General features: G+C 34.1%; 40 protein-coding genes and 1 pseudogene. 15 read left to right on the top strand and 26 right to left on the bottom strand.

All coding sequences use genetic code 11. The features are described from left to right. Nucleotides 1-114 precede the first annotated feature (114 nt). Nucleotides 115-411, bottom strand: coding sequence for a HesB/YadR/YfhF family protein (locus HF990_RS10720; protein WP_168412573.1), 297 nt, complete (start codon nucleotides 409-411; stop codon nucleotides 115-117). 25 nt (nucleotides 412-436) lie between these two features. Next, nucleotides 437-1,039: a glycerol-3-phosphate 1-O-acyltransferase PlsY gene (plsY, locus tag HF990_RS10715; RefSeq protein ID WP_168412572.1), complete on the bottom strand. Its 603-nt coding sequence runs from the start codon at nucleotides 1,037-1,039 to the stop codon at nucleotides 437-439. Nucleotides 1,040-1,452: 413 nt separating this feature from the next. On the opposite strand from plsY, the gene parE reads away from it, so the two are divergent. The 3 genes from parE to HF990_RS10700 all read left to right on the top strand — a co-directional run bounded on the left by parE (nucleotide 1,453) and on the right by HF990_RS10700 (nucleotide 6,894). After that, nucleotides 1,453-3,426 carry a DNA topoisomerase IV subunit B gene (gene parE, locus HF990_RS10710; RefSeq protein ID WP_168412571.1) on the top strand — a complete coding sequence of 658 codons (1,974 nt, stop codon included), beginning with the start codon at nucleotides 1,453-1,455 and terminating at the stop codon, nucleotides 3,424-3,426. Further along, nucleotides 3,426-5,876: a DNA topoisomerase IV subunit A gene (gene parC / locus HF990_RS10705; RefSeq protein WP_168412570.1), complete on the top strand. Its 2,451-nt coding sequence runs from the start codon at nucleotides 3,426-3,428 to the stop codon at nucleotides 5,874-5,876. Before parE ends, parC begins: the two co-directional genes overlap by 1 nt. A gap of 115 nt (nucleotides 5,877-5,991) precedes the next feature. Next, complete coding sequence (locus HF990_RS10700) at nucleotides 5,992-6,894, top strand: DMT family transporter (protein WP_016838101.1); 903 nt, start codon at nucleotides 5,992-5,994, stop codon at nucleotides 6,892-6,894. Nucleotides 6,895-7,016: 122 nt separating this feature from the next. On the opposite strand, the gene HF990_RS10695 is transcribed toward HF990_RS10700, so the two are convergent. The 6 genes from HF990_RS10695 to HF990_RS10670 form a co-directional block, all read right to left on the bottom strand. Continuing rightward, nucleotides 7,017-8,216 carry a branched-chain amino acid ABC transporter substrate-binding protein gene (locus HF990_RS10695; protein WP_168412569.1) on the bottom strand — a complete coding sequence of 400 codons (1,200 nt, stop codon included), beginning with the start codon at nucleotides 8,214-8,216 and terminating at the stop codon, nucleotides 7,017-7,019. Nucleotides 8,217-8,448: 232 nt separating this feature from the next. Continuing rightward, nucleotides 8,449-9,993, bottom strand: a complete 1,545-nt coding sequence (locus HF990_RS10690; protein WP_168412568.1) for a solute symporter family protein — start codon at nucleotides 9,991-9,993, stop codon at nucleotides 8,449-8,451. Continuing rightward, nucleotides 9,990-10,316 carry a DUF485 domain-containing protein gene (locus tag HF990_RS10685; protein ID WP_016838104.1) on the bottom strand — a complete coding sequence of 109 codons (327 nt, stop codon included), beginning with the start codon at nucleotides 10,314-10,316 and terminating at the stop codon, nucleotides 9,990-9,992. The genes HF990_RS10690 and HF990_RS10685 overlap by 4 nt, the downstream gene beginning before the upstream one ends. Nucleotides 10,317-11,492: 1,176 nt before the next feature. Continuing rightward, the gene (locus HF990_RS10680) at nucleotides 11,493-11,861 is read right to left on the bottom strand and encodes a helix-turn-helix transcriptional regulator (RefSeq protein ID WP_168412567.1); all 369 of its coding nucleotides are present in this window, start codon (nucleotides 11,859-11,861) and stop codon (nucleotides 11,493-11,495) included. Nucleotides 11,862-12,140: 279 nt separating this feature from the next. Next, complete coding sequence (locus tag HF990_RS10675) at nucleotides 12,141-12,890, bottom strand: HAD-IIB family hydrolase (protein ID WP_016838107.1); 750 nt, start codon at nucleotides 12,888-12,890, stop codon at nucleotides 12,141-12,143. Between the two features lie 222 nt (nucleotides 12,891-13,112). After that, on the bottom strand, nucleotides 13,113-13,307 hold the full coding sequence (locus HF990_RS10670) for a hypothetical protein (protein ID WP_016838108.1): 195 nt from the start codon (nucleotides 13,305-13,307) through the stop codon (nucleotides 13,113-13,115). Between the two features lie 791 nt (nucleotides 13,308-14,098). On the opposite strand from HF990_RS10670, the gene HF990_RS10665 reads away from it, so the two are divergent. Then, nucleotides 14,099-15,490, top strand: a complete 1,392-nt coding sequence (locus tag HF990_RS10665; RefSeq protein WP_016838110.1) for a hypothetical protein — start codon at nucleotides 14,099-14,101, stop codon at nucleotides 15,488-15,490. Between the two features lie 185 nt (nucleotides 15,491-15,675). Here HF990_RS10665 and HF990_RS10660 read toward each other — a convergent pair whose 3' ends face one another. Then, the gene (locus HF990_RS10660) at nucleotides 15,676-15,834 is read right to left on the bottom strand and encodes a hypothetical protein (protein ID WP_016838111.1); all 159 of its coding nucleotides are present in this window, start codon (nucleotides 15,832-15,834) and stop codon (nucleotides 15,676-15,678) included. A gap of 128 nt (nucleotides 15,835-15,962) precedes the next feature. Then, nucleotides 15,963-16,388, bottom strand: coding sequence for a GatB/YqeY domain-containing protein (locus HF990_RS10655; RefSeq protein ID WP_016838112.1), 426 nt, complete (start codon nucleotides 16,386-16,388; stop codon nucleotides 15,963-15,965). A 323-nt stretch (nucleotides 16,389-16,711) separates the two neighbouring features. Here HF990_RS10655 and HF990_RS10650 point away from each other — a divergent pair, with 323 nt between their 5' ends. Beyond that, nucleotides 16,712-17,506, top strand: a complete 795-nt coding sequence (locus tag HF990_RS10650) for an enoyl-CoA hydratase/isomerase family protein (RefSeq protein WP_016838113.1) — start codon at nucleotides 16,712-16,714, stop codon at nucleotides 17,504-17,506. Nucleotides 17,507-17,666: 160 nt separating this feature from the next. Here the strand turns inward: HF990_RS10650 and HF990_RS10645 are convergent, their stop codons facing one another. Then, complete coding sequence (locus tag HF990_RS10645; protein ID WP_016838114.1) at nucleotides 17,667-18,470, bottom strand: hypothetical protein; 804 nt, start codon at nucleotides 18,468-18,470, stop codon at nucleotides 17,667-17,669. A gap of 165 nt (nucleotides 18,471-18,635) precedes the next feature. On the opposite strand from HF990_RS10645, the gene HF990_RS10640 reads away from it, so the two are divergent. Then, on the top strand, nucleotides 18,636-19,799 hold the full coding sequence (locus HF990_RS10640; RefSeq protein ID WP_016838115.1) for an aminotransferase class I/II-fold pyridoxal phosphate-dependent enzyme: 1,164 nt from the start codon (nucleotides 18,636-18,638) through the stop codon (nucleotides 19,797-19,799). A 138-nt stretch (nucleotides 19,800-19,937) separates the two neighbouring features. Here HF990_RS10640 and HF990_RS10635 read toward each other — a convergent pair whose 3' ends face one another. Beyond that, nucleotides 19,938-21,107 carry an AI-2E family transporter gene (locus tag HF990_RS10635; protein WP_040764551.1) on the bottom strand — a complete coding sequence of 390 codons (1,170 nt, stop codon included), beginning with the start codon at nucleotides 21,105-21,107 and terminating at the stop codon, nucleotides 19,938-19,940. Between the two features lie 115 nt (nucleotides 21,108-21,222). Further along, nucleotides 21,223-22,173, bottom strand: a complete 951-nt coding sequence (locus HF990_RS10630) for an LCP family protein (RefSeq protein WP_016838117.1) — start codon at nucleotides 22,171-22,173, stop codon at nucleotides 21,223-21,225. Nucleotides 22,174-22,359: 186 nt separating this feature from the next. Here HF990_RS10630 and msrA point away from each other — a divergent pair, with 186 nt between their 5' ends. The 6 genes from msrA (at nucleotide 22,360) to HF990_RS10600 (ending at nucleotide 29,778) form a co-directional block, all read left to right on the top strand. Further along, nucleotides 22,360-22,878: a peptide-methionine (S)-S-oxide reductase MsrA gene (gene msrA, locus HF990_RS10625; RefSeq protein WP_016838118.1), complete on the top strand. Its 519-nt coding sequence runs from the start codon at nucleotides 22,360-22,362 to the stop codon at nucleotides 22,876-22,878. 388 nt (nucleotides 22,879-23,266) lie between these two features. Further along, a complete protein-coding gene (locus HF990_RS10620; RefSeq protein ID WP_016838119.1) occupies nucleotides 23,267-23,923 on the top strand; it encodes a 2OG-Fe(II) oxygenase in 657 nt (218 codons plus the stop codon). A 318-nt stretch (nucleotides 23,924-24,241) separates the two neighbouring features. Next, on the top strand, nucleotides 24,242-25,846 hold the full coding sequence (locus HF990_RS10615; protein WP_016838120.1) for an ABC-F family ATP-binding cassette domain-containing protein: 1,605 nt from the start codon (nucleotides 24,242-24,244) through the stop codon (nucleotides 25,844-25,846). 537 nt (nucleotides 25,847-26,383) lie between these two features. Next, the gene (locus HF990_RS10610; protein WP_016838964.1) at nucleotides 26,384-27,022 is read left to right on the top strand and encodes a hypothetical protein; all 639 of its coding nucleotides are present in this window, start codon (nucleotides 26,384-26,386) and stop codon (nucleotides 27,020-27,022) included. Between the two features lie 646 nt (nucleotides 27,023-27,668). After that, a complete protein-coding gene (locus tag HF990_RS10605; RefSeq protein WP_016838965.1) occupies nucleotides 27,669-28,991 on the top strand; it encodes a GntP family permease in 1,323 nt (440 codons plus the stop codon). Between the two features lie 22 nt (nucleotides 28,992-29,013). Next, nucleotides 29,014-29,778, top strand: a complete 765-nt coding sequence (locus HF990_RS10600; RefSeq protein WP_016838966.1) for a 3-hydroxybutyrate dehydrogenase — start codon at nucleotides 29,014-29,016, stop codon at nucleotides 29,776-29,778. Between the two features lie 106 nt (nucleotides 29,779-29,884). On the opposite strand, the gene HF990_RS10595 is transcribed toward HF990_RS10600, so the two are convergent. The 4 genes from HF990_RS10595 to HF990_RS10580 all read right to left on the bottom strand — a co-directional run bounded on the left by HF990_RS10595 (nucleotide 29,885) and on the right by HF990_RS10580 (nucleotide 34,153). Further along, a complete protein-coding gene (locus HF990_RS10595; protein WP_016838967.1) occupies nucleotides 29,885-32,083 on the bottom strand; it encodes a penicillin-binding transpeptidase domain-containing protein in 2,199 nt (732 codons plus the stop codon). 353 nt (nucleotides 32,084-32,436) lie between these two features. Further along, nucleotides 32,437-32,856 carry a pyridoxamine 5'-phosphate oxidase family protein gene (locus HF990_RS10590; protein WP_016838968.1) on the bottom strand — a complete coding sequence of 140 codons (420 nt, stop codon included), beginning with the start codon at nucleotides 32,854-32,856 and terminating at the stop codon, nucleotides 32,437-32,439. 64 nt (nucleotides 32,857-32,920) lie between these two features. Next, nucleotides 32,921-33,805, bottom strand: coding sequence for a patatin-like phospholipase family protein (locus HF990_RS10585; RefSeq protein ID WP_016838969.1), 885 nt, complete (start codon nucleotides 33,803-33,805; stop codon nucleotides 32,921-32,923). 159 nt (nucleotides 33,806-33,964) lie between these two features. Continuing rightward, the gene (locus tag HF990_RS10580; RefSeq protein ID WP_172597866.1) at nucleotides 33,965-34,153 is read right to left on the bottom strand and encodes a hypothetical protein; all 189 of its coding nucleotides are present in this window, start codon (nucleotides 34,151-34,153) and stop codon (nucleotides 33,965-33,967) included. Nucleotides 34,154-34,292: 139 nt separating this feature from the next. On the opposite strand from HF990_RS10580, the pseudogene HF990_RS10575 reads away from it, so the two are divergent. Then, nucleotides 34,293-34,538 (top strand): annotated as a pseudogene (locus tag HF990_RS10575) (Lrp/AsnC ligand binding domain-containing protein); the annotation flags it as partial. Between the two features lie 165 nt (nucleotides 34,539-34,703). Here HF990_RS10575 and HF990_RS10570 read toward each other — a convergent pair. Together HF990_RS10570 and HF990_RS10565 are read right to left on the bottom strand one after the other, a co-directional pair. Further along, on the bottom strand, nucleotides 34,704-35,081 hold the full coding sequence (locus HF990_RS10570; RefSeq protein WP_168412565.1) for a hypothetical protein: 378 nt from the start codon (nucleotides 35,079-35,081) through the stop codon (nucleotides 34,704-34,706). Nucleotides 35,082-35,167: 86 nt separating this feature from the next. Further along, nucleotides 35,168-35,395 carry a hypothetical protein gene (locus HF990_RS10565; protein WP_168412564.1) on the bottom strand — a complete coding sequence of 76 codons (228 nt, stop codon included), beginning with the start codon at nucleotides 35,393-35,395 and terminating at the stop codon, nucleotides 35,168-35,170. A gap of 436 nt (nucleotides 35,396-35,831) precedes the next feature. Between HF990_RS10565 and HF990_RS10560 the strand changes: the two genes are divergently transcribed. Further along, a complete protein-coding gene (locus HF990_RS10560; RefSeq protein WP_168412563.1) occupies nucleotides 35,832-36,041 on the top strand; it encodes a DUF6366 family protein in 210 nt (69 codons plus the stop codon). Nucleotides 36,042-36,346: 305 nt separating this feature from the next. Here HF990_RS10560 and HF990_RS10555 read toward each other — a convergent pair whose 3' ends face one another. From HF990_RS10555 to HF990_RS10530, 6 genes are all read right to left on the bottom strand, one after another. After that, a complete protein-coding gene (locus tag HF990_RS10555) occupies nucleotides 36,347-36,805 on the bottom strand; it encodes a hypothetical protein (RefSeq protein WP_168412562.1) in 459 nt (152 codons plus the stop codon). A gap of 89 nt (nucleotides 36,806-36,894) precedes the next feature. Then, nucleotides 36,895-37,872, bottom strand: a complete 978-nt coding sequence (locus HF990_RS10550; RefSeq protein WP_168412561.1) for a restriction endonuclease — start codon at nucleotides 37,870-37,872, stop codon at nucleotides 36,895-36,897. A 105-nt stretch (nucleotides 37,873-37,977) separates the two neighbouring features. Then, nucleotides 37,978-40,965: a type III restriction-modification system endonuclease gene (locus HF990_RS10545; RefSeq protein WP_168412560.1), complete on the bottom strand. Its 2,988-nt coding sequence runs from the start codon at nucleotides 40,963-40,965 to the stop codon at nucleotides 37,978-37,980. Nucleotides 40,966-40,980: 15 nt separating this feature from the next. Further along, a complete protein-coding gene (locus HF990_RS10540; protein WP_168412559.1) occupies nucleotides 40,981-42,849 on the bottom strand; it encodes a site-specific DNA-methyltransferase in 1,869 nt (622 codons plus the stop codon). Then, nucleotides 42,849-43,616 carry a DUF4391 domain-containing protein gene (locus HF990_RS10535; RefSeq protein WP_168412558.1) on the bottom strand — a complete coding sequence of 256 codons (768 nt, stop codon included), beginning with the start codon at nucleotides 43,614-43,616 and terminating at the stop codon, nucleotides 42,849-42,851. Before HF990_RS10535 ends, HF990_RS10540 begins: the two co-directional genes overlap by 1 nt. A 9-nt stretch (nucleotides 43,617-43,625) precedes the next feature. Further along, nucleotides 43,626-46,871, bottom strand: a complete 3,246-nt coding sequence (locus HF990_RS10530; RefSeq protein WP_168412557.1) for a helicase-related protein — start codon at nucleotides 46,869-46,871, stop codon at nucleotides 43,626-43,628. A gap of 520 nt (nucleotides 46,872-47,391) precedes the next feature. Between HF990_RS10530 and HF990_RS10525 the strand changes: the two genes are divergently transcribed. Then, entirely contained in the window at nucleotides 47,392-47,544 is a 153-nt protein-coding gene (locus HF990_RS10525) for a hypothetical protein (protein WP_168412556.1), read from the top strand. A gap of 116 nt (nucleotides 47,545-47,660) precedes the next feature. Here HF990_RS10525 and HF990_RS10520 read toward each other — a convergent pair. After that, the coding region (locus tag HF990_RS10520) for a transposase (RefSeq protein WP_141603313.1) at nucleotides 47,661-47,781 on the bottom strand (121 nt) is incomplete at its 5' end.

Below are 47,781 nucleotides of genomic sequence, written 5' to 3'. Positions count from 1 at the left end.
GAGAACAGCTATTCACGGAAGTTATAAAGACTTGCGTCAATCATCTTAATTGAACCGCCGTATACGGAACCGTACGTACGGTGGTGTGAGAGGACGGGAGTTAATCGCTCCCTCCTACTCGATTTTTTTATAGTCGTAAATTAATTCATCCGTTTTTGAATCAATAGAAACATATAAGTCATGATTATTGAAAAACCATTCATCATCTTTTTCAACATAAAAATGGATGCCATCTACAACCGTTTCAACCCCAATATTATGAGGCTTTTCACGGTTCATTCCTAAAGAAAAAGCTTCATGGAAAGGGGAAGAACCACCGTAACGAGCGTAAAACCTTATGTAATCACCTGATTCTACTTCCATCTCTTCTTTGAACCAAGCCAACGCTTCATCCGAAATAATAATTTTCATTTACGCCAAATCCTTTCGAAAAACATTATAACCACTTAACTTTCGGTTCCGTACCTTCTTTGATGCGTTTGATATTGGATTTATGTCGATAAAATATAAAAGTAGCTAAAATCAATACTAAGATAAATAAAGCGTAATCACCAGTAAGTAACCAGTAAATAATGCTATAAATCACGGCTATGACAGATACAACCATTGACGATAAACTAACAATTTTCGTCAGTTTTAAACTGATGAAGAAGCCGATGATTAAAATTATAAAAAACGGCCATGAATAACCTAACAATACACCGCCTGATGTTGCCACAGCTTTTCCGCCACGAAAACCTGCAAAGATTGGGAACATATGTCCAACCGCGGCTATTGCTCCTAAAATAAGAGGATGTACTATCGTATCACTGAAAAACGGAAATATTGGTAGTATCGTTGCTACTGTACCTTTTAAAATATCCATGATGGTAACAACCATTCCAGCTTTTTTTCCTAATACGCGGAATGTATTTGTAGCACCTAAGTTACCACTTCCAAATTCTCGAATATCCGTTTTATAAAAAATTTTTCCAATCCATAATCCAGACGGAATCGAACCGATTAAATACGCACAAATGACTGCTATTACATTAATCATACCAAGATTCCTTTCAAAATAAACGTTTTACTATTAGCGATAATCATTTTACACTTTTTCTCTTATAAGAGAAAGGTCATTTTCGCTTTTTTCTATTATTCGCGAAAAAATATAGTACAGTGGAAGGAAATCATATGTTTAATCGTGAATCAAAGAAATGTCTTCATTTATTATATATGTTATCCTTTGTAAAATAAATAAAGCGATTGTGTTGGCAAGTATATTTATTAGGCAATCTTTTATTTTTAAGATGAAAACAGTACAAAGTACACTTTATGAAAAATTTTCTTTTTTCTTTTCAAAAATTTGTTAAAATGAAAAGGATGCTCGAATGTACTAGTGATTGACAGATGGAACGATTCTCTGTACGATTAGTGATACAGAACGGATGTTTGTATTTGGAGGGATTTAATTTGGCAATAAATCAAACAGGGATCACATATGATGCCGATGCCATTCAAGTATTAGAAGGCTTGGATGCTGTACGGAAACGTCCAGGGATGTATATTGGATCCACTGACAGCCGAGGTCTTCATCACTTAGTTTATGAAATTGTAGATAATGCAGTGGATGAAGCCCTTGCTGGATTTGGTTCACATATCATCGTCAAAATCCATAAAGATCATTCCATTAGCGTTCGAGACTACGGTCGTGGAATGCCAACAGGAATGCATAAATTAGGTAAACCAACACCTGAAATAATATTCACTGTGCTTCATGCTGGTGGAAAATTTGGTCAGGGTGGATATAAAACAAGCGGTGGTCTACACGGTGTGGGATCATCCGTTGTAAATGCTCTATCTAAGTTTCTTGAAGTAACGATTTATCGTGATGGTCAAATTCATCGCCAACGCTTTGAAAATGGTGGAAAACCGGTAACAACCCTTGAATTAATTGGGACGACAAAAGAAACTGGAACACTCGTTCACTTTTTACCGGATGATACGATATTTTCCACAACAAAATTTAATTATGATACATTAGCTGAACGATTACGTGAATCAGCTTTTCTCTTAAAAGGTTTGACAATTGAACTGATTGATGAAAGGGAAGAAGGAAAGCGGGAAGTATTTTGCTATGAAAACGGAATTCAAGCATTTGTTGAATATTTAAATGAAGAAAAAGATGTCATCCATCCAGTAAAATATGTGGAAGGCACTCATGATGATATAGAAGTAGAATTTGCCTTCCAATTTAATGATGGGTATTCCGAAACTATTCTTTCCTTCGTCAATAATGTTCGTACTCGAGATGGCGGGACTCATGAAACTGGTGCCAAGTCTGCATTAACTCGTATCTTTAATGAGTACGCACGAAAAGTCGGTTTATTAAAAGAAAAAGATAAAAACCTTGAAGGTACCGATATAAGAGAGGGACTTTCCGCCATCATTTCCGTTCGAATTCCAGAAAGGTTATTACAATTTGAGGGCCAAACAAAAAGTAAACTCGGAACTCCCGAAGCCCGCACTGCTGTAGAATCTGTTTTATCAGAAAAATTGTTATATATTTTAGAAGAAAATGCAGAATTATCCGCATCTCTTGTTCGGAAAGCAATTCGAGCTGGACAGGCAAGGGAAGCAGCGAGAAAAGCTAGGGAAGAAGCACGAAACGGTAAAAAGGGCAAAAAAGCTAAAACAATTCTTTCTGGGAAGTTAACACCTGCCCAATCTCGCAATCCCGAAAAAAATGAATTATACCTCGTGGAAGGTGATTCTGCAGGGGGATCTGCAAAACAAGGTCGCGATCGCAGGTTCCAAGCGATATTGCCACTCCGCGGTAAAGTTATTAATACAGAAAAAGCAAAACTTACGGACATTATGAAAAATGAGGAGATTGCTACCATTATTCATACAATCGGAGCCGGAGTAGGTCCTGATTTTAATTTAGAGGATGTGGCTTACGATAAAATTATTATAATGACCGATGCAGATACTGACGGTGCCCATATCCAAGTTCTTCTACTAACATTTTTCTATCGTTACATGCGCCCATTAATTGAAGCTGGAAAAGTCTATTTAGCTTTACCACCGCTTTACAAAGTGTCAAAAGGCAGTGGTAAAAACGAAGTTGTTGAATATGCTTGGACTGAAAATGAATTACAAGAAAAAATTAAAAAAGTAGGGAAGGGCTATGTTATCCAACGCTATAAAGGTCTAGGCGAAATGAATGCGGACCAATTATGGGATACGACGATGAATCCTGAAACGAGAACACTGATTCGTGTAACGATTGAAGATGGCGCCCGTGCAGAACGTCGCGTTACAACTTTAATGGGGGATAAAGTCGAACCTCGCCGTAAATGGATAGAATCAAATGTTGATTTTGGTATGGAAGAAGATACAAATACTTTCGTAACCGATTTCATCCAACATAAGGAGGAAGAATAATGGCGTCAACCGAACGATTTCATGAATTAACTTTAGAAGACGTGATTGGCGATCGTTTTAGTCGCTACAGTAAATACATTATTCAAGACCGAGCGATTCCCGACGCTCGAGATGGATTAAAACCTGTGCAACGTAGAATTCTTTATGCGATGTATAGGGAAGGGAACACCCATGAAAAACCATTCCGAAAATCTGCGAAAACAGTCGGTAATGTTATTGGTAACTACCATCCTCATGGGGATTCATCCGTATATGAAGCAATGGTACGACTTAGCCAAGATTGGAAAGCTCGCTATCCGTTAATTGAAATGCATGGAAATAACGGTTCGGTTGATGGTGACCCCCCAGCAGCAATGCGTTATACGGAAGCGCGCCTTTCCGTTGTAGCTGCAGAAATGCTAAAAGATATTGATAAACAAACAGTCGATTTCGTTCCAAACTTTGATGACCAAGACACTGAACCGACTGTGCTTCCTGCTAAACTTCCTAACTTACTTGTAAACGGTGCTACTGGTATTTCTGCAGGTTACGCAACAGATATACCACCTCACAACTTGTCAGAAGTATTAGATGGAATATTGATGCGTCTAGACCATCCAAATTGTACTGTAGATGATTTAATGACAGTTATAAAGGGGCCTGATTTTCCTACTGGTGCAATCATAGAAGGGATTGATGGCATTAAAAAAGCCTATGAAACAGGCAAAGGAAAAATTATTATTCGCTCCAAAGCAACAATAGAACCCATTAAAGGTGGAAAAGAGCAAATTGTCATCACTGAAATCCCTTATGATGTGAATAAAGCACAACTTGTAAAGAAAATTGATGAAATGCGTTTTGACAAGCGTTTAGAGGGGATTGCTGACATTCGAGATGAATCTGACCGAACAGCAGGACTCCGAATTGTTATTGAATTAAAGAAAGATATTGATGGAGAAGCCATTTTAAACTATCTATATAAAAACACAGACTTACAAATCACATATAACTTTAATATGATTGCTATTCATAATCGGCGTCCAACAATGATGACACTTCCATTAATGCTAGATGCATATATCGATCATCAAAAGGATGTTGTAACAAGAAGGACGAAATTTGACCTTCAAAAAGCAAAAGATCGATTACATATCGTTGAAGGTTTGATAAAAGCTTTATCCATTTTAGATGACGTCATTCAAACAATTCGTTCTTCTAAAGATAAACGAGATGCAAAAAACAATTTGCAATCGAAATTCCAATTTACTGAAGCACAAGCAGAAGCAATTGTTAACTTGCAATTATATCGTTTAACAAATACAGATATTACGCAGCTCCAAAAAGAGCATGAAGAATTACAAAAAACAACAGAAAAACTATCGAAAATATTAAGTAGTGAAAAAGAATTAATTAAGGTCATTAAAAAAGAAATCCAAGAATTGCGTAAAAAGTTTGACGAGCCTCGACGTTCCACTATCCAAGCTGAAATTAAAGAAATCAAATTGTCTCTAGACGTTTTAGTGCCAAGCGAAGATGTTGTCGTGACTGTTACAAAAGATGGTTATGTAAAACGGACAAGTCTACGATCTTATGCAGCGTCAAGCCCGGAAGATATTGCAATGAAAGAATCGGATTATTTACTATTTGAAGAGACATTGAATACTCAACATTACCTATTAATTTTCACGAATAAAGGTAACTACATTTATCAACCAGTTCATGAATTGCCGGATATTCGTTGGAAAGATTTAGGTCAACATATTTCAAGTATTGTTCCGATTGAAGAAGGCGAAAAAGTAATAGGTGCTATTGGCGTTGAAAACTTTGATGATGAAAACTTACATGTATTAACGGCATCAAAACAAGGACAAGTGAAGCGTTCGAGTCTAGCTGAATATCAAGTATCTCGATACTCCAAACCAATTAAGTCAATGAACCTAAAAAATGACGATGAAATGATTTATGCAAACCTTGTATCTTCCGATAAGGATGTTATCCTAACATCATATTTAAGCTATACAGTACGATTTAACATGGAAGAAATACCGATTACGGGTGTCAAAACAGGTGGGGTTAAAGGCATCAATTTAAAAGATGATGATATATTAGCCGCAGTTAATGTAATTGAAAAAGATGCTAAACAAGATGTACTTGTCGTTACCCATCGAGGTGCAATCAAACGGATGAGTATTTCCGAAATCGAACGAACAGGCCGAGCTAAACGTGGTCTTGTCATATTGAAAGAATTAAAAACAAATCCTCACCGTATCTTTAACGTTTTGGTTGTTAATGAAGAAGATTCGGTACTTGTAGTAACGAAAAAACAAGTACAAGAGAAATTTGCAATTTCTGAACTCACTAAAGCAGATCGTTATTCAAATGGTTCATTGAAATTCGATATAAACAACGATGGTGAATTATTATTTGTAAAAATTCTCAAACCTATTCAAGAAGTTATAAAGGATTTATAATCAATAAGAACATAATATTGTGGATGACTCTATTATGGAGTTGTCCACTTTTAAATTGAAAAAATTTCGAAAACGGTTTACTATTGTTATCATCGTTTATTTTGGGGGAATCATTATGGGGAAATTAGTGTTATCCATTGAACATCGTTCGAAAGGAATGGCGTTAGTAATTCTTGCTGCATTGTTTTGGGGAATATCCGGTACTGTTTCCCAATATATGTTTCAACATTTACATATCAACACAGAATGGTTTACAACTGTTCGGTTACTACTTGCTGGATTGTTATTATTAATCATTGCTTATAATAAAGAAGGAAAACATATTTTTGACATATGGAAACAAAAAAATGACGCCATTCCATTAGTCATTTTCGGAATATTTGGTATGATCGGTGTTCAATATACATACTTAGCTGCTATCAAACACGGAAACGCGGCAACAGCAACGGTTTTACAATACTTAGGTCCAGGATTAGTGACAATGTATTATCTTATTATTGCCAAACGTCTACCGACATTAAAAGAACTGATTGCAGTTTTTTCAGCACTTTTTGGAACTTTTTTGCTTGTCACTCACGGAAACATTCAGACATTAACGATTTCAAAAGAAGCTTTTTTATGGGGAATTCTGTCTGCCCTTGGTTTAGCATTTTACACGATTTATCCAATTAAATTATTAAAAAAATGGGGATCCTTTATTACCATTGGCTGGGGAATGTTAATAGGTGGAATCGTTTTTAGCATTATAAGAGCTCCTTGGCAATTTGAAGGGCAATGGCATATTGAGGCAAACTTTGCTTTCTTATTTGTCGTTGTTTGCGGAACCGTTCTTTCATTTTATTTTTATTTAGATAGCTTAAAATATTTAAGCGCTTCTGAAACAAGTTTACTAGCTTGTTTTGAACCATTATCCGCAACATTAACATCTGTAGCATTCTTAGGGGTTGCTTTTGGATGGATTGATTGGATTGGATCATTATGCATTTTACTAACAATAGTTATTTTATCGAGAGAGTAGGGAAGGGAACCTTCGAATTAAATAAAATGATAAAAAGAGGAAAGCTCATCTGCCTTCCTCTTTTTGTTTTGAGTAAAATGCATTGTTTATTTTTCTAATTGGTTTTGTTGTTAAAAGTCTTTTTATTGGCTTATTTCACCAACAAATGTGGCTGGATAAGTTGCTTCATCAAATTTATAAAGATACAATTTTGCGTTGATATTATCGCCTTTTTCATCAAAAGAAACGTCTGTTAAAACGCCTTTATAATCTTTGACGGATCGAACTGCTTCTGCTACTTCTTTTCTAGATGGTAACTCACCGTTATTGGCATGAATGGCTTTTTCTAATCCTTGTAAAAATACTCCCATCGCATCGTAAGCATATGCAGAATACGGCTCGATATCTTTATTAAATTTCGCCTTATAATTTTCAATAAACTGTTTACCTTCTGTTGTAGAGCTCGCATCTCCAGCAATATTTGTAATATACACATTTTTCACTGTTTCACCTGCAATATCGACAAGGGCTGAGGAATAGAGCGCATCTCCACCCATAATTGGAATTGTTATGCCTTTCTCACGTGCCTGTTTTATAAGAATTCCACCTTCGCCAAAAATACCTCCAAAGTAAATTAAATCAGGCTTTTTATTTAACACTAAGTTTAATACGCCATTGAAATCTTTTTCGCCAACAGTAATTCCCTCATACCCTACAATCTCAGCACCTAGATTTTCAGCTTCCTCTACAAAGGCGTCTGCCAATCCTGTACCATATGTTGTTTTATCTTGAATAACAAAAATCTTTTTTGCTCCCAATTCATTCACCGCATATCTTGCTCCTGCAGGCCCTTGATGATCATCTCTTGCAACGATGCGATTAACTGTTGTCAGCCCCCGATCTGTCACTTCTGTTGCTGTACTTGCAGGGTTGACCATTGTAACATAATACTTTTCATATATTTCGGAAGCCGCAATCGATACGCCAGAGTTATAATGACCGATAACGCCGTAAATAGATTCATCTGCTCCAATCAAATTGGCATTGGATACGCCTTTTTTTGGATCTGCCTGATCATCGTATGGTTCCAATTGTAATGTAAAACCCATTTCCTCAAACTTCGCTAATTCTTCCTCTAATTTCATTTGAGCGCCTAATTTGATGGCTTCACCAATGATAGCATTACTACCAGACATTGGTGCATGAGCAGCAATTTTGATGACTTTAGAATTTGTTGAATTGGAAGTGTTATTAGAAGTATTCGATGTGCTGGTAGAACAGCCTGCTAGTATTCCGATTAAGAAAAGCAAAGTTAAAATAATAATGGTAGTTTTCTTCAACATTACATCCCTCCAAACCCGTCATGTTCCACTGCATACCAATTAAAGTTATTAAAGCTTTATGTGACAGATTTGTGATATATACCATCTAGCAATAAAAAAATAAAAATATTTCTACTATAATAAGAATTAAATAGAGAATAACAATTGGAGAAAAGAGTAGGGGAGTAATGGATAAAAGATGTGCAATTAAAAAATCCTTGAGTTATGAAACTCAAGGATCAAAGGGTTAGAATTAGTGAGAGACTTTATTAACGGAAATACCAGTTTGTGCGCGAACTTCAACTTCGCTATATTTTGCATAATCCGTTTCTTTAGATAAAATAGTTCCAATCCAACCGCAAATGAAACCAACTGGAACAGAAATAATTGCTGGGTTTGTTAAAGATACTAATGGCGTACCTACGAAAATCGCTTTACCTGGTTCTGGATTCCATACGTTTGGTGAAACTGCCACAAGAACTAAAGCAGTAATTAATCCACCAATGATAGCCCATACAGCACCATTAGAATTGAATCGTTTCCAGTAAATTGTGTAAATGATTACTGGTAAATTAGCAGATGCAGCAATACAGAATGCTAATGATACCAAGAACGCAACGTTAAGCGTTTGAGCTCCTAATGCAAGTAAAATAGAAATAACAGAAATGACTAATGAACCAATACGAGCAGCAATAACTTGCTCTTTTTCAGTAATTTTGCCTTTTTTAACAATTTGACCATAAATGTCATGAGATAGGGCAGAAGCACCTGAAAGTACTAGTCCTGCAACTACCGCCAAGATTGTTGCGAATGCAACCGCAGAAACGAATGCGAATAGAATGTCTCCACCCAATTCTTCTGCAAGCAACGGTGCAGCCATGTTACCAGCTGGGTTTGCTGCAACAATCGTTTCTTTACCAACAAATGCAGCTGCTCCGAATCCTAAGAAGATTGTCAATACATAGAAAATACCAACAATCCAAGTAGCCCAGATAACTGATGAACGAGCAGTTTGCGCATCTTTAACTGTGAAGAAGCGCATCAAAATGTGCGGTAGACCAGCAGTACCCAACACTAATGCCAATAATGTGGAAATCGTATTGATTCCGTTCTTATAAAGCAATCCAGGATTTAGATACGCTTCTCCTGCATCAGTTGCAGTTGCCATTTCCGAGAACATTCTGATAATACTGAAATCAAATTTCAATAATACAAGAATCGAAATAATAGCAGTACCAAACATCAATAGAACAGCTTTAATGATTTGTACCCATGAAGTAGCAGTCATTCCACCGAACAATACGTAAATTGTCATCATGACACCTACGATTAGAACAGCTGCCCAATAAGGAATACCGAATAATAACTGAATAAGTGCTCCTGCACCAACCAGCTGTGCAATCATGTAGAATAAAACGATTACAATTGTACTTAAAGCAGCAGCTCCACGAACTTTGGCCATTTCGAAACGAGCTGTGATCATATCGGCCAATGTGAATTTACCAAGGTTACGAAGTGGCTCGGCAACGATATATAATACAACCAAGTAAGCTACTAGATAACCGATAGAGAAGTAGAAGCCATCATAACCGTATAATGCAACAGAACCTGCAATCCCTAAGAATGATGCAGCAGATAAATAATCCCCCGAGATAGCTAGTCCGTTTTGCCAACCTTTAAGGCCGCCGCCAGCAGTATAGAAATCACTTGCAGTGCTGGTTCTTTTAGAAGCCCAATAAGTAATATACAAAGTAACAGCAACAATAGCTAAGAACATGACTATAGAAGGAAGACTCATTGACCAGCACCTCTTTCGTATTCATCAATAATTTCTCTTGCTTCTTTATCAAATTTGTTCGCTCTTCCCACATAGAAGTGTGCCAGTCCCCAAACCATTATAAAGAGACCAAATGAATAGAACCATACCCACGTAATTTCTCCAATTGCTTTTTGATGCAAAATTTCTGTGTACGATGTTAAAACTGGAAGAAGCATGTATAAGACAAAGAAAATTACTGCCATCGTCCAGAGAAATGAGTTTTTCTTTCTAGATAACTGTCTGAACGATTCCATTTTGGCGATTCTTTCGTAATCAATTTGCTTTCCGCTATCTTTCGCCATAAACATACCCCCTTATTTTTGATTTTTTTTGCTGCTTTGTGTGCGCAAAATTCTTTTTTAAGAATTTTACAATTTTAATTTTATTTAACAGTTCAAAAAATTGCAACAACTTTTTTCTATAAATATTCCAATTTTTTTTAGTAAAAAACAAGATTAAAAGAGAAATTTTTTTCAAAAGTTAAGAAATACGCAGTATGTTAGAACTATTTATTTGACAATTAATTTACATATTTTCGGGATATTATAACAATGAAGGATAATGAAAAAAAACAAAAAATAGAAAAAAGGGAAAAAAAGTTAGGAACAATGACCGAAGAAATTGGTGTGAATAGAAGTTAATAATTATTGAAGGAATAACAATTATAGGAAAGTACAAGATCAACATATGTGAAATAATGATGATCCTATAAATAGTTATGTATAACTGAAACATTTTATTAATTTAACAGTTCATATTATTAAATTTTTATTAATTTAAACTAATAAATCGGTAAAATAAATACAGTTATTTCAATTCTGTCTCACTATTACAAGTATTCTTATATTTTGAGATTTAACTTCCGATAAGATATATTATGTAAACTAAAAACAGAAATAAAAAATTAGTTTATTTTCATTCCATAAAATATGAATTCTTTCCCACCCATTGAATAATCAATAAATGGTTGAGTATCAATTTGTTGGTTTCAAAAGTTTAAGAAGAATCATTAATAAAAGTTTTATCTAAATTGACTTGCCTCATGTATTTTTGCAAGTATTTTTTAATTACGGTTCACTTCATTGATTTACACATGAATCATCCTCATTAACTTTTGATGTTTTAGTCCAATTAACCGTAAATATAAGTGATTTCCCAACAACAATCTTTACTTATCAAAACTAAAATTGATATGTTTGAACACCTATATATTATAAGTAGAAAATTTATTATCTCGAGAAATGCTACTGAGGGTTTGATCGTTCCATTGGCAGCAAAATATACTCCATCTCCATATTTTATTTCGTTTTAAGTTGCTCTCGCTCTTTTCAGCAATCACTATTATATACGGTTGTTCCGTATATCATAAACAATTCTAAAATCAGACATTTCATTCATCGGAGATTTGCTTGGACTAAAATAAGTAATAGAGGATGGGTTATCAAATAATACATAATGTAAGATACAGATTTTTCTATTTAACCTCTCTTCTGGGAATAATTATCTTTTAGAGCCCTATTTAGTAGTGCAATTGAACGGTCGATATCAGCTTTAATCGTATCTTTATAGGCTTTTACCTTCTCTTTGTCTCCCAGCCTATAAATATAAATCGTCTGCATTTCTGTTCCTTCTTTTGTTATTGGCTCCCTAACAACATAGCCCTCTTTTAACAACTCATGCAAGGACTTATAAATTTCAGATTTTGTTGGTTTATAACCGAGATCTTTAAAATGATTTTGTAATTCTTCTAATATTTGAAGTCCATAAAGTCTTCCCTTCTCTGCTGCATGAAGCATATAAAGTTTTAAGTAAGCTCTTTGTTTAATGACAAATGTACTTTTCCCCATTTTATCCCTCCATAATAGCTGTACGTGTTTTTACTAGATTTTAATAAATCGTTCGGAGCGAGTGTTTTCAATAAATAAAGGATTTTTTAGAACCATCCTCTATAAGAATATAATAAACGAGTTTATTGATAAAAGTAATATGGCCTGACGAACTTTTTGTCAGGCCAAACCACTTATTATATGATTTTAAAATTTCTCTCCAGGTCGAAATTTATTGCTTTATAAGCATCAAATGGCTACTAAAAATTGCTTTTCAAACGCACTTCAATTGTTCAGTTATCATAATAATGAGAGGATTTTATCTGAGATTGCTTGTTCAACATCGCCGCGCATCGATAAACTTTCCTTCGCAAAAGGTGCTAGTTGTTCGTTTGAACCAATCATCACGTTATGGAATGCATGTTCAAACATCGATATATCATTTGCATCATTCCCGAATGCAATATATGTATTTTCCTCAATTCCCAATGACTTTAAAGCACTTCCTTTATGAATCCCCTTTGGACTAATATCTATTACATCTTCATTGTGATGTCTATGTACAAAAACTTCAAGTTTTAAGACCTGTTCAGATAATTTATCCATATCATTAGCTGTTAATAATAATACTTTTACAATTTTATCAAGAGAATCTATATTTACTTGTTTAGCTAATTTTCCTGGATCAATATTATGAAAAATTGGGTGTGTTTTCGGTCCAGTATAAGCATAATTCCATTCCCCATCAATCAAATAAGTAGCTTGATACAGATTAATCAGTTCTTTTAATTCTTCCACTACCTTCTTTGGAAATGTGTGACTTTTTATCACTTTTCCCTCTTTCCATATTAATGAACCATTTCCGCCTATCATTGTCAGATCATGAAATTCTTTATCTATTACAGGCAGCATATCACGAATGGGGCGCGCTGAAGCAAAAATGATTTCATGCCCTTCTTCCCTCAACTTTTTTAACGATTGAAGAATTGTTTTTGATATCGGTTGCCCATTAAACACAATCGTCCCATCTAAATCGAACACATATATCAATGAACTCACCTTTTCTATGGAATAATACCATTTTAATGGTAGACTAAAATAGAGTACTTGTAAATAAATCCCAACAACATCTTTTTTTATGTCATATACACTGCTTTTGACGCTCTATAGTTCAAATCAAAATACGCTAGTTACAGAAACTGTGTAACTAGCGCTCGACAAATTGAGGTCGCCTACATATTGCATTGAGACGCCCTTTATATTTTAACTAGATTATGCTCTAGCAATTGTTAAGTTAGTAGTATCTGTACTTAATAATCTTGTTGCTCCGCTAATGAAAGTTACCCAAACTAAGAAATTATCTTGGAATGCAATGAAGATTCCTTGTTGGTTTGAAAAACCATTGCCTCCTACCAAAATAGTGTCACCGAATTCTAATCCTAAATTGTTAAAGTGTTTTTCCATCACTTCATTCACCTCCATTCTTGAAGTTACTATAATAAATGCAAGTTTTAATAATTGATTTGAGTCATATGTACTAGAAATGAAGGAAAAAATTTCACATTTTTATAGAAAATCATCTAACGTAAATCTCCTTCTACAAATGCCTATTCCTATTAAATAAAAATAATAACAACACAGTAATTAGACAATCACTAACTTCCTGTATTATCTAAAATTTTTATATAATCCTTCAAATTTAATTGGAGTAACCATATCATTTTCACGTGCTAGTCCTTCCCCTTCCCCACTTCCCTTTTACCAACTCGAAAATATTTTCTTCAGCAATGAAAAGACTATCAATATTATTTAGGATGAATTTCCTCTACCTTAATTTTTTGATCTGCCCACTTGAGTTATATTGCCTCTCTTACAAATTTCGAGGAAAATTATTCTGTTACAAAACTAGCAACCTGGTTTTTCTAATCATATTTGCTGTTCCATTAAAAAACATTTTTATAGAAGTTCTATTTTGAATAAAAAAATCATCCAAACTTTCGTGGATGATTTTTTTTATAAATGATCATTTTTTACTTAATTATTGTTCATGTTCAATCAAAGAAAATGAAGAATTTGTTAAAATTAATAAAATTAAATGCAAATTATTCATGATTATGATATAACTTTCATAAACTTTACAAGATAGTCTATTAGTACATATACATGGAAATACTGTTGTTTTTTCCATCAATTTATTCAAACAATTTATTCTACGTTATTATTCCTAAAAGGGTATAATAACAATATGGAGGTCGAGCATGCTTAAAATTAAAAAAATCGAATTTATTAAAGCAGTATATGATGAATCTTTATCTCATAATATTTTTTCTATTGCTAACATCTATTTTTCAAATTATCCGCCCATTCTAGGTGCGTTAATATATTGGAAGAAAAATAATTCGCGGTCTGAATTTACTCGTGAAGGAGAATATAAATTTTATTACAATCTTGATGATATTACTTATTTTGCTGCTGTAAAATTTCCAAAAGATACGAAGTTAACGAGAGATCAAAAACAAGAATTATCTTATATTTTATTAGACGAAAGAGGTTCCATCGGGACATATACCATCAAAACTCATCCAAGCCGTCGAAAGCGATTTAATCCGAAAAAAACCCTTGAACAATTAAACATACCTGATGATTTTGATGTCACGTCCATACCTGTTCATTACGGTCCTATTATTGATGAAACAAGTGCAGAAGAAATCCAAAGAGACAATCCGCATTTATCAAAGAAATTTATAATGGATTATTGTTACTGGAGGTATAGTTTAATAAAGTTGCATCCAACGGAATTTGAGCCATATTTAAAATATGTAGATTTTGCTTATGTATGTTATGCATGTGATCAAATCACTGAAAAATATTTAATCGATCATTTAGATTTAGTAGATGTTGCCGCGCTGCAATATAATTATCCAGTACTCGCAAGACTAACTCCTTCATTTAAAAAATATATTGTTGACGAATTAATACGTAAAAAAGAAGAAATCAATCCTCATTTTGCAGATGAAATTGATGAATTTATTGAAGATGACACTTATTTTAGTGAATATGCAACCATTCATTTATTAGATGAAGATGAATATGAGGAAGAAGAGGAAAAAATAGATTTCCAATTTTTTGAGTTTGATCGCGGTCCATTTAAATGGCCTGGCAGCGAACACATGGTAAAAGGGATTCCTTCCCTCGCTTGCCAGTTATATGATGACATGGGTTATAAAAAACCAACAAATGAAGAAATGGATGAACAATTTAACAAATACAATGCAAAACAAATTTCATTAATTAGTGCGATTTTAGAGCCCCATTGGTTAAATCGATATAAAGATAAAATTGATTGGAAAATCGTATGTTTATATAATAAACATTTAACGGATGAATTTTTAAATGAGCATATAGAATACGTAGACTTTGAATGCTTAGGAAACAATTTAAGGTGTGTTTTATCGGAAGAATTCATTGAAAAACATATGAACCAATTCAATCACGATAAACCGGTACCATTAATTATTCGCTTTTTAACAGAGCAAATGTATTTAAATCATAAAGATAAAATCAAAGTAAATTCCGACTTACTTTTCCAATACTATGATTGTATTGGTGCTCCCGAATACAATCGTATACTCGATTTATTGGATGAATAGCTTCATTATCTTTTTAATTGAACGCCATTTTTAATGAAAATGGTGTTATTTTTTTACATACTGCAATTTTTTGCAAATAAATACCTCACTTGTTGTTACAAAACAAGTGAGGCTTTTAATCGACTTCAATTTTAAATATATCCAAATTATTAACCTCTTTCCTATAATCTAGCGATTTTATCTGATTATTTAACTTGTTCTTTCATTATTCGTGCATGCTCATTAAATCTGTCCAACTGTTCTTGAGATAAATGTTCGATAAAGTTTGTAAAATTGATTGGTTCAAGACCAAACTGCTCACATTTTGAAACATAATACTCATAGCCTTCTTGATAAATTGTCATACATATCCCCCTTTTACATTGTACTATAACAGTTGTTTTATTTTTATTCTAATATAGTACAGTTTTAATTTTCTGTCAACGGTAAAATGAAAGACTTGTCTAAAAATTTAAACAAGTCTTCGTTAACCTTATATGAGGCTTTTCACCATTTTTGCGATTGTTGCTCCATCAGCCTTGCCAGCAAGGAGCGGTTTTGCAATTTTCATCGCCTCGCCCATATTCATTCCTTTTGTAATACCTGCGTCCACTAAAATTTTGACAATTTCTTCTTCTGATAATTGTTTTGGTAAGAAGCTTTGTAATATTTCCAGCTTACGATTTTCTTTTTCAATTAAGTCTTCACGGCTCGCTTGTTTTGCACCCTCTAACGCTTGTTGAGTCTGTTTCAATTCACGATTAATAACCGCTACTTCTTCTTCAAATGAAAGTTCAGAGCCTTTTTCTTTTTCTGCTTGATCTAATGCAGATTTTAATAATGTTAGAACTCCTTTCGCCACAACATCTTTTTCTTTCATCGCTTGTTTTAATTGTTCAAAAACTGTTTTTTTCAACATAATTATGCTCCTTTATTGATGTTTTATGTATTTCATTATAATAAAAATATTCAACCATATTAATTAATAGACATTCATTGTAATGGCTAACACTACATTTAATATAAATATGTGCTCGATTGAGCTTGCAGTATCACTACGGCGATTGGAGCAGATGGTCATCACAATGTTTCATTTCTTTTTGTTCCTCCTCCCTACCCTTCACTAAATAAATTTGTCGATTATTTCTGAAAATTGTTTAATTTATTGTGAATATTGAAATAGCTGTAGGATAATTTACTTAATTCAAGTAATATGAAACTAATGTAAAGGAGGTATTGAGAATGCAAGTTCGTACGACGAGACTCGAAGAAGAAGAAGCAAAAATTGTCTATCAAGAAACAGCTGGTTTAGCCATTATCACCATTCATCGACCGCAATTAAAAAACGCTTTGACAGCAAAAATGTGGGATCAACTAGCAAAAATCGCTACGCAATCTATAAAAAATCCAAAAAATAAAGTATTAATTCTTCGAGGATCCGGTGAGAATTTTACTGCTGGTTCAGATATAAAAGAATTCAATCGCATGTCATTAGAAGAAGCTGAAGAGGCCTTTGTTCGAATGGAAAATACAATCTCCACCATCGAAAACTTACCACTTCCTACAATTGGTGTCATTAACGGTCCAGCGATGGGAGCAGGTCTTGAGCTTGCATTAGCTTGTGATATACGAATTGGTTCTGAGAAAGCTCGCATGGGAATTCCAGTTGGGAAGCTCGGCATTACATTGAATAATAAGTTTGCAAAACGACTCGTTGATTTAGTTGGCCCAGCAACGACAAAAGATTTTGTTTTCACTGGCCGTACATTTAAAGCAGAGGAAGCATATAGAGCCGGTATGTTAAACTACTTAGTGCCTGAAAAAGATTTAACTCGTTTCTCTATTCGTTTGGGAAAACTAGTGGCGAGCATGTCCCCTGCTTCATTACTGGCGGTCAAAAATTCGGTAAAAGAGTGCGTTAACTCAACTCCAGCCCTATGGCAAGGCACTACATCTTTTGTCGATCCTGAGGATTTTCCTGAAGGAGTTCGTGCTTTCGTTGAGAAACGAATGCCTCAGTTTAGACGGAAAAACTAAAGCTTTGTAGGCTTCAGAAAAGTCATTAGTAAATCCAAATCACGGCTATCAATTCCCTTTCGCCTAAAATCAATAACTGCAAGTAGATGTTTTCATATAATTCACACAAAATGCAATAGTAAGACTGTCCGAAAAAGTATTGTAGTTTTTGGACAGTCCTTTACATTATTCCTTTAATAAAAATTTGCATTTGCATTGGTTCAAATTCAAAATGGCGTTGAAATTCAATGGAAATCTGCTTTTGCAATTCTTCGATAGCATTGACCACATCGTAATGTACTGGTGCTTTAATCTGAAGGGATATATAAATTTTTGGCGTCAATTTCTTCATTGTGAATTGTATAGAATCTACTTTCGCGATAACCGGATAATTCGAAACAACATAGTGAATTAAATCAATAAAAACATTCGGTGATATTTCAATTGTTTGACGATGAAAATCAGGTTGAACAATCGTCGTTTCTCCTAATTTCACCCGATTCTTTGAAAAAATATCAAACCCTTTTTGAATAAAACGTTTAAAAAAATTTTGCTCCACTTGACGATAAGGAATGGGCATTAAATGTTTACCTTGAGTCGAGCGAATAAATTGAGCTAATTTAATCTCATTTTTCGAGCGTATGTTATCAATATAATAAAACTGTTGAATTGGACCAATGTTCAATTGTTCAGCAATTTTTTTTGTCATTTTATCGCTCGTTCCAATAATTAAAATCGATTGAATATGATGTTTTTTTATTGCATCCATTACTTCTTTTCTATGTAATTCATCTTGAAATATCGCTCTTCGAATAGCTTTTATTGTATTTTTTTCAAATTTTGCTGAAGTACCTGCAATTTTTTGACCGTTCTTAATTAATAATCCATCATCAATGATTGCTTCAATTCGATGATCATGGGCAAACTGTAAAGCGCTCGTGCTTTTTCCAGAACCACTTGGACCACTTAGGGAATACACTCTCATATTTTCATCTCCAAAACTTTTACTATTTTTCTTGTATCATAAACAAAATTGTTAATTAAATCAAAAAACTTAATTTTTACTGTATTGAAGAAAGATTAAAAGTATTGAAAAATATGTTAAAATATTTTTTATATTCAAATTCGTCAAAATTAAGGAGTGTTACTATTGAATATTGTACCTTCTAAGAAGATGTCATTATTCCAACCAGCAATATTCGGTCAATTAAAGGATCATGCAAGAGCTTATCAAGAAAAAGGAATGAAAATGATTGATTTGAGCCTTGGAAGTCCAGATCTACCACCTCATGAAATGCTTCGCAATCACATGGCGGAAAAAAGCAAAAATCCTGCTGCCTATGGGTACACATTAACAGGAACAATGGAATTTAATGAGGCAGTTGCACGCTATTATAAGAGAGTCAATAAAGTAGATGTTAATGCCGAGTCAGAAGTTTTACTCACAATGGGTTCTCAAGAAGGACTAGTTCATTTACCAATCGCCTTTTGTGATCCTGGCGATATCGTTCTCACTACAAATCCTGCTTATGTCGCTTATATTGCCGGCATTCATTTGGCAGGTGCCCGCCCCTATTACATACCATTAAATAAGGAAAGAGGATTTCTTCCAGAATTAACAGCGATTCCTGAAGAAATTGCCCAGCAAGCGAAATTGCTTATTTTGAATTTACCAGGAAATCCTGTTCCGGCAATGCCTACTATCGAATATTTTACGGAAGTTGTAGAATTTGCAAAAAAATATAACATTATCGTCCTACATGATGCGGCCTACTCAGAATTTTACTTTACTGGAGAGGGACCAATCAGCTTCTTAAATGCTCCAGGTGCAAAGGATGTTGGAATAGAAATCAATTCTCTATCAAAAAGTTTCAGCTTAGCTGGCGCCAGAGTAGCTTACATCGTTGGCAATAGAGAAATGATAAATATTATGAAACAATTGAAATCAAATTTAGATTACGGTATTTTTGAACCGATTCAATCCACTGCCGCACTTGCTTTAGACAATTCGGAAGTTATCACTGATCATTTACGTAAGACATTTGCTGAAAGACATCATGTCATTACAAAAGGGCTAGAAAAAATCGGTTGGGAATACGCCCCATCAAACGGAGGGATGTTTGTTTGGGCGAAATATCCTTATTCCATTGATAGTGTGTCTTTCGCATTTAAAACTATAGAACAAGCAGGAGTAATCATGGTCCCAGGAATTACATTCGGATCTGAAGGAGAAGGATATGTACGCATTGCCCTCGTTCAAGAAAAAGAATTATTAGAGGAAGCGATTGAACGGTTACGCGAATTAAAAATTTAATATTATTCGAATTGATAAGCTATCATTCACTTGAATAGTTGAATGATAGTTTTTCTTTATTTAGAGCAGCGTTTATTACTTTAGTCATGCGAAGATATTTCTTCTAAAAAATAAAAAACCGGCTAATAAATAGCCGATTTATTCTACATGATATTTATTCGTTTCATCTTCTTCAAATCGATTATAGCGCCTTTTAAACAATTGGAACATGTATGTCACTAACACTTTCAGCAAGGCATATCCTGGAATTCCTAATACGACCCCAGCCACACCAAATAATGAACCCGCTGTTAATAATACGAAAATAATCGTAATTGGATGAATCTTTAATGAAGAACCCATGATATTCGGTGTAATAAGCTTTCCTTCAATTAATTGTACTATCGTCCATACTATAATTAATTTCAACACCATCAATGGTGAATTTACGATTGCAATGATGATGGCAGGTGTGATGGCGATGGCTGGCCCTAAATAAGGCACAACACTTGTAATCATCGCTAAAAATCCAAGTAAAAACGCATAATCTAACCCAATGATTAAAAATCCGATTGTCATCATGACGCCGATGCAGAAAGAAACTAAAATTTGACCTTGTATGTAATGACTGATTTGATGATCCATTGCTTTCATCACTTTGGATGCATCATTTCGCATGCGAGGAGGAAAAATACTTAAAATGAATTTTGGGAATTTTTCTCCTTCATATAATAGATAGAATAAAATAAACGGTACTGTTACTAAAGATAAAACGATTCCCGTTACCGTTGAAACAAATCCTGTGATGCCACTCGCTACAGTAGTTGCTAAATTCGCAAAAGTTTCCCTTACCGTCGTAATTAAATTGTTCGTTACATCCAGTAATACTCGGTCATAATCAATATTGTATTTTGAGAATAGTTCATTCACACCAGAATTATTTAAAAACGTAACAGTCCCTTCTACAACTGCCATGAAATAAACAGGAAACTCATGTACTAAATTCGTAAATTGATCCCGCAAAAATGGAAAGACAAGTAATACCAATAATGTAATGGCGCTAATCGCAATAATGAATATTAAAAAAATTGACCAAATTCTCGGGATCCACCGTTCCAACAAATACAATAACGGTCTAAATAAATAATATAAAATGACAGCAAGAACTCCTGGGAGTATTACTACTTCAAACAATACTTGAATCGGATAAAAGATAAACGAAACTTTATTAAAAACGAAAATTACGCAGCCTAATAATAAAAGAACGATTAGCGAGAAAAGTAAATTTTTACCTCCAAGAAATCGAATGTATTTTGTTGTCTGAAACATGGAATATTTATTTTGTTTTACTTCTTGCTCTAATTCTTTGTCTTTTTCCAAAAAATCACCTCATCAAATTTCGACAAAATTATTTTATCATGAATAATTTCTGAAAAAAACTTCTCTACTCCCCTATTTTTAAAAATTCATGCAATTTTTTCTTATTGGCCTCCAAGTCGATTTCAATGACCGATCCTGCATGTTGATAGGAGTTAAATCGATATGTCCCTTCTACAGGAATTGTCATCTTTTCGATGGAAGGTGATCCACCTTTTGCAATTGATAAAGCAGTTTTTAGTTCCTCTACTGAAGACATATCCGTGATGATATAGCCTTGTGCCGCACCGATAAGTTTTGGTAAATTTTTAACATTTTGCGGCTTTAACAATTCGTCTTTTAATGCTTCAATGACTTTTTGTTGACGCTCTACCCTTCCAAAATCGCCTTCAGCATCGTGTCGAAATCTCGCATATCCTAATAATTCTTTACCGTTTAAACGTTGCAAACCTTTTGTTAAGGTTACACCAATATAAGCGGACATGTCTTTTTCAACTTCTATTTCAATACCATTTGGTGCTAAAATATCAATCATCGCTTCAAAGCTTTTGAAATCAATCACCATATAATGATGAATCGGGATTTCAAACATATGATTCAATGTATCCTTCAACAGTTGTACCCCACCTAAATAATAAGCGGTATTTAATTTCCAACGATCATATCCTGGTATATCTGCATAAATATCTCGCATGAAAGAAACTAACTTTAAATCGTTGGTTTCTTTATTCCAAGAAAGAACCATCATCGTATCGGATCGGGATTTTTCCTCTCCCCTACTATCCACACCAATTATTAAATAATTCTCGATTTTTTCTTTAGGTTCATCGGGTGTAAATTCTATTTCTTCTTTATTCTCTTCGCCAGCCAGTTCTAACCCCGTACGATATTGGTGAATAGAATATGCAATGATTGCAATCAGCACAATGAAAATTGAAAATAGTATTACTCTACCTTTACGTAAACGTTTTTTCTTATAACGTTTTTCACTTCTACTACGAACTTGATTTTCTTCCATATTCATTCCCCTTAGACATATAACTTTATAAAAATATAACGATAATCAAAACGATAAGTTCGATATCAATTATTATACTATGCTATTTTACGAAAAGCTTTTTTTGTATATAAAAGTTGTAAATTTGATACTATAAAGTTATCTTGTAACATTGTTAAGAATTTTAAGCAATAGGAAGTGAAAAAAATGGAAAAAGCAACATTTGCTGGTGGATGTTTTTGGTGTATGGTAAAACCATTTGTTGAATGGGAAGGTATTGAAAAAGTAACGTCAGGTTATATGGGAGGACATGTTGAAAATCCTACATATGAAGATGTAAAGTCCGGGAAAACTGGCCATTTAGAAGTCGTTCAAATCGAATTTAATCCGAATATTTTCCCATATGAAAAACTACTTGAAGTTTATTGGATGCAAATCGATCCAACGGATGATGGAGGACAGTTTCATGATCGCGGAGAATCTTACAAAACAGCTATATTTTATCATTCAGAAGAGCAAAGAATCTTAGCGGAAAAATCGAAAAAAGAACTGGAAGCAAGCGGCAGATTCAAAAAGCCAATCGTAACTGAGATTCGACCTGCCATGATATTTTATGAAGCAGAAGAATATCATCAAGATTATTACAAGAAAAATCCCGAACATTACCTTGAAGACCGGAAGAAATCCGGAAGAGATGAATTCATTAAAAAATACTGGAATAAATAAATGTTGAGCGGTTAAAAGTGTGTTACTTTTGCCGCTCTATTTTTGACTGTTTTTAATTTTATAATTTACTGCCTTTCACTAAAAATATATTTCTGACCACTTATCCTAAAAATTAGTTTACATAATATTATTATCAAAATCTGAGAGTATAACTCTTTCCTTCTCCATTAGTGTGCTTGGTGTCTATATCCGACTTCATACTTTAGTAGTCAATGATATTAATAGTAATAAATTTTAATAGGAAGAAATCATTATAAAATAATCCATTCTCAAAAAAACAGTAATGATAAAACGAAAAAATTATAGTAAAATTTAATTATTCAAATAAAATATTCCTTTTTATACCTTTTTATTCCATTATATTCCAGTTAATCGGAGGGAATGAGCATTGACTACATATGTTACAAATACTCGTTCAAATGAACCAACAATTTTTAACTTCACTGGAAACAAAATCAAAACAGAAGACAGAGAAATTGATGTATTGGTAAAATTTGAGGAACCTTTAGTCGTTGTACTGGGTTCTGTATTAGATGATGAAGAATGTGACAGATTAATTGAATTATCAAGAAATCGTCTTCAACGTTCCAAAATTGGTGTAGAAAAAATTGTTAGCGATATCCGAACTAGTAGTGGAGCATTTTTGTCGGATGTTCAAGATGACCTTGTATCAACAGTTGAAAAAAGAATTTCTTCTATTGTAGGTATCCCTGTTGAACATGCGGAAGGTTTGCATATTTTAAATTACAAACCTGGACAAGAGTATAAAGAGCATTTTGATTATTTCGCAGCAACAAGTAAAGCAGCAAGCAATAATCGAATTTGTACAGTTGTTTTATATTTAAGTGATGTGGAAGATGGCGGAGAAACCTATTTCCCAAAACTTGGATTAAAAGTGTATCCTAGAAAAGGAATGGCTGTATATTTTGAATACTTTTACAACAATCAAACATTAAATGAATTAACATTACATGGCGGCGCTCCAGTTAATATAGGTGAAAAATGGATTGCAACGCTTTGGTTTAGAAGAAAGAAACTCGATTAATTTAATATGACAAATTCCCTTCTTTTCTTAAATGTCATTGCCTATACATTATAATCCCCTTTTGCATTCCCCTTCCTACATAAAAATGCAGAATTGGATTACTCATGATTCCAATTCTGCTTATATTTTGTTAACCAGTCCCCATTCATTACGTTGTTTTAATTCTATTCTTTCAAACTAATTCATCCTTGAATGCCAAACCTTCTATAGCTTTTCACTTCACTTCTTGATATAATGGTGCCATTATGTGTAAAAGAGAAAAAGAAGTTAAAATTTAACTTTTTTGCACATCGAAGTAGTATTAAAGGAGGAACTTACATGATTCAAGTAAGTAATGTAGGTCTTCGTTATGGTGATCGCAAACTTTTTGAAGATGTAAATATTAAATTTACGCCTGGGAACTGTTATGGTCTCATCGGAGCAAATGGAGCGGGAAAATCTACGTTCCTTAAAATATTATCAGGAGAAATCGAACCACAAGAAGGTCAAGTAATCATAGGGAAAGACCAACGTTTAGCAGTATTAAAACAAAACCATTTCGAATATGACGAATATACGGTATTAGAAACAGTGATTATGGGACATAAGCGCCTGTATGACGTAATGAAAGAAAAAGACGCCATTTATATGAAAGAAGATTTTTCAGATGAAGATGGCATGCGTGCTGCCGAACTAGAAGCAGAATTTGCAGAATTAAATGGTTGGGAAGCTGAATCAGAAGCAGCCACTCTCTTACACGGTTTAGGCATTAGCGAAGATAAACATTATATGAAAATGGCTGATTTAGAAGGTTCAGAAAAAGTTAAAGTATTGCTTGCTCAAGCACTGTTTGGAAAACCAGATGTGCTGCTATTAGACGAGCCAACAAACCACTTAGATTTAAAAGCTATTCGTTGGTTGGAAGAGTTTTTAATCAACTTTGAAAATACTGTAATCGTTGTTTCCCACGATCGTCACTTCTTAAACAAAGTATGTACACACATTGCTGATTTAGACTTTGGACGAATTCAAATTTATGTGGGGAACTATGATTTCTGGTATGAATCTTCCCAACTAGCTTTAAAAATGGCACAAGAACAAAATAAGAAAAAAGAAGAAAAAATTAAAGAGTTGCAAGAATTCATTGCCCGTTTCTCAGCAAACGCTTCTAAATCAAAACAAGCGACTAGCCGTAAAAAAATGCTCGAAAAAATACAATTGGAGGATATTAAACCATCCAGTCGTAAATATCCTTATATCAATTTCCAAATGAATCGAGAAATTGGTAATGACTGTCTTTCTGTAGATGGCTTAACTGCAACGCAAGATGGCCAAGTGCTATTTAAAGATATTCGTTTCATAATGAATCGTGACGATAAAATTGTGTTGCTAGGAAATCCTTTAGCAAAATCCGCATTGCTAGATATATTAATGGAAGAACGACAAGCTGATAGTGGTACTTTTAAATGGGGTGTTACTACTTCAAGAGCTTACTTCCCTATGGATAACTCAAAATACTTTGAAGGCACTGAAAAAACATTAGTCGATTGGTTGCGCCAATTCTCTCCAGAAGATCAAACTGAAACATTTTTACGCGGTTTCCTTGGCCGTATGCTCTTCTCAGGAGAAGAAGTGAAAAAATCACCTTCCGTGTTATCCGGAGGCGAAAAAGTTCGCTGTATGCTAGCAAAAATGATGCTTTCTGGTGCAAATGTGTTACTACTAGATGAACCAACAAACCACTTAGACTTAGAATCCATTCAAGCTCTGAACAACGGTTTAATTGCCTTTAAAGGTGCTATGATTTTCACATCCCATGACCATCAATTTATTCAAACAATAGCAAACCGCGTCATTGAAATTCAAGACGACGGGACTATTCTTGATAAACAATGCACATATGACGAATTCCTTGAGTGGAAAGAAGCGCAAGGATTATTGTAATTTTAGTGCAAGGCTGTTCGGATTTTATTCCGACAGCCTTTTTTTGTGTATACATTAAGATTAGGTGAACAACAACTCTTTATAGTATAGGATAATAACCAACATTCTTAGTAAGTTGCTTGCTCGAACGATAAACCAAACGATTTAATAGTCAAAATGATGAATATAATAGTCATTCTTTAAAAAATATTAGTCAAACTTGCATCGATAATAGCCAACCACTAATTTTCCGTTTCAAAAATTTGTTTTATTAGTCAAAATAATCGAATTAATAGTCATTCTTCCAGTTATAATAGTCAAATTTTCATCAATATTAGCCAATCGCTAATTTTTCACTTCGAAAATTTGTTTTATTAGTCAAAATAATCGATTTTATAGTCATTCTTCAAGAAATAATAGTCAAATTTCTATAAATAATAGTCATTCAATAAATAAACCTATTTTAGTTTACATAATATTATTATCATTGATTTAGTGTTTGAATTTATATAAAACTATATAATGATAAATACTAACCAATGAAAGGAGTCGATAACAATGAAGGCATTTTATCTTTCTCTCTGCTTTTTGTTCCTGCTGATTGGCTGCCAACCCCAAGAAAACACAACTAATCAAAACGATGTTTCCCCAACCAATCAAAATGCTTCAGAAAATAATCATGAAGACTTAAGTCGATTTTTTAAACCTGATAAATCCATTGCGAAGTTCATAGGAGACGGGAATGAATTTGCAACGTATACTGAAAAAACAACTTGGTTGGACAAAAAATATGTAGGCACGATTGTCGATAACGGCGGCGTAACCATGATGAATATTTATAAAATCGGCGATGATAAAATTGAAATCATTTACAAAGAACCGGTTGATCACGATGCAACTTTCCCTGGATTAGAAGAAATCAAATCAATGCAGCCAATTGAGACTTATTTTGCAATGCCAATTCAAGTCGGTACAACGTTCGGCAATTGGAAAATTGTCGACACAGGTATAAGTATTGAAATCCCATATAAAACATTTGAAGAAGTAATTGTAATTGAAGAAAACGGCGATAACTATGTAAACCGTAAATATTTCGCGGAAGGATTTGGAGAGATTAAATCTGAATATATAATGAATACAGATCAAGGCGAAAAATATATTGTCACTTCCACTTTAGAATCCATTACAATAGATTAAAGTTTATACTTAATACTCAGCAATCACCAGACAAAAGGAATAGAAAAACCGAACGATTTTTTGAAACTCTATTTTTATTTTCAATATCGTTCGGTTTTTATGTTAATGAAATAACAAAATACATATTAAATTTTATGAAAGTTCATTTTAGTTCTAACCCTACCCTTCCTTCTGCCATTATTCTGAGCCTCAGTCAGCTAGAATATAAATTTCCAGTATTTCTGAGCATCTCGTACAATTTTCCCAAAATATGATTCCCTAGTTTTTCTGATGGAGACAACGGATTTCATGTAAAACTCATTTTCTTAGTGGGCATTTATAATTGTTGCTATATAGGTTGATACATGTATAACTTCTACCAAATTCTTCTTCAATAGCAATTTAATTTTTAAAATAGAATCTTTATCAAGCATATTATGCTGTGCAATCATTCATTAAATTTGAGCTCTGCTTCGCAATCATATGATTAATTTTATATATATAAATCTATGAAAATTATTTTCTGTTACTTTTGACTTATTTAATATAATGCATCTATTTTTAGAGAATAATTTCTACCCTTTTACATACGTATTAATGAGGAATTTCTGAAAATATGTAAGAAATTTCTTGAGAATTCTAGAATTTTACAAAAAGGAGGTTTTTTATGGTATTAGGATTTATTGGGCTTCTAGGTAGTTTAGCATTAATGATTTATTTGACGATGAGAGGCGTAAACTTGCTGATTGCAGCCCCTTTCGCAGCATTTATAGCAGCAATATTAAGTGGTATTACAATTTTCCCACAATTAGCTGCTGAAGGAGATCCAGATTTTATCACAAGTTATATGGGCGGATTTACGGGATTCATTAGTTCTTGGTGGCTCATGTTCTTAGCGGGAGCAATATTCGGAAAAGTGATGGAAGATAGCGGTGCTGCAGATAGCGTTTCAAAATGGATTATCGAAAAAATCGGTGCTAAACATGCCATTTTAGCAGTTGTTGTCGCATGTGCAGTACTTACTTATGGGGGAGTTAGTTTATTCATTGTTGCCTTCTCGGTATTCCCAATGGCATTAGCCCTATTTAAAGAAGCTAATCTACCAAGAAGGTTCATTCCTGCTGCTTTGGCATTAGGGTCTGTAACTTTTACGATGACTTCTGCTGGTTCACCGGAGATTCAAAACTGGATTCCAATCCAACACTTAGGAACGACTCCATACGCTGGATGGCAAGTTAGCTTAATCGTGGCCATTTTCATGGCAGTCGCAGGGTATTTTTGGCTAAAATGGATGGTCAATCGTGCAGTTACGAAAGGCGAAAAATTCGTTGCAAAAGAAACTGATAACCTAGATAAAGCAGAAAATCGACCACTTCCTAGTCCTTTGCTTAGTGTTTTGCCATTAATCGTTGTGCTCGGGTTTTCGTTTATTTTCCATGAACGTTTGGGTACGTCTGCATTGATCATTGCTTTACTTGGTGGAATTATTATGACTTATCTCATCAGTTTCAAGTATATGCAAAATCGTGATAAAGCAATTGCAGAAGGTGCACTGGGAGCCGTGATTGCCATTGCGAATACAGCAGCTGTGGTTGGTTACGGCGGAGTTGTGAAACAAACAGAAGCCTTTTTAACGACAGTTGATTATATGACGAACATCCCTGGCAGTCCACTTATTGGTGGTGCTATTGCTGTTGCTGTATTAGCAGGCCTAACGGGTTCATCTTCTGGCGGTCAATCTATCGCTTTACCATTAATTGCACCACATTACTTAGATATGGGGGTTAATCCGGAGCAGTTGCATCGGGTTATCGCCATTGCTTCAGGATCTTTAGATACATTGCCACATAGTGGTTACGTTGTTACAACCATCACTGCCATTGCACAAGAATCGCATAAAGATGCTTATCCAGCAATGGGCGCTTTAACAGTAATTATTCCGTTACTCGGAACTATTCTAGCAATCATTCTATTCTCTTTAGGTTTATAAAAATAATGTTGGAGGTCCAAACATGAAAGGAAAAACACTTTTTGTTACAGGAAGTGCACAGGGAATTGGATTTGAAATCGCAAAAAACTTTGCTGAAGCGGGTGCAAATGTCGTCATTTCGGATATTCATCAAGAAAAATTAGACCAAGCATTAAAGGAATTACCTGATAATGTTTCAAGTGTTGTCTGTGATGTAACGAGCGAAGAACAAATTAAACAGGCAATTGATTTCACTGTTGAAAAATACGGTTCGATTGACATTTTAATAAACAATGCAGGCATACAACATGTAGCGTTCATTGAAGATTTCCCTACTGAAAAATTTGAATTAATGATTAAAATTATGTTGACTGCTCCATTTATTACGATGAAATATGCGATTCCACATATGAAAAAGAATCAATTCGGCAGAATCATCAATATCGCTTCGATCAATGGTTTAATTGGATTTGCTGGAAAGTCAGCATACAATTCTGCAAAACACGGTGTAATTGGTCTAACAAAAGTAGCCGCATTAGAAACAGCACCGCATCAAATAACTGTGAACGCGATATGTCCAGGCTATGTAGATACAGCTTTAGTTCGAGGACAATTTGAAGATTTGGCGAAAACTCGCAATATAGCAGTTGAAAATGTGTTAGAAGAAGTCCTTTACCCTTTAGTTCCTCAAAAGCGGCTAATTTCGGTAGATGAGATTGCTTCCTTAGCGCTTTTCTTAGCTAGCGATGCCGCTAAAGGAATTACAGGGCAAGCAGTTGTGTTAGATGGAGGTTATACCGCTCAATAAGCGAATGTTCAACATTTACTTAGATTGAAATAGTAATTAACATAATTTAAAGCAACATCTTCTCTTGGGAGAAAATGTTGCTTTTTGAATTGTTGTTTGAAATTTATTATTCATTTACAACTTGTTCTTCTGTATCCTCATCAATTTTTTCATTCGTAGTTGGAGGTAAAATTTCTTTCTTCACAGTTTCGTCAGTGATTTTACTACTTGCATATTTCTTTTTCAATTCGAAGTATACATCCAATACTTCTCGGGCAATTTGATTGTTATGTGAAATATATTGGCTAAAGTTTGTTGTCACCCAAGGAATCACCACAGCATAAGCAACCTCAGGGTTTTCAAACGGAGCGAAGCCAACATGAGATACTGTTTCAGTTAATGTGCCAAATTTTTCTCGAATCGGGCCATAGTAAACTACTTCCGCAGTACCTGTTTTCCCTGCTGCTGTAAACGGTGCATTTGCAAATTGAGCGCGGGCAGTACCTTGGCTGCCAATATATACTCTGCGAAGCCCTTGTTTTACATGATTAATTTCTTCTTCAGTATTTGAGATTCTATTCAAAATTTTCGGTTGGACTTCTTCAATTAACGGCCCTAAAGTTTTTCCATCTTTAGATGGTTCACGAATTTCTTTTAATAGTCTTGGCTGCACTCGATATCCACCGTTTGCTACCGTTGAAATATATTGCACCAATTGCATCGGTGTATACGTATCGAATTGTCCGATTGCTAAGTCTAGAATTTTACCAGGAGTATCCATTTTTCCTTGGAATCCTGCAAATTCATTCGGTAAATCAATTCCTGTATTGACACCTAAACCAAATTCAGCATAACCATTTCTCATTTTTTTCAAAACATCTTCTTTTAATTGTAGCCCCATATTATAGCGATAGTTTACTCCACCAATTTTCATAGCAATTTGGAACATATAGGAGTTTGAAGAACGCTCTAACGCTGTTAAATCATTCATTGCAATGCGGCCACCTCTGTTGAAGATGGAACTTTTCGATTTTGTACCTGCAAGCTTAATTGGTTGGTCAATTAAAACTGTACCAGGCTTTATAACGCCTTCTTTATATCCCATTAATATAGTAGCCGCTTTCACCGTTGAACCGGCTTCATAAGCTGTCGTAAATGTTCCGTAAGAATAATCAATCACATATGGTTTTCCCGTTTCTGGATCCTTTTCTATTTTCTTTCCAACCATCGCCAGTATTTCACCAGTATTCGGATTCATCATCACAAAAAAGGCACGATCCAATAAGGACGAACCACCCATCGATTTTAATTGCAGCAATTTCTCTTCAACAATTTTTTCAGCAGCTGCTTGCAATTCAATATCGATTGTCGTTACCAAATCATTCCCAGGTTTCCCTTCAAAAGTCGTAATCATATCAATGACTTCGCCTTTTTTGTTCGTAATATTTTTCACAACAGATTTTTGCCCCTGTAGTAATTCTTCATATTGAGATTCAAAATAACTTTCTCCAACACGATCATTTCGAGAATAACCACGGGCTAGATAATAATTTAATTCAGACTTAGGAATCCCCTTACTTGGGACTGTTGTTCTACCTAATACCGATAACGAACTTAACTTTACCCTTTTCCAATCGGTCGTCGTATTGACACCTGGCAATTCATATAATCGTTCAGAAACACGTGCAAACTCTTCATCGGATACATTTTCACTTTTAATAATTTGTGGAGATAAATAATATCCAGAAGACATTTCACGATAAATTGCTAACACTTCCAAATCAAAAGGCGTTAGCTCCGCCAATTCTTCTTCGGTAATTCGATCTCTCACTAGTTGGTCGATTTCTGCTTGAGCCTTTTTCTCATCTTCATGTTTTTCCTTTATTTTTTTCTCTTCTGCTTTCGAAACTTTCGCATAGGCTTTTTCTGTATTTTTTAAAATCCAAAAGTCTTGCTTATCACGAAGCGTTACTCGTTTCGTTGGTTGTTCAATTAACATAGCCAATTTTTCAGCGACTTCTAACATTTCTTCTTGGGACGTTGATTGAAACTTTGTATATGTAATGGCGTTTTGCGGATCGTTATCTACGAGAATTCTTCCATATCGATCATAAATTCTTCCACGGGGAACACTCGTATTGACCGCTACTTCTTCCGTTCTTTCTATTGCCCGAACATATTCTTCACCTTTTACGATTTGTAAATAACCTAAGCGAAAAATGAGCATGGAGAACAAAACAAAAATCGAAATAAACAGGACGTTCATTCGAAATGAAAGATTCGTACGAGAGTTTCCTTTATTGTTCGTTTTCTTTACATTTCGCATATGTCCCCCCCTTTCAAAAGAAACCCATACATGCTCTTTAGTATAACATTTTAAAGTTTGAGAAAAAAGGAGATTCCCTTCTTGATTTGTAACGGTTCTTTTCATTTTTAGGTTTCCTTTTTTAACATAAATACATTACTTCATTTATATTGGATTTTTCAAATTAAACATTCATCGATGATTAGTTTAATAAAAAATTAAAAAACATCAATAAATAAACATTGATCAACTTTTTCTATAAAATTGAAAACGACTCAAGCTTCCTACATTTTGAAGCCTAAGCCGTTTATGTTGTTAACTTAGTAAATATTATTTTTTCAAATTGATAGGACTATCAGCAATAGTTCTATCAATTAAAATTGAATAATTTTCGGATCTTTTCCTTTCGAATTCATGATGCGAATTTGAGAAGGAACGATTTTTAAAACTACCATATTCGGATCATCTGGACCATCGAACCAAAATCTTAATACTTTGTTCCACACTTTTTCTTTCATTCCTTCATCGGATGAAACTTCCGCTTTTCCTTCTATTTCTAAATAGGCATCGCCAAATCCTTTCCCATCATAACCAATTAAAATATGTGTGTATGGATTTTTCGAAAGTTCTTCAACTTTATGGGTATTTTTGCTCGTAACCGTATACAAAGTGAAATTATCGTTATAAAACGTCATATAGCGAGTGTGAGGTTTATCTCCTTCAATGGTAGCCATTGTTCCAATTAACTGATTATTTAATATTTTTTCAGCAATTTCTTTATCTGTTTTTGGCATTGCAACCACTCCATTTGACCTTTTTAATTTTAGTATTTCATAAATTCCTAAAAATATGTGATTGTTAAATAACGGGTCGCCAATTTTTTAGAAATTCTTCAGTTCTTGCCCTTCCCAATTGAATTAATTGCTCTTTTGCATCATCATCTAAATCAAATTGTGTAGCACTATATTGTTCAACAGGAATGAAGATAATATTTTTTTCGTGTCTTCTTGAGATATATCGATTATCGTGGGCATTCATCATCGCCTTAAATAATGCTTCAAATAAATTTAACCCATTATCAATTATCTGTGGTGGAATTTCTCCTTCTGGTCTGCTGAGTTTTAATCCTAATAATGGCCTTTTCCTTTTACCGTTATCATAAATCCATAATGGAAAATTGCTTAATACCCCACCGTCAACGAATACGGAATCTCCTTTTCCATTACTTAACATGACCGGCTCAAAGAAAAAAGGAATACCACAGCTCATTCTCAACGCTTTTGCGACAGAAAAATCTCTCCAGTCCTTTCCATATAAATGCAAGTCATCAGGTATGACAATTATGCGACCATTCGTTAAATCGGAGGTGACAACTTTCAATGAATCCTTTGGTAAATCCCCAAATGTATACACATCTTTTTCTGCTAGTTTTTTGTACAACCATCTTTCTAGCGCTTTTCCTTTGTACAATCCTAATCGAAAATATAAATTCAGCCATTTTATAAAAGGAAGAGTTTTTGAAAATTTGGGTGGATCAAGAAGCGATTTTGTATCTAATTCTTCTAATGCCTTTTCAATCTCTTTTACGGTAAACCCTGCCGCGATAAATGCAGCTACGATTGAACCAGCACTCGTTCCTGCGACTCTTTTAAAGATAAAACCCTTCTCACTCAAAACTTGATAGGCACCAACAAACGCAAAAGCTTTTATTCCACCACCTGAAAAAACACCATCAATTTCCATTTTCTCTCTCCCTTATTTTTCATTGGTATACTTTAAGAAAAAATAAGGGATTTTAGAACTATTTATCGAAAATAATCGAATCAATAAGAAAAAATTCGCAAGTTCCATAACAGTGTAGACTGTTTATTCGGAATGCTTGCGAATTTTTGGTAATATTGATTACTCATTTAAGATAGAAGGATTTTGCTTACTAGAGGGTTTACGTTTATTTTCATTTTGATTTTCTTTTTTTGCTTTTTCATTTTGACCTATCACATCTAAATCATCGGGACTTAAATCATATCCATATCCATACTCTTCCCGATCTAATTGATTTCTTTTCTTCTTTGACAATGTAGTCACCTCCATTGGACTTAATTTGTCACAAACCCATTATTTTATACTGAAATATGAATCACTAATAATTACATCATTGAAATAGTAAAAAAAGACGAACCCAAATGATTCGCCTCTTACTTTAAATTCTCTTCTTATCCAGATCTCTTCTATCCAATGTATAGTAGAAGCAACCGTTAAAAACGGAGATTATAAATCCTTTAAAAATTTTATAGAAGGTCTGCCAAATGTGGAGTTTTGTTACCGTATATCAGGAAAAGCATGCTTTATGCTTAAACTGCAATTTGAAAGCTTTTCCAAGGTAGAAGAGTTTATCAATGATGTAAGTCCATACGCAACTAACGTCAACCATTTCATTTTTTCCAAGGTTCAAACAATGATGAAATTTCGTGAATGAAAATTAATCTACTCGACTTTCTTTACTGTATACGGGGCATTCCAAACAAAATATCATGTTTTAGCTAGCTCTTTTTTAGAAGAGCATAACCACCAATATTTCTCAATAAAATCTTGTTCATATAATAAGTTTCTGTACACAGCATCTTTAGAACTATAAAATTTGTTATTTGTTTAGTTGAGACTGTTTAACAGCATCGTCCATCTTTTTGTTATATTTATCTTGATTCTTTAAAAACTCCTTCATTGTTACTGTTTCAATTTCTTCACCAGTTACTCCATTTTTTAAATGAACTTTAACTTTTTCAGCTTTTGGTGAATCTACAGTAATTAATTCTATATCCCCTTCTTTTATCACAGGTGTTCCTATTTCTGGTGAAAGTTCTACGTTGTTATTGAAAGGTTTTCCATTTCTAAATTCCTCTACTTTAAATGATAAAGGTGAATCTGCAGAAACTGTTTTATTAAATAAGGTTTCTTTTGTCATACCAACTGTAAAACCTAAAATAACAGAAAATAAACCTAAAAATATTATTTTTTTCATTTTGAACCTCCCACTTTCAGAATATATTAAGTTAATTATTTAGAAACATACATGGAATTGCCTTTTACTCTAGTAATAGGACTTGCTCATCCAAGCGTAAAATCTACGGAAGGTCCAGCCATACTATGTCGAGTTACACCATCCATATCTGTAAAATTAAAATAAGTATTGCTACTTAAAGTAAATTGATATCCTGTTAAACCGAAATCTGAAGCCGGAACAGTTGCTTCTGCCATAATCCATCTTAATCCATCTGAAGTTGATGTAATAGTTCTCCATAGGTGTACCGTGACAAGTTGAACAAGGTTCTTCAAATCCACCTAGAGTCATTTTTTTAGGATCGTACATTAATTGAGTTCCAACCATATCCTTTTTTGAGCTATTATGTCCAACCCAATAACGTGCTGTTATTTTTCCAGATGTAGCTTTTTTTGTAACATTAATTGCATAATAAGTACCACCTCGATTTACATAAGGAATAGAATACATTCCAGTAGAATCGTTATAGGTAGGTTCAACATCATATCTTGTTGCAGCTCCACCAACTTTTAACCCTGCATTGTAAAAAACAACAAAAAGTGTGCATAAGATTAAAACCAAACCGATTCTTCCTATAATTAGAAAAGCTATCAATATTTATTTAAATTGGAATAATATTCGAAATAAATCTCAATCTATTATAAAATAATTTATAATTTATTAAGCTTTAAATTTGGATAATTTAGATAGATAAAGGAGGTTGATTTTTTGATGAAACATGGGGAATCTCCCAAAGAGACAAGAGAAAGAATGAGATTTGAAGAAATTAAAAAAAATCCAACAGGTACACTAAATGATGGGTTTAATCGAACTGAAAATGGGAGTTTGGGAAATTTAGGAGAAGGTATAGGATGGAAAGGTATAGGAATATTAATTTTAGTACTATTTATTGGTTTTGTGATATACCAACTTTTATTTTAATGAATTGAAACATACTAAAAATGAGTAGTACAAACCAAGGCTGAACTGCTCCCTGTCAAAACCAATATAGAATTTCCGTTAATTTCTCGAAATGTCCGCAACCCTACTTGTATCAGGGGTTGTGGGCGTTTTGATATTCAATAAATATCCTGGTGTAATCGTCAATTATTTTAAGTATGTGACCAGTTTGGTGACCAATTTTCATTCGGTTAACTCATTGTATTGATAAAGGGCAGTTCTAATGAATGGACAAACTATTTGGCAAGAACATATGAGCCAAAAATTATCTACTAAACATTAATCATTTACTGATGTGATTTTACGCCTTTAAGTAAAGAGATTATTTGTTTCATTTTGCCTTCCAATTTATAGACATCTTCTTTTGCCCTATCAATTAAACCTTCATGCTTTTCAAGCGCTTTCTGGCGATTATATTCCAACAGAGAATCTGTATCTTCCATATGTATAAAATCGTCATCGATTTCTGTACTCTCTCTATCGAAATCAAATTTTGCAAGCTCATACACATTACTATTATACGAAGTAAGATCGATTATATCTTCACATAAATTCCCAATACGTTCTTTATCAAATCGAGCACTCTCATGATGGACTTTCATTACACTATCTTGCAAGTCATGAGCAATGGAGATTATATTTTCTACCGTTTCCAGTGATAAGGATCTGTTTGCTGGTTTAAATAAACTATTGTGGAATCTCTCGCTTTCTTTTTCTAATTGCACTAGGTAATGCTTTAGGCTCATTTTTATAATCATCCCTTCTTTCATAATTTAGTAGATGATATGATAGAAGGGATTCTATTATGATACCGAACCTCATTTTCTTATGTTAATTATTCCGGAACATACACTTTTTGCAATGGTAACAATGCTCTTTTATCTGAAGGTATTTTTTCGTACCATTCAACAATTAGTCTTACTAATTCTTCAAGATCAACCAGGCGGACTGAATTGTGTTTGGCTACCGCTTCAGCTTGAGAAGTAAACCCACCTGTTGATACGAATAAACAATTCGCATCGATAGGGTTAGCACCAAGTAATTGTTGTACTTCTGGTGCAGAAGCTGCACTTTTTCGATGTTTCACTTGGACTTTAACAATCGGCTTTTCAAATCCAAATGCATCTTTAAAGGCAAGGATATCCACTCCACCGTCTGGCCCTTTTGGACTTATACGAACGTTGTAGTTCATTGCTTCTAATAAACCACCTACTAAATCTTGCAATTCCCAAGGGTCTAATATGTCTACCTTATCTTCGATCATGACAAGAGCTTTTCCAACTAAATCTTCCTTTACTTCATCTTCATCAGCCTCATCTATATCTGGCTCCCAAAATGGATGTTCAATAAATTGTTCTATTTCGTCCCCCCATTGATCGACACGGAACACAGTTAATACAGACCCTAAACTATTTTTCGCTGCTTGGGAGAGCAAATCGCGACTTACAGTGATTTCTTCCCACTCAACTCGAATATGGTTTGGATAATTTGGATTACCAATAGAATTATCAAAAAAATGCGTTTCTGTGACAGTACCTACTAGGTATTCTCTTAATTCCTTAGAATAAGTAATAACTCGATCGCCTTTTTTAATCTCAGTACTAAATCTCCAAACTTGACTAACCCAACTTCTTCTAGTACTTGGTTTGTGTTCTTGATATACTTCATTTGCTTTTTTTAACATATCTTCTTTGGTTCGATAATGCTTTGGATTACCTAATTGAGGCCATCCTATCGATGCGATCCCCTCTTCTTTCCAAACAGGAATTAACTCATTAAAATCTCCTGCCCGAATCATCCACCACTGTTCCATAACATTTCCTCCTAAAAAATGCCCCAGCACACGTTCAATTAAAGACATGTTGCCAGGGCAATGATGTTGAATTATAAAAAAGTTTAAATATTATTTTGTAGAAGCTTAAATACTTTCTTTTAGCATATCGTAGCTATCTGCTAGTTTATATTCAACTTCCGTTTGTAGTGCTTCAAAATGTTTACGTCCACATTGAATCTTTCCATCTTCCTTTAAGCGAAGATCTTCTTGGTCAGTACTACCTTTTGTTTCGACAACAAAGTATAATTTCTCGACACCCTCTTTTTCCATTAAGATTGCCCAGTCTGGGTTGTAGTTACCAAGAGGAGTATCGATAACAAATGAAGATGGAAGTTTGACAAACAGCTTTACATCCTCATCATTATTTAATTTTTCAGCAAAAGCTCTTTCTGTATTTGAATCATAGCGAATGTAGTCATATACCGATTTATTTTTTGATACTTCTACTGCGTTCGCTTTCATATAGCCAACAAGTTCTTTATTTTCAAACAAAGATTGTTGGTAATAATGATGATCTCCGATACGTTCGTATTTGATGCCATCAACGATGAGCTTTTTCTTTTCGCGATTAATGACCTTCATCACAGCTTCCATAAATGCCTGTGGATTTTTCTCGAATTCATTTAAGCGTTCAGAACCGATTAAAATCTCAACCAATGTACGGCGCTTTAAATGGGTTTGTTCTTGTAGGTAACGTAAGATGTCTGGTAGACGACGTTTCTCTTCCAACGCCTCGTACACTCTCATTGTTTGACCTTCACCCGATACACCAGAATGTTCTACTTTTAATATGGCATTTTCACGTTTAATCTTTCGTGCTTTGAAAGGCTCTAGTTTCTTTATTTCTTCAATACAACGTTTTTTAAGGGTTTCAACGTCAAGATCTACGGAATAGGTCGTTTTGTATTTGATTTGATCCCACAATTGTTTGAAATCATCACCCAATAATACTTCTTTATTCAGCTTGATGGTGACCTCATCCTTTTTGTTGAAAACAGGTAACTTTTTGATGGAACGTCTAATTATGTTCTCAATATCCTCTTTTATTTCTTCAAATTCAGCTGGTACTTCGAATGTCTCTTTTACTAATGCTTCTTTAAGTGTGTCCTTTACTTTTCCTTGCTTCGTTACATAATTTTCTTTTAATAAGTAGGCAAATATTTGAGCTGATTGATCGTATCCAATTGCACTTTCTTGACCTGTTTCTTCATCAACTTTTGTAATCGTCGCAAAAGAGTGCTCTTCAAGGTACCCAAATTTAACGCCTGTTTCTTCTTCCATTTCTTTCTGTAATGTCTCAGCAAACTCTTGATACGATTCATTTGCGATAACGGTTAAGATATTTACGTCTTCATCGTATTGGCGTTTACCTTCTTGGTTTACGGCTAAACGTAATCCACGTCCTATTTTTTGTCTTTTCGTAAATGTATCCTTTGTTTCAACAAGCGTACATATTTGAAAGACATTTGGGTTGTCCCATCCTTCTTTTAAAGCCGAGTGGGAGAAAATAAATCGTAAAGGTGTATCAAAGCTTAATAATTTTTCTTTCTCTTTCATAATTAACTCAAATGTTGATTCATCGTCTTTATTCGAACGTAACGATCCATCTTTATTCATTCGGCTATCTTTAAATTGACCTTTCTTATCTTGAGAAAAATACCCGTTATGCACTTCTTCGGCATTTCTGTTTACGATATATTGATCTTCTTTCCAAAGTGATTGATATTTTGGTAAATTAATAAGTTTTTCGTACTCTTCTTCAAACATCTTGGCGTATTTTCCTTTTTGCCATGGCTGGCCTTTTGGATAAATGCGGTAGTTTTCAACTTTGTCAATAAAGAAGAGCGTTAAAACTTTGATTCCTTTATGAACGAGACGGCGCTCTTTTTCTAAATGTGTACGAATTGCTTCACGTATTTGGTATCTTTTTAATAAATCATCGTCCATTCCACCAATCACTTCACCTAATCGCAACACTTTACCGTTTGTAAACTCTACCGATTCATTTCCTGGATAGCAGTCAATCCCTTCTACCACATATCCTTTATATAGATCCCGTTCACCGGATAAAAGGTATAAATCATTTTTCGTGTTTGGATTAATTTCTTTTTTCACACGTTTAACGGTTCCGTTTTTCTTTTTCTCGTCAATTTCAACTGTTGCTTTGTAACCATTTTTATTCGATACGCTAATGAGTTTGATATACGGATCGTTATGATCTTCATCCGAGTTTACAGATAGAACCTCAATTTTTTTTACTAACTTCTTCTCATAGGCATCAACCGGGTAAAGCTTGTACATTAAATTATATGTTTCACGATGCGTAGCCGAATAGCGCAATTTACACAATGGGTTTAAGGATGCAATTGCTTCTTTGGCTTTATCCGTATTATCGACACTTTGTGGTTCATCGATAATGACGATTGGATTTGTTTCTTGAATAAACTGTATCGGTCGTTTTCCATTCATGGAATCACGTTCACGGTGAATTAAGTTTGCCTTATTCTCTTTCTCCGGATCATCAAAGCTCTTTTTAAATGCGTCGATATTAATTATCATCACTTCGATATTAGTACTTGTAGCAAATTCACGAACTTGTTCAAGTTTGGAAGAATCATATTTAAAATAATGGCAATGTTGACCCGGGTAAAGTTCAGCAAAGTGTTCTTCTGTCATTTGGAAGGATTTATAAACCCCTTCACGAATCGCAACACTCGGAACAACGATAATAAACTTTGAAAAACCGTACAGTTTATTTAACTCAAATATCGTTCTCGTATATACATATGTTTTACCGGTACCTGTTTCCATTTCAACCGTAAAATTTCGATCCTGAATATCGGTACTTTTTTTCAAATGATTACGAACTTGAATCTTTTGAACATTCTCAAGTAACTCCGCATCTGATAATTCTAATTTGTTTCCAATTCCAAGCTCAGTTAATTCTTGTCCAACAATATTGCCCATACTAACCGTGAAATTCGACACTTTTACAGGTTGCCCTTCAAAGATATCCGTAATGGATTTAATGGCGTCGAGCTGATATTGTTGTTCATCAAACTTAATCTTCATGACTCCATCTCCTCCTTAAATGACACGGATATCTTCAACGCCATAACGTTTTAAAATTTGTTGCGCATTAATTCGAACGGTATCATCTTTAAAACCTTCATCATAAAATACTACTCGTGCTGGTTTTTGTTTAGCAATTTCTTCAATATGCTCAAGGGTTAAATCACGTTCTAAACATATAAGTAAATAACCCATTCCGACTGAATAAACAACTTTGTCCGCTACTTTCGTTTTTTCGATTGGAACCGTTAAATCTATTCCATATTTAAGAAGAATTTCATAAACAACATCTTCTTGTGTACGTCCTTCTTTAATAGGATTAATTAAATCTAATAAATCTCTTTCTAAATCTGCTGAGTCCTCATCCCAAACTTTTAAGTTCGTATCATCAAGCTTGAACACTTTGAAACCAATATCAAGGTTCTCAATACCTTCTTTGTCTTTATTCTCTTCTAATATCTTTTGACCCGCACGGCGAATACGTTCCTGTCCAATATCGCAAATTGTTCTATAACCATCTTTATAAGCTTCAGAGTTTTCATCTAATGGTTCATCTAATTGCACCATAATAAACTTTCGATTACCACCATCTTCTGAATTCAACTCCATTATTGCATGTGCAGTTGTAGCTGAGCCAGAGAAGAAATCTAAAATAATTGAATCTTTATCGGAACCTATATTGACCAAATATTTCATAAAATTAACGCCTTTAGGGTAGTCAAAATAAGCTTTGTCAGCAAATAATCTTTTTAATTCAACTTTTCCCCCACTAAAATTTTGAATGTTTTTTGGTGCATTATAGCCCGATTGTTTGAAGCAAGGAACATATTTTCCATTCCGTTCTACAATAACAATTTCTTCTTTACGCTCTAAAAAAGTTTCTATTCCCCAACGCCAACGATGTAAAACATTGTTTCTCTTTCCAGGACGAATAGGTATATATCCCTTAGATAATAATGTACTGTCATCTTTATACACCAACTTTTCATCATTTGTATGAACTTTCGAAAAATCATAATCCTTTAATGGGATCATATCTTCAGTTTCTGGATGATAATAAATTGTATACCCCATTTCTAGTCGAGTACTTAATGGTGTAGGTGCATCATTCAAATTTCTCAATGATTCAGATGTTTTATCAACTCGATTAATTTTTGCTTTATTAATATTTTTAGAAAATACTAAGCAATATTCAACATTTTTTTGTATTAAAACACCCTCACCTGATTGATTCGCACCTGTTACTATATTCATTTGAGCTATAAAATTCGATTCTCCAAAAATTTCTATACATATTTTTTTTAAGTTCTCTAATTCATCATCACCTATACTAATAAATATAACTCCATCTTCTGTTAGTAAATTACGTGCCAATTTTAACCGGGGATACATCATATTCAACCAATCAGTATGAAATCGACCATTAGTTTCAGGGTTTGATTTCATATTCTCTTTGTTCTTTTCTTTGTAATTTTTAATGTTATCATGGAAGTCATCTTTATAGATAAAATCTTTCCCAGTATTGTACGGTGGATCAATGTAAATCATTTTCACTTTGTTGCGATAGGAGTTCTGAAGTACACGAAGTACTTCTAAATTGTCTCCTTCAATATAAAGGTTTTTTGTTGTATCCCAGTTCACACTTTCTTCTTTGCGTGGGCGAAGTGTACCTGTCGTTTGTTTTTGCGCAAGTTGAATCGCTTTTGTTTTTCCATTCCATGTAAACTCGTAGCGCTCTTGTTCCTTTTCGACATGTTCGCCAAATGTGAGCAAGAGTTTTTCGAAATCAATTTTGTTTTCTGTAAATACTTCTGGGAAAAGTTGTTTTAGTTTTTCAATGTTATCTTGTACAACGTTAAATGTTTTTCCATCTAATTTTTGCATCAGTTACACAACTCCTTTAATTCACTTATTAGTGATTGAATGTTCTCTTCGATTTGTTTCATTTCCATATGAAGTTCTATCTTTGTGCCAAAGTCTAAAACTTGATTTTGCTTTTGTTTTAACTCTTCTAATTGAGATTTTTTCCCGTAGATATCTGTTACCCTAGAAATGATTAGATCACGTTTTTCAATCTCTGTTGGAAAGGACTCTATCCACTCGATGATTGGTGAACACTGTATCCAACGATTCAAGTCATCATAAAATTTGTAGAAATTAACAAACGATTGATTCGAGCACTTTAAGGCGTTAAGCAACCTCTGGTAAGAACTGATGGTGCTATTTGGATGAAACCACCCAGTCAGTAGTGGCTCATCCATCACTACTTTCGTTGGATCATTTTTATTCAACCGCTTATGACAGGTACTCAGCAACCACTCTTGTTCATGGGACTCCGTAATCAGAACAACAGGATTGGGAATCGATTTATGAATCGCTTGAATAATGCGTGTAACATGTTCATTCGTACGGAATTGTACATAAATCCATACTACTTCGGCATAGTGATGTTCCTCTGACTGATATGGAGAGATATTCATACTTTGTCGATTCATTACACTCAGTAAGTATATGCCTTCTATTTGAGAAGTAAATAGCTCCTTCTCCTTTTTCGATAAGTCCCCTTGAGAAAAGAATGTTTTTTTTGGAATTTTTCGGTTTAACACCGTTCTTTGTGGTATCTCAAACTTCTCTATAGCCCATTCTCGCAACCTTCTCACCTACTTAATGATTAAAAACGAAATTAATTCAAAGTCTTCTGACGTTGTGTGTGTATCAACTAATAAACTTGAGTCCCCTAAACTAAATAAAGATTCCATGCCTTTTTCTTCAACAATTCCTAATATAAATTCAACAACCGTATCTAATAATGACTTATAATCAGACACGTCCTCTAATTCATGCGTTTCTTCATGAAATTGCAAAATTAAGTCTGTAAACAACTCATTTTGGCCCATACAAACTTTTCGATACAGGTCGAGTATTTGCTTTGTCTTCGAATGACCTAACAAAATGTCACCATCATTACTTACATACACAAGGTAATAAGGATACAACGCACTCGTTTCTTTAATTTTCGCTTGAGCGTTCCGTTGTTTTATACAGAAAATGACGCCTGGTTTTGCTTCACCATTAGGAGTTAAATGTTTAGACGTGATTGCATACATACCTAACGGAGCCGTTTCTAAATCAAGTTTATGTTTATTCATATAATCGACTAAATCCATTTTGAAGTCGTTTAACGTTAAGTCAGTAATCGAGATCCCGCTTGACATATCTTCTAGGTCGATTACTTCTTCTTGCAGTTGTTTCAACTGTTTTGCACGATACTCCAGATCATTCATTTTTTTCTTTTCATCATACTCGATGACATTTTCCTCTCCCGTTGCCGATATGTCTAATAAAACCATCCGACCGCTTACACGAGCTTCTAAATTGATATACTCGTCTAAATCCATGTTTGGCCAAAAGTTCACGAGCTGAATTACATCATTTTTTGATCCAAGACGATCGATTCGTCCAAAGCGTTGAATAATTCTAACTGGATTCCAATGAATATCGTAATTAATTAAATAATCACAGTCTTGTAAGTTTTGACCTTCAGAAATACAATCTGTTGCAATAAGTAGGTCAATTTCTTCAATTGCCTTTTCATCCACTTTATTTCGTTCTTTCGATTCTGGTGAAAAGTAGGTTAAGATAGTATTTAAATCTTTAGAAATATCGCCAATCGTTGTTTTATTCCCACCTGTTCCCGTTACAAGGGCTGTGTGAAGCCCATATTCATTGAGCATCCATTCGGACAGCTCATTATATAAATAACTCGCTGTATCAGCAAAAGCAGTGAAGACAATGATTTTTTTATTATTTGGGTTAATTGGATTTGTCACCTTATGATGAATAATAGACTTTAATTCTAATAGTTTAGCATCCCTGCAAGGTTTGACTTTTGCCGCTTCCACAAGAAGTTTCTCTAGCTTTTGTTTATCCTCTTCAAGGTCTTGGCGCCACTTGATTTGATCTATATCTTGAATCAGCACTTTTACTTTCGATCCAATTAACATATCTTCTACTTCATCGTCATCGATATTAATATCAGTAATACTAATCGATTGATCCGTAAATTGATGGATATTTTCAAGCTTATTTAATAGTTCATCGATTTTCTCAAGTAATGCCGCAATCGTCATACCGAACGAGTAAATAGAACTCTCCATACGCTTTAATAAATTCACACGCATTAAGTGAACGAGACTGCGTTCCCTATCAATTTGCTTAAAAACAGACCCACCTTTAACTTGAATATCGTATTTCTTGCTATATTCGGCTTGTTTCTCAGGCAAAACATATTTTAATGGTGAGTAGGCGCTTAAATTCAAACGATTAATTATTTTGTTAACCTCTTTTATTTCAGGAAACTCTTTTTCTGCATCGATATCAGGATGAACATTTTTCGGTTTTAATCTTTCAGGAAATTTCCCTATCTCTGACATGTTGTAATACTTTTCAATATGCTTACGAGATCTCGCAATCGTCACAGCATCCAACAATTTAAAGTAGTCAAAGTTTAACATTTCTAATAGTGTATCTGTCTTCCGTTCCTCTTCGTCCAACTTTAACCATTTATTAAACGCTTGTTGAGCTCTTCTTAATGTAAATTCAATGCTATCAATACCTGCAGATTCAAGCGCGTCATCTTTTCCTTCCGTAATAAAAGCAACTTGGTTTTTCAGATCATTCATCTTGTTATTGACCGGTGTAGCTGAAAGCATTAATACTTTCGTTTTGACACCAGATTTAATAATTTGATTCATTAAACGTGAATATCGTGTTTCTCGATCCTTACGAGCTTCATTATTACGGAAATTATGTGATTCATCAATAACAACTAAATCATAGTTACTCCAGTTGACTGTTGCTAGGTTAATATCTCCAGACATACCACTATATCGACTTAGATCTGTATGATTTAATACATCATAATTAAAACGATCTGCTGCCAAAACATTTCGCTTATCGTTTTGTGTATAAATAAGCCAGTTCTCTCTTAACTTTTTCGGACACAACACTAACACTCGGTCATTTCGCAGCTCGTAATATTTAATTACAGCTAATGCCTCAAACGTTTTACCGAGACCAACACTATCAGCGATGATACATCCATTGTATTTTTCAAGCTTATCAATGGCTCCTAATACCCCGTCTTTTTGGAATTTATATAATTTGTTCCAAATGACCGTATCTTTAAAGCCTGTTTTGGATTTTACGATATCATCTTCACTCAATTCTTCTAAAAAGTCTTTAAAGATATTATAAAGGGTCACATAATACAGAAACTCAGGTGTATTATCTCGATAGATTTTCTCTATGTGGCTAAGTACTTCTTGTTTTACACTTTCGACCTGCTCTTCGTTGTTCCAAATTAAATCAAACCAGTTAATATAATTCATGGCTTGTCCAGGTTCTTTAATTAGCGAATTCATTTCATAGTTAGATGAATACGTATATCCTAATCCACTACTTGTGAAATGTGAGGTACCTTGAATCGCAATTGAATCATCATTCTTGTTTTGAACATGAATAAGGTTCCCTTGTGCCATTGGTAATTTTAATGACTTCATATCAACTTTTGAGCGAATCCAATCAGCACATTCACGAGCAATTTTCGCTTGGTTGAGCTCGTTCCGAAACTTCACTTCTAAGTCTGTTCCAGACAAACTTTTTTCCCGCTTAAGTTTTTCTTGCATAACTAACGGATCTGGTATTTTGAAATCCTGTATAAATGTTGGGCTGTTGAATAAAAATCGAACTTCATCTACTTTTAATAACTCTTTCTTAAGAGATTCGAAAGCATAAATTGTAAAATAAGACGACATAATTGATAATTTTGAGCCCTTTTTAAGGTAAGGCTTTAACTCATCCCCAACATTTCCATGCGTTTTATTATCTAGCATTTTGCCATACATGTTATTTCCCCCTATAACCATAAGAAGCAACCAGTTATTTTCCATTAACTATTATTCTACAAAAAAATATATGACAGGTGTATTTTTACGACAAAAAATCGACAAAACTTGTCATGACTATAAACAATTATCCTATGTTCTAAATTTCAAATAACTTTACTCAATATGGACTTATTTATTATTAAATGATTAATCCTAAAAACGGTCTAAAACTATTAAAAAATAAAACTCCTTTATAGAGGAAAAATGAGATATATTTTCTCTATCCTCCACCACTTCAAATCAATAGGCGTACCCCACCCGTTTCATGCCCCACCCCTTTTGTAGCCGATATTTATTCATTTTGGATGAGTATCAGTTTTTTTGTTTTACAGAGACGGCTAGCTTGGTGAAAAGAAAGCAACTGAAAGGAGGTGATGGATCATGACCATGAGAGACAAGGAAGAAAAACAAAAATTAAAAAAGGAGGAAGAAGATACGCATAAAAAAACTCGCATTAATTCTTGTGAAGTCAAAAGAAATGGATAAGTGGGTGCCAGTTCAATTTCTTGTTAAATACGGTATTAAAAACGTCAATATTCTCGACCTAGAAGCTAAAGGATTGCTTCTTGTTAAAAATAGCGAATCCCACGGTCGATTATTGAAGCTTACTTTAAAAGTAAGCGTAAAATAACGCCCACGTGTTTTTTCGTGGGCGTTTCAGACTGTCGACAAACCCCAACTCAAATGCTTCATTTGAGTTGGGGTTTGTCTTTTTTTGCTCATCATTTTCTAAGATTCTTCTCTTATTTAGGCTGGACATGGTCTTTTCCATGTCCAGTTTGCCATTTTCTTTAAGTTCATGGCAGCGAAAGTAAGCATCGCCTGCATGGACAATTTTTCCAGTCCTCGTAGAGTTGTCCATCGCATG

This window comes from Ureibacillus thermosphaericus (assembly GCF_012396605.1).
In the GTDB taxonomy this organism is placed as follows: Bacteria; Bacillota; Bacilli; order Bacillales_A; family Planococcaceae; genus Ureibacillus; species Ureibacillus thermosphaericus.
The sequence above is the reverse complement of the archived record's forward strand: the minus strand, read 5'-3'. Positions and strand labels throughout refer to the sequence as shown.

What these genes read in the sequence shown, in the direction of transcription:
- HF990_RS10645 (WP_016838114.1), bottom strand. Translation starts at nt 18,470, where the DNA reads ATGAGAGTGTATTCCCTAAGTGGTCCAAGTGGTTCTGGAAAAAGCACG.
- msrA (WP_016838118.1), top strand. Translation starts at nt 22,360, where the DNA reads ATGGAAAAAGCAACATTTGCTGGTGGATGTTTTTGGTGTATGGTAAAA.
- HF990_RS10650 (WP_016838113.1), top strand. Translation starts at nt 16,712, where the DNA reads ATGCAAGTTCGTACGACGAGACTCGAAGAAGAAGAAGCAAAAATTGTC.
- HF990_RS10540 (WP_168412559.1), bottom strand. Translation starts at nt 42,849, where the DNA reads ATGCAAAAATTAGATGGAAAAACATTTAACGTTGTACAAGATAACATT.
- HF990_RS10615 (WP_016838120.1), top strand. Translation starts at nt 24,242, where the DNA reads ATGATTCAAGTAAGTAATGTAGGTCTTCGTTATGGTGATCGCAAACTT.
- HF990_RS10655 (WP_016838112.1), bottom strand. Translation starts at nt 16,388, where the DNA reads ATGTTGAAAAAAACAGTTTTTGAACAATTAAAACAAGCGATGAAAGAA.
- HF990_RS10720 (WP_168412573.1), bottom strand. Translation starts at nt 411, where the DNA reads ATGAAAATTATTATTTCGGATGAAGCGTTGGCTTGGTTCAAAGAAGAG.
- HF990_RS10585 (WP_016838969.1), bottom strand. Translation starts at nt 33,805, where the DNA reads ATGGAAATTGATGGTGTTTTTTCAGGTGGTGGAATAAAAGCTTTTGCG.
- HF990_RS10695 (WP_168412569.1), bottom strand. Translation starts at nt 8,216, where the DNA reads ATGTTGAAGAAAACTACCATTATTATTTTAACTTTGCTTTTCTTAATC.
- HF990_RS10635 (WP_040764551.1), bottom strand. Translation starts at nt 21,107, where the DNA reads ATGTTTCAGACAACAAAATACATTCGATTTCTTGGAGGTAAAAATTTA.
- HF990_RS10700 (WP_016838101.1), top strand. Translation starts at nt 5,992, where the DNA reads ATGGGGAAATTAGTGTTATCCATTGAACATCGTTCGAAAGGAATGGCG.
- HF990_RS10660 (WP_016838111.1), bottom strand. Translation starts at nt 15,834, where the DNA reads ATGACAATTTATCAAGAAGGCTATGAGTATTATGTTTCAAAATGTGAG.
- HF990_RS10690 (WP_168412568.1), bottom strand. Translation starts at nt 9,993, where the DNA reads ATGAGTCTTCCTTCTATAGTCATGTTCTTAGCTATTGTTGCTGTTACT.
- HF990_RS10680 (WP_168412567.1), bottom strand. Translation starts at nt 11,861, where the DNA reads ATGGGGAAAAGTACATTTGTCATTAAACAAAGAGCTTACTTAAAACTT.
- HF990_RS10590 (WP_016838968.1), bottom strand. Translation starts at nt 32,856, where the DNA reads ATGCCAAAAACAGATAAAGAAATTGCTGAAAAAATATTAAATAATCAG.
- HF990_RS10545 (WP_168412560.1), bottom strand. Translation starts at nt 40,965, where the DNA reads ATGAAGATTAAGTTTGATGAACAACAATATCAGCTCGACGCCATTAAA.
- HF990_RS10600 (WP_016838966.1), top strand. Translation starts at nt 29,014, where the DNA reads ATGAAAGGAAAAACACTTTTTGTTACAGGAAGTGCACAGGGAATTGGA.
- plsY (WP_168412572.1), bottom strand. Translation starts at nt 1,039, where the DNA reads ATGATTAATGTAATAGCAGTCATTTGTGCGTATTTAATCGGTTCGATT.
- HF990_RS10610 (WP_016838964.1), top strand. Translation starts at nt 26,384, where the DNA reads ATGAAGGCATTTTATCTTTCTCTCTGCTTTTTGTTCCTGCTGATTGGC.
- HF990_RS10630 (WP_016838117.1), bottom strand. Translation starts at nt 22,173, where the DNA reads ATGGAAGAAAATCAAGTTCGTAGTAGAAGTGAAAAACGTTATAAGAAA.
- HF990_RS10605 (WP_016838965.1), top strand. Translation starts at nt 27,669, where the DNA reads ATGGTATTAGGATTTATTGGGCTTCTAGGTAGTTTAGCATTAATGATT.
- HF990_RS10570 (WP_168412565.1), bottom strand. Translation starts at nt 35,081, where the DNA reads ATGAAAAAAATAATATTTTTAGGTTTATTTTCTGTTATTTTAGGTTTT.
- HF990_RS10665 (WP_016838110.1), top strand. Translation starts at nt 14,099, where the DNA reads ATGCTTAAAATTAAAAAAATCGAATTTATTAAAGCAGTATATGATGAA.
- HF990_RS10595 (WP_016838967.1), bottom strand. Translation starts at nt 32,083, where the DNA reads ATGCGAAATGTAAAGAAAACGAACAATAAAGGAAACTCTCGTACGAAT.
- HF990_RS10685 (WP_016838104.1), bottom strand. Translation starts at nt 10,316, where the DNA reads ATGGCGAAAGATAGCGGAAAGCAAATTGATTACGAAAGAATCGCCAAA.
- parC (WP_168412570.1), top strand. Translation starts at nt 3,426, where the DNA reads ATGGCGTCAACCGAACGATTTCATGAATTAACTTTAGAAGACGTGATT.
- HF990_RS10555 (WP_168412562.1), bottom strand. Translation starts at nt 36,805, where the DNA reads ATGAGCCTAAAGCATTACCTAGTGCAATTAGAAAAAGAAAGCGAGAGA.
- HF990_RS10560 (WP_168412563.1), top strand. Translation starts at nt 35,832, where the DNA reads ATGAAACATGGGGAATCTCCCAAAGAGACAAGAGAAAGAATGAGATTT.
- HF990_RS10580 (WP_172597866.1), bottom strand. Translation starts at nt 34,153, where the DNA reads ATGGAGGTGACTACATTGTCAAAGAAGAAAAGAAATCAATTAGATCGG.
- HF990_RS10550 (WP_168412561.1), bottom strand. Translation starts at nt 37,872, where the DNA reads ATGGAACAGTGGTGGATGATTCGGGCAGGAGATTTTAATGAGTTAATT.
- HF990_RS10530 (WP_168412557.1), bottom strand. Translation starts at nt 46,871, where the DNA reads ATGTATGGCAAAATGCTAGATAATAAAACGCATGGAAATGTTGGGGAT.
- HF990_RS10525 (WP_168412556.1), top strand. Translation starts at nt 47,392, where the DNA reads ATGGATAAGTGGGTGCCAGTTCAATTTCTTGTTAAATACGGTATTAAA.